The 57,671-nt window shown below is 54.5% G+C and carries 48 protein-coding genes and 4 tRNA genes (2 of these 52 cut by a window edge); 12 read left to right on the top strand and 40 right to left on the bottom strand.

Going from position 1 to position 57,671, the window contains the following annotated elements; all coding sequences use genetic code 11:
* From HS105_01805 to HS105_01785, 5 genes are all read left to right on the top strand, one after another.
* A protein-coding gene (locus HS105_01805) for a TonB-dependent receptor (protein ID MBE7515336.1) crosses the window boundary here: on the top strand, positions 1-1,779 show its 3' portion. It extends 1,539 nt beyond the left edge of the window; 1,779 of the gene's 3,318 nt are visible here — the last part of the coding sequence; its start codon lies off the left edge, out of view; it ends in the stop codon at positions 1,777-1,779.
* A gap of 89 nt (positions 1,780-1,868) precedes the next feature.
* Positions 1,869-3,152: an HD domain-containing protein gene (locus tag HS105_01800; GenBank protein ID MBE7515335.1), complete on the top strand. Its 1,284-nt coding sequence runs from the start codon at positions 1,869-1,871 to the stop codon at positions 3,150-3,152.
* Positions 3,121-3,963 (top strand): energy transducer TonB, encoded by an 843-nt coding sequence (locus HS105_01795; protein ID MBE7515334.1) that lies wholly within the window; start codon positions 3,121-3,123, stop codon positions 3,961-3,963. The genes HS105_01800 and HS105_01795 overlap by 32 nt, the downstream gene beginning before the upstream one ends.
* 5 nt (positions 3,964-3,968) lie before the next feature.
* Positions 3,969-4,715 (top strand): 1-acyl-sn-glycerol-3-phosphate acyltransferase, encoded by a 747-nt coding sequence (locus tag HS105_01790; protein MBE7515333.1) that lies wholly within the window; start codon positions 3,969-3,971, stop codon positions 4,713-4,715.
* Positions 4,716-4,771: 56 nt separating this feature from the next.
* The gene (locus HS105_01785; protein MBE7515332.1) at positions 4,772-6,796 is read left to right on the top strand and encodes a M13 family metallopeptidase; all 2,025 of its coding nucleotides are present in this window, start codon (positions 4,772-4,774) and stop codon (positions 6,794-6,796) included.
* Between the two features lie 90 nt (positions 6,797-6,886).
* On the opposite strand, the gene rpoC is transcribed toward HS105_01785, so the two are convergent.
* The 17 genes from rpoC to ettA form a co-directional block, all read right to left on the bottom strand.
* A complete protein-coding gene (rpoC, locus tag HS105_01780) occupies positions 6,887-11,176 on the bottom strand; it encodes a DNA-directed RNA polymerase subunit beta' (GenBank protein ID MBE7515331.1) in 4,290 nt (1,429 codons plus the stop codon).
* An 85-nt stretch (positions 11,177-11,261) separates the two neighbouring features.
* A complete protein-coding gene (rpoB, locus tag HS105_01775) occupies positions 11,262-15,716 on the bottom strand; it encodes a DNA-directed RNA polymerase subunit beta (protein ID MBE7515330.1) in 4,455 nt (1,484 codons plus the stop codon).
* A 394-nt stretch (positions 15,717-16,110) separates the two neighbouring features.
* Positions 16,111-16,506 (bottom strand): 50S ribosomal protein L7/L12, encoded by a 396-nt coding sequence (gene rplL, locus HS105_01770; GenBank protein ID MBE7515329.1) that lies wholly within the window; start codon positions 16,504-16,506, stop codon positions 16,111-16,113.
* A gap of 204 nt (positions 16,507-16,710) precedes the next feature.
* Positions 16,711-17,397 carry a 50S ribosomal protein L10 gene (locus tag HS105_01765; GenBank protein ID MBE7515328.1) on the bottom strand — a complete coding sequence of 229 codons (687 nt, stop codon included), beginning with the start codon at positions 17,395-17,397 and terminating at the stop codon, positions 16,711-16,713.
* A gap of 48 nt (positions 17,398-17,445) precedes the next feature.
* Complete coding sequence (locus HS105_01760; GenBank protein ID MBE7515327.1) at positions 17,446-18,138, bottom strand: 50S ribosomal protein L1; 693 nt, start codon at positions 18,136-18,138, stop codon at positions 17,446-17,448.
* 90 nt (positions 18,139-18,228) lie between these two features.
* Positions 18,229-18,654: a 50S ribosomal protein L11 gene (gene rplK, locus HS105_01755; GenBank protein ID MBE7515326.1), complete on the bottom strand. Its 426-nt coding sequence runs from the start codon at positions 18,652-18,654 to the stop codon at positions 18,229-18,231.
* 49 nt (positions 18,655-18,703) lie between these two features.
* Entirely contained in the window at positions 18,704-19,264 is a 561-nt protein-coding gene (nusG, locus tag HS105_01750; GenBank protein MBE7515325.1) for a transcription termination/antitermination protein NusG, read from the bottom strand.
* A gap of 16 nt (positions 19,265-19,280) precedes the next feature.
* On the bottom strand, positions 19,281-19,526 hold the full coding sequence (gene secE, locus HS105_01745; protein ID MBE7515324.1) for a preprotein translocase subunit SecE: 246 nt from the start codon (positions 19,524-19,526) through the stop codon (positions 19,281-19,283).
* A 22-nt stretch (positions 19,527-19,548) separates the two neighbouring features.
* Positions 19,549-19,624, bottom strand: a tRNA-Trp gene (locus tag HS105_01740).
* Between the two features lie 72 nt (positions 19,625-19,696).
* On the bottom strand, positions 19,697-19,849 hold the full coding sequence (gene rpmG, locus HS105_01735; GenBank protein MBE7515323.1) for a 50S ribosomal protein L33: 153 nt from the start codon (positions 19,847-19,849) through the stop codon (positions 19,697-19,699).
* A gap of 88 nt (positions 19,850-19,937) precedes the next feature.
* On the bottom strand, positions 19,938-21,125 hold the full coding sequence (gene tuf, locus HS105_01730) for an elongation factor Tu (GenBank protein ID MBE7515322.1): 1,188 nt from the start codon (positions 21,123-21,125) through the stop codon (positions 19,938-19,940).
* Positions 21,126-21,169: 44 nt separating this feature from the next.
* Positions 21,170-21,244: transfer RNA gene (locus HS105_01725), tRNA-Thr, on the bottom strand.
* Positions 21,245-21,265: 21 nt separating this feature from the next.
* A tRNA-Gly gene (locus tag HS105_01720) sits at positions 21,266-21,341 on the bottom strand.
* Positions 21,342-21,349: 8 nt separating this feature from the next.
* Positions 21,350-21,437 (bottom strand) — tRNA-Tyr (locus HS105_01715).
* Between the two features lie 150 nt (positions 21,438-21,587).
* Positions 21,588-22,514, bottom strand: coding sequence for a tyrosine recombinase XerD (locus HS105_01710; GenBank protein ID MBE7515321.1), 927 nt, complete (start codon positions 22,512-22,514; stop codon positions 21,588-21,590).
* 23 nt (positions 22,515-22,537) lie between these two features.
* Entirely contained in the window at positions 22,538-23,380 is an 843-nt protein-coding gene (locus HS105_01705; protein ID MBE7515320.1) for a hypothetical protein, read from the bottom strand.
* Positions 23,381-23,390: 10 nt separating this feature from the next.
* Positions 23,391-25,079, bottom strand: a complete 1,689-nt coding sequence (gene ettA / locus HS105_01700; protein ID MBE7515319.1) for an energy-dependent translational throttle protein EttA — start codon at positions 25,077-25,079, stop codon at positions 23,391-23,393.
* A 114-nt stretch (positions 25,080-25,193) separates the two neighbouring features.
* Here ettA and HS105_01695 point away from each other — a divergent pair, with 114 nt between their 5' ends.
* Positions 25,194-27,005: an SLC13 family permease gene (locus HS105_01695; protein ID MBE7515318.1), complete on the top strand. Its 1,812-nt coding sequence runs from the start codon at positions 25,194-25,196 to the stop codon at positions 27,003-27,005.
* Between the two features lie 6 nt (positions 27,006-27,011).
* Here HS105_01695 and menC read toward each other — a convergent pair whose 3' ends face one another.
* Positions 27,012-28,130, bottom strand: coding sequence for an o-succinylbenzoate synthase (menC, locus tag HS105_01690; protein ID MBE7515317.1), 1,119 nt, complete (start codon positions 28,128-28,130; stop codon positions 27,012-27,014).
* 22 nt (positions 28,131-28,152) lie between these two features.
* The gene (locus HS105_01685; protein ID MBE7515316.1) at positions 28,153-30,288 is read right to left on the bottom strand and encodes a VWA domain-containing protein; all 2,136 of its coding nucleotides are present in this window, start codon (positions 30,286-30,288) and stop codon (positions 28,153-28,155) included.
* A gap of 120 nt (positions 30,289-30,408) precedes the next feature.
* Between HS105_01685 and HS105_01680 the strand changes: the two genes are divergently transcribed.
* The gene (locus HS105_01680) at positions 30,409-32,682 is read left to right on the top strand and encodes a transglycosylase SLT domain-containing protein (GenBank protein MBE7515315.1); all 2,274 of its coding nucleotides are present in this window, start codon (positions 30,409-30,411) and stop codon (positions 32,680-32,682) included.
* Between the two features lie 6 nt (positions 32,683-32,688).
* Here HS105_01680 and HS105_01675 read toward each other — a convergent pair whose 3' ends face one another.
* The 16 genes from HS105_01675 to HS105_01600 form a co-directional block, all read right to left on the bottom strand.
* Positions 32,689-34,956, bottom strand: a complete 2,268-nt coding sequence (locus HS105_01675; GenBank protein MBE7515314.1) for a DPP IV N-terminal domain-containing protein — start codon at positions 34,954-34,956, stop codon at positions 32,689-32,691.
* A 36-nt stretch (positions 34,957-34,992) separates the two neighbouring features.
* Complete coding sequence (locus HS105_01670; GenBank protein ID MBE7515313.1) at positions 34,993-35,577, bottom strand: DUF2585 family protein; 585 nt, start codon at positions 35,575-35,577, stop codon at positions 34,993-34,995.
* Positions 35,578-35,638: 61 nt separating this feature from the next.
* Positions 35,639-36,088: an SUF system NifU family Fe-S cluster assembly protein gene (locus tag HS105_01665; protein MBE7515312.1), complete on the bottom strand. Its 450-nt coding sequence runs from the start codon at positions 36,086-36,088 to the stop codon at positions 35,639-35,641.
* 7 nt (positions 36,089-36,095) lie between these two features.
* Complete coding sequence (locus HS105_01660) at positions 36,096-36,941, bottom strand: alpha/beta fold hydrolase (GenBank protein MBE7515311.1); 846 nt, start codon at positions 36,939-36,941, stop codon at positions 36,096-36,098.
* Positions 36,928-37,389, bottom strand: coding sequence for a hypothetical protein (locus tag HS105_01655; protein ID MBE7515310.1), 462 nt, complete (start codon positions 37,387-37,389; stop codon positions 36,928-36,930). Before HS105_01655 ends, HS105_01660 begins: the two co-directional genes overlap by 14 nt.
* Positions 37,337-37,549, bottom strand: coding sequence for a hypothetical protein (locus HS105_01650; protein ID MBE7515309.1), 213 nt, complete (start codon positions 37,547-37,549; stop codon positions 37,337-37,339). The genes HS105_01655 and HS105_01650 overlap by 53 nt, the downstream gene beginning before the upstream one ends.
* Positions 37,546-38,769 (bottom strand): cysteine desulfurase, encoded by a 1,224-nt coding sequence (locus HS105_01645; GenBank protein ID MBE7515308.1) that lies wholly within the window; start codon positions 38,767-38,769, stop codon positions 37,546-37,548. Before HS105_01645 ends, HS105_01650 begins: the two co-directional genes overlap by 4 nt.
* Before the next feature lie 64 nt (positions 38,770-38,833).
* The gene (locus tag HS105_01640) at positions 38,834-39,205 is read right to left on the bottom strand and encodes a GxxExxY protein (GenBank protein ID MBE7515307.1); all 372 of its coding nucleotides are present in this window, start codon (positions 39,203-39,205) and stop codon (positions 38,834-38,836) included.
* Positions 39,206-39,248: 43 nt separating this feature from the next.
* On the bottom strand, positions 39,249-40,400 hold the full coding sequence (gene sufD / locus HS105_01635) for a Fe-S cluster assembly protein SufD (protein ID MBE7515306.1): 1,152 nt from the start codon (positions 40,398-40,400) through the stop codon (positions 39,249-39,251).
* 4 nt (positions 40,401-40,404) lie between these two features.
* On the bottom strand, positions 40,405-42,492 hold the full coding sequence (locus tag HS105_01630) for a glycosyltransferase family 39 protein (protein ID MBE7515305.1): 2,088 nt from the start codon (positions 42,490-42,492) through the stop codon (positions 40,405-40,407).
* A 1-nt stretch (position 42,493) separates the two neighbouring features.
* On the bottom strand, positions 42,494-43,246 hold the full coding sequence (gene sufC / locus HS105_01625) for a Fe-S cluster assembly ATPase SufC (GenBank protein MBE7515304.1): 753 nt from the start codon (positions 43,244-43,246) through the stop codon (positions 42,494-42,496).
* A 243-nt stretch (positions 43,247-43,489) separates the two neighbouring features.
* Positions 43,490-43,702, bottom strand: coding sequence for a type II toxin-antitoxin system HicA family toxin (locus HS105_01620; protein MBE7515303.1), 213 nt, complete (start codon positions 43,700-43,702; stop codon positions 43,490-43,492).
* The gene (locus HS105_01615) at positions 43,699-43,908 is read right to left on the bottom strand and encodes a type II toxin-antitoxin system HicB family antitoxin (protein MBE7515302.1); all 210 of its coding nucleotides are present in this window, start codon (positions 43,906-43,908) and stop codon (positions 43,699-43,701) included. The genes HS105_01620 and HS105_01615 overlap by 4 nt, the downstream gene beginning before the upstream one ends.
* A gap of 70 nt (positions 43,909-43,978) precedes the next feature.
* Positions 43,979-45,220, bottom strand: coding sequence for a thermonuclease family protein (locus HS105_01610; protein MBE7515301.1), 1,242 nt, complete (start codon positions 45,218-45,220; stop codon positions 43,979-43,981).
* Between the two features lie 8 nt (positions 45,221-45,228).
* Positions 45,229-46,668: a Fe-S cluster assembly protein SufB gene (gene sufB, locus HS105_01605; protein MBE7515300.1), complete on the bottom strand. Its 1,440-nt coding sequence runs from the start codon at positions 46,666-46,668 to the stop codon at positions 45,229-45,231.
* 54 nt (positions 46,669-46,722) lie between these two features.
* Positions 46,723-47,208 carry an Rrf2 family transcriptional regulator gene (locus HS105_01600; GenBank protein ID MBE7515299.1) on the bottom strand — a complete coding sequence of 162 codons (486 nt, stop codon included), beginning with the start codon at positions 47,206-47,208 and terminating at the stop codon, positions 46,723-46,725.
* A 142-nt stretch (positions 47,209-47,350) separates the two neighbouring features.
* Here HS105_01600 and HS105_01595 point away from each other — a divergent pair, with 142 nt between their 5' ends.
* A complete protein-coding gene (locus tag HS105_01595; protein ID MBE7515298.1) occupies positions 47,351-48,121 on the top strand; it encodes an MBL fold metallo-hydrolase in 771 nt (256 codons plus the stop codon).
* Between the two features lie 16 nt (positions 48,122-48,137).
* On the opposite strand, the gene HS105_01590 is transcribed toward HS105_01595, so the two are convergent.
* Positions 48,138-48,566: a hypothetical protein gene (locus HS105_01590; GenBank protein MBE7515297.1), complete on the bottom strand. Its 429-nt coding sequence runs from the start codon at positions 48,564-48,566 to the stop codon at positions 48,138-48,140.
* A 121-nt stretch (positions 48,567-48,687) separates the two neighbouring features.
* Between HS105_01590 and HS105_01585 the strand changes: the two genes are divergently transcribed.
* Positions 48,688-49,353 (top strand): TlpA family protein disulfide reductase, encoded by a 666-nt coding sequence (locus tag HS105_01585; protein ID MBE7515296.1) that lies wholly within the window; start codon positions 48,688-48,690, stop codon positions 49,351-49,353.
* 4 nt (positions 49,354-49,357) lie between these two features.
* On the opposite strand, the gene HS105_01580 is transcribed toward HS105_01585, so the two are convergent.
* Positions 49,358-49,891 (bottom strand): hypothetical protein, encoded by a 534-nt coding sequence (locus HS105_01580; GenBank protein ID MBE7515295.1) that lies wholly within the window; start codon positions 49,889-49,891, stop codon positions 49,358-49,360.
* A 45-nt stretch (positions 49,892-49,936) separates the two neighbouring features.
* On the opposite strand from HS105_01580, the gene lipB reads away from it, so the two are divergent.
* The 3 genes from lipB to HS105_01565 are packed head-to-tail and all read left to right on the top strand — an operon-like array spanning position 49,937 to position 52,405.
* On the top strand, positions 49,937-50,644 hold the full coding sequence (gene lipB / locus HS105_01575; protein ID MBE7515294.1) for a lipoyl(octanoyl) transferase LipB: 708 nt from the start codon (positions 49,937-49,939) through the stop codon (positions 50,642-50,644).
* A 33-nt stretch (positions 50,645-50,677) separates the two neighbouring features.
* On the top strand, positions 50,678-51,616 hold the full coding sequence (locus tag HS105_01570) for a hypothetical protein (protein ID MBE7515293.1): 939 nt from the start codon (positions 50,678-50,680) through the stop codon (positions 51,614-51,616).
* Between the two features lie 48 nt (positions 51,617-51,664).
* Positions 51,665-52,405 (top strand): esterase family protein, encoded by a 741-nt coding sequence (locus HS105_01565; GenBank protein MBE7515292.1) that lies wholly within the window; start codon positions 51,665-51,667, stop codon positions 52,403-52,405.
* Between the two features lie 82 nt (positions 52,406-52,487).
* On the opposite strand, the gene HS105_01560 is transcribed toward HS105_01565, so the two are convergent.
* The 3 genes in view from HS105_01560 to mrdA are tightly spaced (at most 13 nt apart) and all read right to left on the bottom strand, a layout consistent with a single transcriptional unit that may run on beyond the window.
* Positions 52,488-55,052: a PBP1A family penicillin-binding protein gene (locus tag HS105_01560; protein MBE7515291.1), complete on the bottom strand. Its 2,565-nt coding sequence runs from the start codon at positions 55,050-55,052 to the stop codon at positions 52,488-52,490.
* Between the two features lie 13 nt (positions 55,053-55,065).
* Positions 55,066-56,181 carry a rod shape-determining protein RodA gene (locus HS105_01555; GenBank protein ID MBE7515290.1) on the bottom strand — a complete coding sequence of 372 codons (1,116 nt, stop codon included), beginning with the start codon at positions 56,179-56,181 and terminating at the stop codon, positions 55,066-55,068.
* A gap of 3 nt (positions 56,182-56,184) precedes the next feature.
* A protein-coding gene (gene mrdA / locus HS105_01550) for a penicillin-binding protein 2 (protein ID MBE7515289.1) crosses the window boundary here: on the bottom strand, positions 56,185-57,671 show its 3' portion. Its footprint extends 403 nt past the window's final position; the window shows 1,487 of its 1,890 coding nt (coding positions 404-1,890); the start codon falls outside the window, past its right edge — the gene reads right to left on this strand; its stop codon occupies positions 56,185-56,187.

Here is a 57,671-nt window from a genome sequence, read left to right as displayed (position 1 = left end):
TTCAACCTCGATGCAAGTTTCTTCTTTCACGGATTCGGAAGGCATAACTTGAAGGCAGGTTATGAGTACGCTCAGATCAAGGCTGATATCCTCGAATCGTCCATCAACTATATTACGTTGTATTACGGACGTACTTCGCCAAATGCTCCGTGTCCGGGCGGCTCAGCCAACTGCGTCGGTTACGGCGTGGCGGTCATTTACGGCGAAGGAGCAAAAGGCTCGAACCGGACACAGGCACTGTTCGTGCAGGATAAATGGCAGATCGGCCGCTTGACGCTCAATCTGGGCGTCCGCAGCGAGACCGAGAACCTGCCGTCATTCTCGACCTTCTCATCGAACACAAATCCGATCAAGATCCCGTGGGGCAGAAAAACCGTACCAAGACTTGGTGCAGCCTACGACCTGTTCGGGAACGGCAAAACACGCATCTATGCAAGCTTCGGTATTTTCTCGGATCGAATGAAGTTCGAGATGCCGATCGGCTCGTTCGGCGGAGCGTACTATTATCAGGATTTCTTCCCGATGTTGGCCGCGAATCCGCTCTACTCATACTACACGCGTGCTTTGCTTTACGGCTCGTGGAATCCGTTCAAGAACGGCAATCCGTCAACGGCGGGCGGTATTTCGACTTGGCATCACAACTATCGTCCCGACTCGAGTATCGGCGGTTGTGCCGACTCGAGCGGCATTGACCCGACCGGAACCTGTTCGGACCTCGGCCTGACCGGAACCACATTGATCGGCGTAGATCCGAACCTGAAACCGTTCCAACAACGCGGCATTGCCGTTGGCTTCGAGACCGAGCTCTGGAAGGAATACGTTTTGGGTGTCCACTTCGATCGCCGCGATATCCTTCACACGGTCGATGATGTCGGCTATGGTCAGGACTCGTATTATACGATCGGCAACCCGGGTGAAGGGTTAGCGGCTGAACAGCTGCAGGAACTCGGATATCCTCCAGCTGCCAAACCGACACGCAAATATACCGCATTGCAGGTCGATATCACCAAGCGGTTCAGCCACAACTACTTCTTCAGTGCTAACTACACACTGAGCAGGTTGTGGGGCAACTACTCAGGCTTGGCGAATTCGGATTACTTCGACTCAGGATCGAATATGAACGGCGACTATGCCGGCCGCTCCGATCCGGGCGTCAACCGTTTCTATGACTGGTCAGTTGCCGGTTACAGCGCCCACGGCGGCCCCGACAGCGGACCTCTTGCAACCGATAGGACCCATGTATTCAAGGCATACGGCTCCTATGTATTTGATTGGTTCAAGAGTAAGACGAATGAGACCATGTTCTCGTTCTATCAGGTCATCCAGGGCGGAACCCCGCAGACGACCGCAGTAGATGTCCTGAACGGTTCGAATATGTATCTGGTCTTTACCAAACGTGGAGACATGGGACGCACTCCTGTGTATTCTCAGACCGATTTCAGCATGTCGCACACCTACAAACTAGGCCGTGACGGCAAGTACAAGATCACCGGCGACTTCACGATCGGCAATCTGTGGAATCAGCACGCGGTGACGGCACTCAACCCCCGACGCTGGATCCAGGACGGACCTAACGATCCGGGCCTTGGTACATTCGCTGACACGATCGCGTTTGAGAAGGCAATAGCAACGGGCGCGATGGGGCCTTTTTATGACGCCCTTGACACCTTCAATAATCCAAATACTGCGGATGGCTCGAATAGGAATATCCTGTATGGCCGCCCAAGCGCATATCAGGGCCGTCGCTCATTCCGCTTCGGATTCCGCTTCGTATTCTGATCTGCAACAAACTTGGCTTAATGCTTTTCGGGGCCGCCTTCGGGCGGCCTCTTTTTGTTTATGATGATATTGTCTGTAATAATTTTCCCATGTCTGAGCGCATTTACAGAGATTCTGTCCATAACATCATTCGCGTTCAGACCGGAACGCCGGAAGGTGAACTGATAGCAGAGCTGATCGACTCGGCAGAGTTTCAGCGTTTGCGGCGTATAAGGCAGCTCGGCCTTGCTTACTTTGCTTATCAATCAGCTGAACACTCGCGTTTTACACATTCGCTGGGGGCATTTCACCTTGCGACCCGCACACTGGACAGGCTGCGGCTAAAGTATGAGATCAGTGACGATGACCGCATTGCCGTAAGGGTCGCGGCCCTGCTTCACGATGTCGGGCACGGCGCCTTCTCGCACGTGATCGAGTCGATACTTGGTTTTCACCACGAAGAGTTCTCAATAAGCACCGTCCAAAGCACTGACACCGAGATCGGCAGGATCCTTGCGGATCATTCGGCGACGCTTGCGGCAGACATAGCTTCAATTTTGCGCGGCAGATTCCGGCGGCGCGCTCTCGCCCAGCTTGTTTCTTCACAGCTCGATGTCGATCGGATGGATTATCTGCTCCGCGACAGCCTGCTTACCGGTGCTAAGTACGGTATTTTCGATCTCGAATGGATAATCAAATCGCTTGAGATCAACGAACGGGATGATCATCTTTACATTTCCGGACCGGGCGTTTATGCCGTCGAAGACTATCTGCAAGCTCGCTATTATATGTTCCGGCAGGTGTATTTTCACCGAACTCTTCGTGCGGCCGAGTCGATGTTAAAGGCTCTCCTGCGACGCGCGATGATGCTTTACGGCGAGGGCGGCGACGTTTGGCTTTACGACGGAACGCCAATGGTCAAGATACTGCGGGGCGAGAGGCTATCACTTGCCGAGCACCTGTCGCTCGATGATACCGACATTCTCTTTTACATAAAACAATGGCGCGGCTCGAAGGACACGATACTCGCGGACCTTTCATCGCGTTTCCTCGATCGAAGGCTCTTTAAGGCATACGACCTTGATATGCCCGAGAATGATCGCACTTCGTTCATTGAAGGCGTGCGTAACGCCGCCGCCGCCCGCGGATTCGATCCGGAGTATTACACGCTCGAAGATCAGGCAGCACATTCGCAATATCACTTCTATACGAGGGACACGTCGAACGTGAAAGATCTGATCTATGTCGAGCACGGCTTCTCGCGGCCGAGCATTCGAGAGATCTCGGAAGTAAGCGGTGCGGTACGCGGCCTGCAGGAAGGCTATTCCCTGCATCGGCTTTGTTTTCCCGCGGAACTCAAAGATGAGATCGAAGGCTTATATCACAACGCTTAGTGCCGCCGCTTGCGTCCTGGCAGCAGCTTTTTTCACCGCGCAGGCCGCCGCGCAGACTTTCGCACTTCTTTCGGTTGACGGTGACAGCTTCGCAGCGGGACTTACAGACGAACTGCAAACGAAGGCCGAGGTGATCGATCGCGGCCTTGCGGAAACAGCATTCAAAGCCGTGAATGTCGCCGCACCCTACAATATGACGACCGCCGAAGGAATGATCGCAGGCAAGGCGATAGGCTGCGATATTCTTGTTCTTGTAAGGGCGAGAACAGAACGCCGAAATTCGTTCGAGCGCGGTGAGTATTTCGAATCGTGGGCGGCTGTCTATGTTGTCAGTGCCCGAAGCGGACAATTGATCGATTTCACGCTCCACTCCGCGGACGCCGAGACGGCAAACGCCGCGGCGGAAGCATTGACATCACGGATACCTGCGGCTGCGGCAAAGGTGATCGCAGCCGCGCGGTCAGCCGCCGAAAATGAACGGAATAACGGCCAAATTCCCGAAATGGAAGAGCCGCCGGCGGTCGGAAGCCTTGCCGGCAAAGGCTTTACGCCGCCTGCTCCATACAAGCGTATCAAGCCGCAAACTACGCAGCTTGCCTATCTTTACGATATCGCCGCGACGGTGGATGCGGAGGTCGATCTCGACGCCGGCGGCAACGTGCTGAAGGTGCGGATAAAACGCTGGGCCGGATTCGGCCTCGACGAGGCGGTCAGCGCCGCGATCGTCGAAATGAACTGGAGGCCCGCGATGCGCGGCGGCAAGGCGTTGCCAATGCGATTTTTGCTTCGTTACAATTTCAAGAGATCTTAAGCTTCATGCGAAACTTTCGAGCAGCGGTCAGGCTTGTCCGATTCTTTTTCTCGACCTTCGGCAACTACGGCGTCCTGCTGGCGGCATCGCCTTTCGTCAGAGACAGGCTCCGATTTCGCCGACGGATATTCGCCCGCTGGACACAGGCGTTCGCCCGCATAACAGGAATGAAGCTTGTCGTCAACGGAAAGCCGCCCGAGCCGCCGTTCTTTCTGGTCGCCAACCATCTCGGCTACGTTGATATCGCGGCTTTGCGGATCGCTGTGGAAGGCGTTTTTGTCGCGAAAGCCGAGATACGCTCGTGGCCGTTCGTCGGCAGGATAGTCGCGTCGATCGGAACCGTTTTTATTGATCGGCAGAACCGACGCGACATTCCCCGTGCCGGATCCGAAATTATCGAACGCCTCGACGAAGGCGAAGGCGTAATAGTCTTTCCCGAAGGGACAAGTACAAAGGGCGAAGCGGTGATAGCATTTAATTCCTCATTCCTTCAATTCGCTGCCGCCAGACATATTCCCGTGTCGTATGCAGCGATCACGTACCTTATGCCCGGCGGACGACTTAGTGCAAATCAAGCCATCTGCTGGTGGGAGGATATCGGGTTTTTCGCGCATCTTTGGAGGCTTCTGAAAGAAAAGGAGTACACCGCAGTCGTAACATTCGGTGATGCGCCTATCGAAAATTCGAACCGCAAAGAACTCGCAAAACAACTGCATGACCGCGTAACTTCCATATTTACGCCCGTTTTGTGAACTGTGGACTTTCGTTTACACTCTACTTTCGACAATCAAACAGATCAGGAGCAAAAATGCGTAATAATTTCTCGAGATGTGTGTTTACACTGCTTATAGTCACGTCGATCTATTCGACCACGCTTGCCCAGAGCGCCGGCCTTTCTCTGAACAATATGGACAGGACGGCCGACGCCTGCGACGACTTTTTTCAATTCACGAACGGTACTTGGGTCAAGAATACGCAGGTGCCGCCCTCGGAAGCCCGCTGGGGTGTTTTCAATATCCTTGGCGATCAGAATACGGACCTTCTTAAGCAGATACTCGAAAAGGCATCTGCAACTGATGCCCCAAAAGGTTCGAACATGCAGCTTATAGGCGATTTTTACTCGTCTTGCATAGATGAGGCCCGTATCGAAAAAGAAGGCATAAAGCCCATAAAGCCGTTCCTTAAGAGCATCGAAAAGATAAAAACGGCTGAGGACGTTAAGAAGAACATCGCCGAGCTTCACAATAACGGCATCCCTGCGATATTCGGATTTGGCGTCGGCACCGATCTCAAGAATTCCAATCAAGTGCTTGCCTCGGCCGGCCAAGGCGGCCTTTCGCTCCCGAATACTGACTACTATACAAAGACCGATCCGAAGTCCGTCGAGGTGCGTGCCAAATTCGCAGAGTATATCGAACAGATGTTCAAGATGCTTGGCGACACCGCGGCTGAAGCAAAAGCGAATGCCGATGTCGTCCTGAAGCTGCAGACGCGGCTTGCCGCCGCCTCGCTGTCGCCGGTCGAACGCCGTGACCCGAACAAGAGCTACAACAAGATCACCGTTGCGGAGGCCTCAAAAGTAACACCGAATTTTGATTGGACACGCTATTTCACCGAACGCGGCACACCGGCCATTACAGAAATGAACCTCGCACCAACGAAGTTCTTTTCCGAAGTGAACACTATGCTGTCCGATGTTCCCGTCGCCGAGTGGCAGACCTACCTGCGTTGGATGACGGTGAACTCGTCTGCATCAATGCTGCCGAAGCGTTTCCGCGATGCGAGTTTCGATTTCTTCAGCCGATATCTCAACGGCCAGAAGGAGCAGCAGCCGCGCTGGAAAACCTGCGTCCGAAATACTGACGGCGTGCTCGGCGAAGCCCTCGGGATGGAGTACGCAAAGCTGAAATTCACGCCTGAGCAAAAAGCTCGTATGAATGTGCTGATCGACAACCTTTTGGCCGCGATGAAGGATCGTATAAACGGCCTTTCGTGGATGAGCGGCGAGACAAAGACGCAGGCGCTCGCCAAGCTTGCGACGTTCAAGCGAAAGATCGGCTATCCTGATGTGCTTCGCGGCTATGCGGGCCTCGAGATCAAGCGAAAGTCCTACGCCGGCAATCTTCGTGCATCGAGCCGATTTCAGATCAAACGAAATTTCGACGACCTGGGCAAGCCTCGCGACAAGAACCGTATGTTCATGACGCCGCCTACGGTCAACGCTTCGTATAACCCGACGAACAACGATATCACGTTCCCGGCCGGCATCCTTCAGCCGCCGTTCTTTAATTTCAACGCGGACGACGCCATCAATTATGGGGCTATCGGCGCCGTGATCGGCCACGAGATCTCGCACGGGTTCGACGATTCCGGCAGCCGCTTTGACGGCGACGGCAATCTCAAGATGTGGTGGACGCCGGAGGATCGAAAGAACTTTGACGAACGTGCGGCGTGCGTTGTTGAACAGTTCAACGGCTACGAAGTACAGCCCGGCCTGTTCGTTAACGGAAAGCTTACTCTCGGCGAGAATATCGGCGACTTTGCGGGGCTGACCATCGCACACGCCGCGTATGAGAAGTCACTCGAAGGCAAGCCGAAACCCGCCGATATCGACGGCTTTACAAATGAACAACGTTTCTTTTTAGGCTGGGCACAGGTATGGGCGGCAAAGGCCACGCCTGAGTTTGAACGCTCACAGGTTCTGGGCGACCCTCACTCCGCCGCAAAATGGCGTGTCAACGGCCCTATGTCTAATATGCCTGAATTTGCAAAGGCGTGGGGCTGTAAAGAAGGGCAGAAAATGGTTCGCAAAGATGCGTGCCTGATCTGGTAGTAAAACTGCCTTTGCCGAAAAAGAAGGATGCCGTGCCGGAAGACTCTCCGGCACGGCATTTTTAGTTCGCTTTTGAAGGCTGGGTTCGAATCAGATCTCGTCGTCATCTCCGACATCGAGTCTTGAGGCCTCATCAAGTTCTAATTCAGCTTCATCAACATCCATATCGTCCATATCCATTTCTTCCTCATAATCATCAGGTTCGACACCCGGGATATCCATCATCGGCGGCAATTCGAGGCCGCCGCGGATCTCGGGCATTTCGTCGAACTCATCCTGCTGCTTCTGATTCTCGGTCCGGTCGAACGCCACCTTCACGTTGCGGTAGTATTTCATACCTGTGCCGGCAGGAATGAGCCGTCCCATTATGACGTTCTCCTTAAGGCCGCGCAGATAATCGATACGGCCGGAGATGGCAGCCTCGGTCAGTACGCGGGTCGTCTCTTGGAACGATGCCGCCGAGATGAATGAGTCGGTCGAGAGCGATGCCTTGGTGATACCGAGCAGGAGCGGTTCGCCAACTGACGTCCTTCCGCCTTCTTCGGCAACACGCCGATTCTCATCTTTATAGCGGAATCGGTCAACCTGTTCTTCCATAAGGAAGTCCGTGTCGCCGACATCCTTGATCTTCACCCAGCGAAGCATCTGGCGGACGATGACCTCGATGTGCTTATCATCGATGTTCACGCCCTGCAGCCGATAGACCTCTTGGATCTCGTTCACGATGTAGTTCTGCAAGGCTCCTGTTCCGAGTACGCGAAGAATATCGTGCGGATTGAGCGGGCCGTCCATCAGCGGTTCACCCGCACGGACATGATCGCCTTCCTGCACGTTGATGTGTGTACCGCGCGGAATGTCGTATTCCTTCTCGGTGCCGTCATCGCCGCGAACGATAAGCTTTCGCTTACCCTTGGATATCGGGCCGAACTCGACAAAGCCGTCGATCTCCGACATAACCGCCGTCTCCGCAGGCCGGCGAGCTTCGAACAGCTCGACGACACGCGGCAAGCCGCCGACGATGTCCTTGGTCTTGGTCGTCTCACGCGGGATCTTCGCGATAATGTCGCCTGCCTTGACCTCAGCGCCGTCATCGACATGGAGGTTGGCACGGATCGGCATTTGATAGGTCTTCTGCACCTTGTTGCCGACACGGATCTCGAGACGCGGCTGACTCTTCTCATCCGAGTCCTTAACGACAAGCCGCTTTTGGCCGGTAACCTTATCGATCTCTTCTTCGACCGTTTTGCCCTCCTTCAGATCCTGATACTTGACCGTGCCGGAGATCTCGGAAAGGATGGCGAAGGTGAACGGATCCCACGTTACAAGCACGTCATCTTCCTTGACCTTTTGGCCGTCCTTGACGTGGATCTGCGCACCGTAAACGATCGTATAGCGAGCGGTTTCACGTCCGCGGTCGTCGAGCAGTGCGATCTCAGACTGGCGGCGAAGGCTGACGAACTCGCCTTTTCGGTTCTTAATGACCTTCATATCGCCGAGGAACTTTACGGTGCCGTCCGTCGATGCGACGTGCTTCGTTTCCTGCTCAAGCCGTGCGGTACCGCCAACGTGGAACGTACGCATCGTAAGCTGTGTGCCGGGCTCGCCGATAGACTGTGCAGCGATGACGCCGACCGCTTCGCCGATCTCAACAGTATTGCCTGTTGCAAGGTTACGCCCGTAACATTTAACGCAAACGCCGCGACGCGATTCACAGGTTAGTGCCGATCGGATACGTACCTTCTGCAGGCCTGAAAGATGTATCGCCGCACCGAGGTCCTCATCGATCTCCTGATTTGCCTTGACGATAATGGTTCCGTCAACCGGATCGAAAATATCGTCGAGCGACGTCGTACCTACAATGCGGTCACGCAGTGACTCGACCTCTTCACCGTTGCGGATAATGGCTTCATTCCATACGCCTTTGACGGTTCCGCAGTCTTCTTCTGACACGATCACGTCCTGTGCAACGTCAACCAAGCGCCGCGTCAAGTAACCTGAGTCGGCAGTCTTGAGAGCGGTATCCGCGAGGCCTTTTCGAGCACCGTGCGTTGAGATGAAGTATTGCAGAACGTCGAGGCCTTCACGGAAATTCGCAAGGATCGGGTTCTCAATGATCTCACCTGACGGCTTTGCCATAAGGCCGCGCATACCGGCGAGCTGTCTGATCTGAGCCTCAGAACCTCGTGCACCGGAATCGGCCATGACAAGGATCGGATTGAGTTCGTTCCGCTCCGCTTCACGGTCGTGCATGGCCTTGAACATCTCTTTCGCGACGCGGTCGGTAACATCCGACCAGATCGCCGTTACCTTATTCGTGCGTTCAAGATTGGTCATTGTCGCTTCTTCATATTGTTTTTGAAGCTTATCGACCTCCTTGCGAGCCTCCTCAATGATCGCCTTCTTGCTGGGCGGCGTTACCATATCGTCAACGCCGATCGACATTCCCGAACGCGTCGCGTAGAGGAAGCCCATTGTCTTTAGGTCGTCAAGGAGCGACACGGTCTGCTCGTGTCCGAGCCGCAAATGGCTGAACGTTACGAGCGACTGCAGGCCCTTTTTCTTTAGTGTGCCGTTGACGAACGGCAGCCCGTCACGCGTAAGGCGTTCGTTGAATATCGCACGTCCTGCGGTCGTCTCAATGATGACATCGACATTCTCGCGGACATTTGCACGCATCACGTCCTGGCTGTTGTGCTCGGTCGCAAGGTCGATCAGCTCGCCGCGCCAGCGCAGTTTGATCTTCGACTGGGTCTCAATGACGCCTGCATCGAGTGCCAGCAGGATGTCCTCGATCGAGCTGAAGACCTTGCCCTCGCCTCTGAGTTTGTCGCGTCCGAGCGTAAGGTAATAGCAGCCGAGGACGATATCCTGCGACGGAACAGTGATAGGCTGGCCGCTCGCAGGCGATAAAAGGTTGTTCGAAGCAAGCATAAGAACACTGGCTTCGATCTGTGCCTCCGGCGACAACGGGATGTGTACGGCCATTTGATCGCCGTCAAAGTCAGCGTTGAATGCCGTACAGACCAGCGGATGGATCTTGATCGCTTTACCCTCGACCAGAACCGGTTCGAATGCCTGAATACCGAGTCGGTGAAGCGTCGGCGCGCGGTTAAGCAGCACCGGATGCTCGCTGATGACGCGTTCGAGAATATCCCAAACGACAGGCTCCTGTCGCTCCACCATTTCGCGTGCCTGCTTGATCGTTGCGGCATGGCCGTCCTTTTCAAGCTTGTTGTAAATAAAGGGCTTGAAGAGTTCAAGAGCCATCTTCTTAGGTAAGCCGCATTGGTGCAGTTTAAGCTCCGGCCCGACCACGATCACCGAGCGGCCCGAATAATCCACACGTTTTCCGAGCAGATTCTGGCGGAAGCGGCCCTGCTTTCCTTTAAGCGTTCCCGAAAGCGATTTGAGCGGACGGTTATTCGCTCCGCGCAATACGCGGCCGCGTCGGCCATTGTCGAACAAAGCATCCACGGCTTCCTGCAGCATACGCTTCTCGTTACGGACGATGACCTCAGGAGCACGCAGTTCGATAAGCTTCTTCAAGCGGTTGTTGCGATTGATGACACGGCGGTAAAGGTCGTTCAAGTCGCTCGTTGCAAAGCGGCCGCCGTCGAGCGGCACGAGCGGGCGAAGCTCGGGCGGGATCACGGGTATGACATCCAAGATCATCCATTCGGGATTGTTGCCCGATCGAAGGAACGAGTTCGCCACCTTCAAACGCTTGCTGTACTTGAGCTTCTTCTGCTGCGAGGTCTCCTCACGCATCTTTTGGCGGAGGTCATCGACAAGCTCTTCGATATTGATCATGCGGAGCAGATCCTTTATCGCCTCGGCACCCATCTTTGCGACGAACTGATTCGGATGATCGCGCATCAATTCGCGATAACGCTCATCCGACAACAGATCCTTTTGATTGAGGTCAGGCACATCGCCTTCATCTACGACGATGTATGTCTCAAAGTAGAGTATCTTCTCGAGGTCGCGCAGCGTAATGTCGAGTAGGTGTCCGATACGCGACGGCAGGCCCTTGAAGAACCATACGTGAGAACAAGGCGAAGCCAGTTCGATATGGCCAAGGCGTTCGCGGCGCACCTTTGATTGTGTTACCTCGACACCGCATTTATCACAGACGACGCCGCGGTGCTTCATCCGCTTGTACTTTCCGCAAAGACATTCCCAATCCGATACGGGACCGAAAATGCGTGCACAGAACAGACCGTCACGCTCGGGCTTGAATGTGCGGTAGTTGATCGTCTCCGGCTTTGTCACCTCACCGTGCGACCACGAACGTATCTTTTCGGGCGACGCGAGCGAAATGCGTATTGCCTCGTAATTTGCGGTCAACTGTGTTTTGTTATCGTTATTAAATCGAAACATAAATTTATGAGTTCGTAGCGTATATAGAGTTTGAAGAGTTCATAGAGTTTGTCTGGCCCTCTATGAACTCTATGAACTCAATGGACTAATCAACGCCGACCAGAGCGTCAACACCCGCGACTGCTTCTTCAGGGTCGATGTCCTCTTCCTGAATAAGTTCGACATCGAGGCAGAGTGACTGCAATTCACGCACGAGCACGTTGAACGATTCGGGTATGCCCGGCTCGAAATTCGACACGCCCTTAACGATCGTCTCGTATATCTTCGAGCGGCCCGCGACATCGTCGGACTTGCAGGTAAGCAGCTCTTGAAGGATGTGAGCGGCACCGTAAGCTTCGAGTGCCCAAACCTCCATTTCGCCGAAACGCTGTCCGCCGAACTGTGCCTTACCGCCGAGCGGCTGCTGCGTAATGAGCGAGTACGGGCCGATCGAGCGTGCATGTATCTTGTCATCAACAAGGTGCGAAAGCTTGAGCATATAGATATAACCAACGGTTACTTTCTGCTCGAACTGCTCGCCTGTCAGGCCGTCGTAAAGCCTCGTTTTGCCCGACGGGCCGACCGAATTCGGCAGGTCAAGCTCGTCAAAACGATGGTTCGCCTTGCCTATGTACTCCTTGATCTCCGCCTCGGTAGCACCATCGAAGACCGGCGTCGCAAAGTGAAGCCCAAGCACGCGTGCGGCCCATCCGAGATGTGTTTCAAGGATCTGGCCGACGTTCATACGCGATGGCACGCCGAGCGGATTGAGCACGATCTCCACCGGTGTTCCGTCCGGCAGGTACGGCATATCCTCTTCGGGAAGGATGCGTGCGATAACGCCCTTGTTGCCGTGGCGTCCGGCCATCTTGTCGCCGACCGAAAGCTTACGTTTCATCGCAACAAAGACCTTCACCATCTTGATCACGCCCGGAGGCAATTCATCACCCTGCTTGAGCTTGGTGACCTTTTCATCATAGATATCGCGAAGGATGCTGATCTGACGCTCGGTGCGGTTCTCGTAATCCTTGACCTCTGCGGCAAGATCGAGCGAACCGGAAGCCACGTCCGCCTTTCGGAGCAATTTCGTCTCGAGGCTCTTTAGTGTCTCGCGATCAAGGACCGACCCTTTCTTGAGGACGAGTTCCTTGCCGTTCATCAGATCCTTTGTCAGCTTGCGGCCCTCGAACAGTTCATAGATGCGCTCATCACGCTGCTCTTCGAGGATGCGGATCTCATCATCGAGATCGCGATGGTGCGATTGCTCTTCCATCTCCTCGATGGCCAGCGAACGCTCATCCTTATCCTGGCCCTTACGCGTAAAGATCTGTACGTCAACTACCGTCCCGTCAATGCCCGGAGGGCATGTCAGCGAAGCGTCCTTGACGTCGCCCGCCTTTTCACCGAAGATCGCCCGCAAGAGTTTTTCTTCAGCGGTCAGCTGTGTCTCGCCCTTCGGTGTTACCTTACCGACGAGAACCGAGCCGGGCTTGACCTGTGCACCGATGCGGATGATGCCGCTTTCATCGAGATCGCGGAGCATATTCTCACCGATATTCGGGATGTCACGCGTGATCTCTTCAGGGCCCAGCTTCGTATCACGCGCCTCGATCTCAAGCTCTTCGATATGGATCGACGTGTAGTAATCATCCTTGACGAGCTTTTCGGAGACGAGGATCGCGTCCTCAAAGTTGTAGCCCCGCCACGGCATGAACGCAACGAGCACGTTGCGGCCCAATGCGAGTTCACCGCGGTCGGTACACGGCCCGTCCGCGATGACCTGTCCCTTCCGGACACGCTCGCCGACAGCGACGATAGGACGCTGATTGATGCAGGTGTTCTGATTAGAACGCTTGAATTTTACCAGCGAATAGATGTCCGCCGTAACCTCGCGCGAGATCGTGCCGTCAACATGATGATCGGCCTTTACGATAATGCGTTCCGAATCGACATAATCGACGACGCCGTTACGTTTTGCGATAACCACCGCACCCGAATCGCGAGCCGTCACCTTCTCCATTCCCGTGCCGACATAGGGCGACTCGGCACGAAGCAGCGGTACGGACTGACGCTGCATGTTCGAACCCATAAGGGCACGGTTCGCGTCGTCATTCTCGAGGAACGGGATCAGCGACGCTGCCACCGAAACAAGCTGCTTCGGTGAAACGTCCATATATTGAATGTCAGCACGGTCAGCGGTAATAAATTCGCCCTTTTGCCGTGCGGCGTTACGTTCATTGACGAGATATCCCTTGGCATCAAGCTCGATATTCGCCTGGCCGATGATATATTTATCTTCTTCCCAAGCCGTCAGATAGAACGGCCACGGTTCGAATTCAGCCTGTTTGCCGCCCGCGCGTGCGACCTTTTTATTCGCCGCTTCGACCCCTTCTAGCGGCACATGATCGCCGGGCTTATACTTTGTTTCGCCGCCGTTATGCACCTTGACGTATTCGACCACGCGGCCATCCTCGACCTTGCGGTAGGGCGACTCGATAAAGCCGAATTCATTGATCCGAGCAAAGCACGAAAGCGATGAGATGAGGCCGATATTCGGGCCTTCCGGCGTTTCGATAGGACAGATGCGGCCGTAGTGCGTCGGATGAACGTCGCGAACCTCAAAGCCCGCCCGCTCACGCGAGAGGCCGCCCGGACCCAATGCCGAAAGGCGGCGCTTGTGCGTGATCTCGCTAAGCGGATTCGTCTGATCCATGAACTGCGACAACTGCGACGAGCCGAAGAATTCGCGAACCGCCGCCGTTACCGGCTTTGCGTTCACAAGGTCGCGCGGCATTGTTGTGTGCATATCCTGCTGGATCGACATCTTCTCCTTGATCGCTCGTTCCATACGTTCGAGGCCGATGCGGAACTGATTTTCGAGCAGCTCACCGACCGCACGGACACGGCGATTCCCCAGATGATCGATATCGTCAGGCGTATAATTCTCACTGTCCTTCTTCATTCGAAGCAGGTAATTGATGACATCGATAAAGTCATTTGGCGCAAGCAGCGGATCGGTCAGGCGATCGTGATCGGGCCTACCCATTTTGATATTGAACTTCAAACGGCCGACGCGCGACAGATCGAACCGCCGTGCATCAAAGAACATGCTCTCAAGCAGCCTGTATGCCGTCGGAACGGTCGGCGGATCGCCCGGGCGCATCTTGCGATATATCTCGAGCAGTGCATCGACGGGTTTTGAGATCGCATCTTTCTTCAAGGTCGCTGAAATTACTTCGCCGATGATGTCGCGGCTCGGGAAGAACACTCGGAAATCCGTCACACCCTCGTCTGTAAGCTGCATCAGCGTGGCGGCGGTTATCTCGGTATTCGCCTCGACAATGATCTCGCCCGTCTCGGTATTGACGATATCCGCAAGGGCGAACGCTCCTTCAAGCGCTGCCGTGGTCACTTTGACCTGCTTGATCTTCATACGGCGAAGATCGCTCAAGGCGGACTTTGTCACCTTGCTGTTCTTACGCGTTACATCTTCCTTACCGTCTTTGATGCTCTCATCGGCGTTCATACCGATGAGATGGGTACCGCCCTCCGGCTTGACCAAAACGGCGAAAGAGCCTTTTTCCACCTTTACGTCATCGACCGTATAGAAAAGCTCAAGTATCTTGTCATCGGTGAATTCCGCACTTTTGACCACCTCTTCAAGTATGCTGTCAGAGACGGTCTTCATATCGATCTGCGGGTTCAGCCAAAAGCCCAGAGCACGCAGGAACACCGTGGCAATGATCTTGCGTTTGCCGAGGCGTGCGTGCAAAAGGCCCTTCTGATCGTATTCGAACTCGACCCACGAGCCGCGATACGGAATGATCTTTGAAAGGAACTCGTCGCGCTCGCCCTTGAAGAAAACGCCCGGCGAGCGGTGAAGCTGCGAAACGATGACACGCTCTGTACCGTTAATGACAAAGGTGCCGTTCTCCGTCATCAGCGGTATCTCGCCAAAGAACACATCCTCTTCCTTGATATCGCGAACGCTCGAAACGCCCGTTTCCGGGTCCTTGTCGTAAACAGTAAGGCGGATCTTTACCTTGAGCGGAACGCTGTACGACATACCGCGCTCCTGACATTCCTGCTGGTCATGCTTGTGCTTTAAACCTACAGGCTCGCCGCAGTTGCCGCACAGCGTCGGGCGAACAGCGTTGAAAGTGCCGCAGTTCTTACAAAGAACTTCAGCAGGGTTGAACGGATCGACCTTTATCTTTGCCGAGCAATTCTTACAGTTCGCACGTAAGTATTCCAGGCCTTCGAGGTTTCCGCATTTGCATTGCCAGTTGCCGATCTGATACTCGACATATTCGAGCGTCGCCGTCTCACGAAAGTCCGACACCGGAAAGATCGACGAGAAGACCGACTGCAAGCCTATGTGATCTCGCTCCTCGGGAATAAGATCCATTTGAAGGAATCGGTTGTACGACTCGCGTTGGACCTCGATAAGGTTGGGGATCTGCGCCGATGTGTAGATCTTCGAGAAGTCCACACGCTCAGGCGACTGGCTTGTGCGCTTACCGGCGCCGTTCTGGCTGCTTTGAAGAGGATTTTTGATCATACGAGTAGATAGCGGGTAAATAAGAACCTATTGATTTTTCAAAGCGATGTTGCTACGATTCTCATGAGCAACGCTCGCAAAAAGTTTTCAAGAAAAGACGGCAAATGCGGTCGAGGGTAAAGTTCGCCCTGACCGCTTTTCAGCAGTGATTGCCGTTATTTTAATTGTTCGAGCGTGCCTAGCCGGGACACCAACTCTCCACTTGTGAGCGGCGCTGCCGCCGCTTTAGAAAAGAATCGAACGCCGAAAGGTCCGGGATTCGACTCGGGACACTTCCATTCTCGCCACAAAGGCCCGTCCAAGGTGCCAATATTGCGAAATTGTCAGTTTAACAGAGCTTTTAGCAACAATCAAGGCGGGAAGGCATCGCAACGACACCCTCCCGCCGCTGATGCTATTTAAGCTCGACCGTAGCGCCCGCTTCGGTAAGCTTTGCCTTGATGTCTTCTGCTTCAGCCTTCGAAGCTCCTTCCTTGATCGCTTTCGGCGCACCGTCAACAAGGTCTTTAGCTTCCTTAAGTCCGAGGCCTGCAACGACCTCACGGACGACCTTGATAACAGCGATCTTATTGCTGCCCGCTCCGGCAAGGATCACGTCGAACGAATCCTTCTCTTCCGCCGCGGCCGCACCGCCGTCACCCGCACCTGCTGCGGCCACCATTACAGGTGCCGCCGCCGCTGCGGCCGAAACTCCGAACACTTCTTCAAGTTCCTTGACAAGCTCCGACGCCTCAAGAAGCGACATTGCTTTCAAATACTCGACTACATCATCTTTTGTAACTGCCATGATCTATATCTATCTCCTATTTAGGGTTCTCATTAACGGCCGCCGTGTGCGGCCTTTGTTTTGCCGTCAGAACCCGGGGACAACGAGGATCAGGTTGCATCTCCTTCCGCTCATTGCCCAAAGCCTATCGACCTGACAAATCGATCGGCCCGTTTTACCTTGGCACGGCCTTTTGCCCCGCAGCACTGTGCTGCGGAACGAAACTTATTACTCTGCCTTCTCTTCCGCAGCCGGTGCTTCTGCTGTTTCCTCAGCAGGCTCTGCCGGCGCTTCCGTCTCCGCGGCCGGTGCCGCTTCGTCAGCAGCAGGAGCCGCCTCAGCCGAAGGGGCCTCCTCAACAGGCGCCGCCTCCGAAGGCGGGGCCGCTGCAACGCGGTCTTCCTTTTCGCCGATCTGCTTGATGACGACCGCGAGGTCGCGCGGAACGGCGTTTATGACCGTAACGATGCGCTGAGCCTGTGCATTGAGCACGTAGAGGAGCTTCGAGATAAGCTCTTCTTTTGAAGGCAGGCTTGCGATGGTCTTAAGCTGCTCGAAGTCAACAAGGCTTCCGTCAACAACACCTGTTTTGAAGGTGTAAACGTTGGCGTTGTCCTTCATGAACTTCGCGATCGCCTTTGAAAGCACGACCGGATCGTTCTCGGTCCATGCAATAGCGGTAACACCGGTAAAGGCCTCGCTTGCTTGTTCAAACTTTGTTCCCTTGACCGCTATGCGGGCAAGCGTATTCTTGACGACCTGGTACTTCGCCCCTGCTTCACGCAGGCTGCTGCGGAACTCCTGATCCTTCGAAACGGTCAGCCCTGTAAAGCTGATGACCATCGCGGACTTGGAATTCTGCAATGACTCAGTGAGGGCGGCCAGATCTTTTGCTTTTGTCTCTCTTGATTTCATTTTCTTGATCGAGCCCTTACTTGCAGTGCGGGCTGCTGACACTCCTCACTAAACGTATGCCAATTCATCGAGCAGGACGCCCGGGCTCATCGTCGCCGCCAAGTTGATCTTTTTCAGATAGCGGCCTTTCGCGGTTGTCGGCTTTGCCTTCATCACCGCTCCGATAAGGGCACGCGTGTTCTCCTGCAGCTTTGCCGCATCGAACGAAAGCTTGCCCACCGGCGAGTGAATAACGCCGGTCTTATCGACGCGGTATTCGACCTTACCTGCCTTTGTCTCTTCGACGGCCGTCTTCACGTCCATCGTAACGGTTCCTGTTTTCGGGTTCGGCATCAGCCCTCGAGGACCGAGGAGTTTGCCCAACTGTCCGACCTTGCCCATCATATCGGGCGTTGCGATCAGCGCGTCAAAATCAAGCCAGCCGCCTTTGATCTTTTCGACGATATCATCGCCGCCGACAAAATCCGCTCCGGCATCTTCCGCCTCTTTGACCTTATCGCCCTGAGCAACAACAACGACCTTTTTGGCCGCGCCGCCCAAGCCGTGCGGCAGAACGATGGTGCCGCGCACGAGCTGATCCGCTTTTCGCGGGTCAACGCCGAGCCACATCGTCAGTTCCACTGTTTCGTCGAATTTTGCGAAGGCGATCTCTTTGAGTTTACCGATCGCTTCGTCGAGCGTGTGCTTTTTGCCCGCCTCGATCTTTTCAAGCGCGGACAAGTATTTCTTGCCTCTTTTCATTTTTACCTCCAGGTACAAGCGAATCGCCTATGCGATTCTCCCTAATTTTTTGAATAACGAACGCATCGAGCGCACGCGATTCAAAATTTGCTATTCCACGGTCAGGCCCATCGATTTGGCCGTGCCCTCGATCGTCCGCATCGCGGCTTCGAGATTCGTGGTATTGAGATCCTGCATTTTCTTCTTTGCGATCTCCTCGATCTGAGCCTTGCTTATCGTTCCGACCTTTTCGCGGTTTGGCTTGCCCGAGCCTTTTGCGATGCCTGCGGCCTTGCGAAGCAGGTCGCCTGCGGGCGGCGTCTTTGTCTCAAACGTGAACGAGCGGTCGGCATAGACCGTAATGACGACCGGAATTTTCATATCCGGATCGTCATTCTGCGTTTTGGCATTGAATGCCTTGCAGAACTCCATGATGTTGACGCCGTGCTGACCGAGCGCCGGCCCGATGGGCGGTGCCGGATTGGCCTTACCGGCCGGTATCTGCAGCTTAATGTAACCTTCAATCTTCTTTGCCATTTCTTTCGATTAACGATCCCGCAAAGTGTGCGAGAATGTCCTCATATATCTATTCTTCTTCTGCGAACGTAACCTTCTCGACCTCAAGAAAGCTCAGTTCATAAGGCGTCGAACGGCCAAAGATCGTTATCGAAACCTTCAGCACAGACTTATCCTCATTGACCTCTTCGACCTTGCCGGTGAAGCTCGCAAAAGGTCCTGATTTGATCCGAACGACCTCGCCGACCGTGTACGTGAACTTCGGCTTCGGCTTCTCGACCGCTTCTTCAATGTTCCTCAAGATCTGGTCTATCTCTTCCTGAGCGAGCGGTGTCGGCTGTTTGCCGCCAAGGAAGCCCGTAACTTTCGGCGTCGATTTGATCGCGTGGAACACATTGTCGGGGATCTTTCCCTTCTCGTCGCAATCAATTTCAACAAGCACGTAACCGGGATACATCAGCGGCTCGGTAATATGCTCTTTGCCGGAGCGCATCTCGACGACGGGTTTTTTGGGCAAAAGGATCCCGGTGATCTGCTCGCCGAGTTCCATATCGCGGATCCTCGCCGTAAGGCTCTCGACCACCTTGTTCTCATGCCCCGAATATGTGTGGATAAAAAACCACTGCTTCATTTCAAACACCCTTGGACTAGATGCCCGCGATCTGGTTGATCAGCCACGTCAGGCCCTCAAGCAAATAGGCCCACACGTGATCGACGAGAAAGAGATAAAGCCCGAAGAACAGAACACTGATGATAACGATTATCGTCGTGCTCTGGACATCACTCGACGAAGGGAACGTTGTCTTGTCGAGTTCGGCCCTTGTCTTATGTATAAAATCGCCGATCCCTTCCTTTTGCTTGCCCTCGGCTGAAGACGCGACTGCTTCTGACACTTCTCTTTCTCCTACAACTAGCTGGCAGGGGTACCAGGACTCGAACCCGGACCTAAGGTTTTGGAGACCTCCATGCTAACCATTGACACCATACCCCTTCAAAAAACCAGACACGAGCATTGAGACGAGAGATCGTTTTCGATTCTTGTCTCGGGCCTCCTGCCTGCGGTCTATTTATTTTCGCGGTGCAGCGTGTGGCAGCGGCAACGTCTGCAGAACTTTTTGAACTCGAGCCTATTCGGCGTGTTCTTTTTGTTCTTTGTCGTGACGTAGTTGCGCTCTTTGCACTCGGTACACTGCAAAATGATATTATCTCTCGGCATAGAACTACTCGCTCAATACAATTCTTCAGTAACGAGTCATGAGTGACGCCCTGTTTTTGGTGCGTCACTCACAACTCATCACCATCAACTACTCGACGATCTCCGAAACGGTTCCCGCTCCGACCGTGCGGCCGCCTTCGCGGATCGCGAAGCGAAGCCCCTTCTCCATTGCGATCGGGGCGATCAGCTCGATCTCCATCTGGATGTTGTCGCCGGGCATCACCATCTCGACACCGGCGGGCAAGTGTGCAACTCCGGTAACGTCCGTTGTCCGAAAATAGAACTGCGGACGATAGCCTGTAAAGAACGGCGTGTGACGCCCGCCCTCTTCCTTTGTCAGCACATACGCCTCGGCCTTGAACTTCGTATGCGGCGTGATCGTGCCCGGCTTGGCTATAACCTGTCCGCGCTCGATCTCCTTTCGGTCAACACCGCGCAGAAGAAGCCCTACGTTGTCGCCTGCCATTCCCGAATCAAGAAGCTTCTTGAACATCTCGACGCCGGTAACAACGCTGTTCCGCGTCTCCTTGATACCTACGATCTCGACAGGCTCGTTGACATTGATCTGACCGCGCTCGATCCTTCCCGTCGCCACGGTTCCGCGGCCCTGGATCGTAAAGATATCTTCCACAGGCATAAGGAACGGCTTGTCCGTCTCGCGCGTCGGGGTCGGAATATAATCATCCACCGCCTGCATCAACTCGTCGATCTTCGGCTCCCATGCTGCATCGCCTTCAAGTGCTTTCAACGCACTGCCCTGCACAACAGGAATGTCATCGCCCGGAAACTCATAGCTCGACAAAAGCTCTCTGATCTCCATCTCCACAAGCTCAAGCAGCTCCGCGTCATCGACCATATCCACCTTGTTCATGAATACGACCATCGCAGGCACACCTACCTGACGTGCAAGCAGGATGTGCTCGCGTGTCTGCGGCATAGGCCCGTCCGTCGCCGCCACCACAAGGATCGCTCCGTCCATCTGTGCCGCTCCCGTGATCATATTCTTCACGTAGTCAGCGTGCCCCGGACAGTCAACGTGTGCGTAATGCCTGTTCGCAGTCTCATACTCAACGTGCGATGTCGCGATCGTGATACCTCTCGCCTTCTCCTCAGGTGCGTTGTCGATCGAATCGAACGACCGAAACGCCATCTTCGGATTGTGCTTCGACATCACCTTTGTGATCGCTGCCGTCAATGTCGTCTTCCCGTGGTCAACGTGCCCGATCGTCCCGATGTTCACGTGCGGCTTTGACCGATCAAATTTCTCTTTGCTCATCTCTTTTGTGTTCCTCTCAAAAAAGTCAAATAATCCAATAAAACTGGAGCCCAAGACGGGATTTGAACCCGTGACCTCTTCCTTACCAAGGAAGCGCTCTACCCCTGAGCTACTTGGGCACGGCACAAACGCTCAGAACCTGGAGCGGGAGACGAGGCTCGAACTCGCGACATTCAGCTTGGAAGGCTGACGCTCTACCAACTGAGCTACTCCCGCATTAAAAATGGTGCATGGGGTAGGATTCGAACCTACGTAGGGAATTAACCCGACGGGTTTACAGCCCGTTGCCTTTGACCGCTCGACCACCCATGCGTTTATTTACTTCTCAAGCTGCCATCAGCGTTTTTAGGCGCTAAATAGCAAATTTCCAATATTACCGAGAAGCCGGCAAAAGCGCAAGTCGGCGCTGTCAGTTAAGCCGGCACCCTTTCGAAGCACAAAACGGAACAAAACAATGCGGTTTTAACCGCAAACCTTTGTTTCCGCCGCTGCGCGGTCGGCCTTTTCCGATCTTGCCCGCGGGTGAAATTTACGATAGCTCTTCAAAAGCTGTTCATCGGTTACGTGTGTATATATCTGCGTGGTCGAGATGTCCGAATGTCCGAGCATCTGTTGGACGGAACGTATATCGGCGGCATTTTGTATCAGATGTGTAGCGAATGAGTGCCGCAGCGTGTGCGGCGTAACACCGTTCAGCCCGCATTTCGTCGCGTATTCAACGATAAATTTGTGGATCTCTTGTCTGTTGAGCGGTTTCCCGCCCGGTGTCAGGAAGATGTTATCGAACCGCACATTTTCTTTTTTCGCCCGCAGGGCGAGATAGCTTTGCAGCCACCCGATCGCACTGCTCCCTACCGGCACGCGCCGGGTTTTATTGCCTTTTCCCGTTGTTGTTATGATCCCGAGGTCGAGATCCATATCCTGAATTCTGACGCCGACAGTCTCTGAGACGCGAAGGCCCGAGGCGTACATCAATTCGAGTATCGCCCGGTCGCGCAGGCCGGTTTCGGTCGAAGTATCTGGTACTGCAAGCAGCATTTCGATCTCGCTCTTGTTGAGAAAACGCGGCAGATATACACCCTTCTGCGGTGAAACGAGGTCTTCCGCGGGGTTCGCCTTGACATGGCCGTCATACATAAGGAACTTGTAGAACCCGCGTATCGAACTGATCAGCCGCCTCTTGGAATTTTCTGCTAAGTGTTCGGCAGCCAGGTCGATGAGCCATTCGCGAAGGTCGGAGCGAGTAACCGAAAGCAGGTCGATACCGTTCTTTCCAGCCCATTCTGCGAGCTTGCCAATATCAAAAGCGTAGCTTGCGACCGATCGCGGCGAAAGACCTTTTTCTACTTGGCAATAAACGAGATATTCACGGATGAGGTGATGCTGCACGCCTGTATTCTACTATTTTACGCTTATCTTTTCCGCGCTTTTTTGATGTTGTTAACAATATCGCCCAGCTTATCGACCGGCGGTGCGGAGGGGTCGGCGATCGAAAAAGTGAGGCGTTCCTTGTCCATTATGAAATTCTTGCCGTTCCACTTATAGGAAGTTCTGGTAAAGAACGTCGGGCAACAGAGCGGTTCTCTATCGCCGGTGATCTTGCCGGTTTCGATCGCGCCCAAAAGAAAACGGTCTTGGCCGAAGAGTTCGACGATCAATTCGCCGTCCTCCGAATAGACATTCTTGAGGCCGCCGTCAGCCCTGTCACCGGTTCGAAACTCCCATAATAGCTCCGGAGCATCATCCTTCCATTCGAACACGCACGCGATCTGCGGTAAGGCGGAGCCGCCGGTCTCGATCTTCAAGATCACAACAGCTTCATCCTGCCCGTCGCCCGTAACGTCGAAGAACTTCGTTGTAACATACGAAAGCCCGATACGCCTCCGGGCTTTGGCAACCATCCTTTGTTCACCGCTCATTTCGTCGCCGATATTGGTCTCAACAGGCGGCACGTACCCATTTTTTAACTCGATCTCCGACGTTCCGTCAGGATTTTGCCAGCCTCTCGGGAGTTCGTAGGTGTAATTTTTGAAATCGAACCTGCCGATCGGCGAATCGGTCGTAGAATTTTTTGAACTGAGCAGTTCGCTTTGAAGGTTCGGCACCGACGGCGTCGGTGCGGCAGAAGGCTCCTGTTCAACTATCGGTGATGCGGGAGCGGCGGGTTCGGGCACGCTTGCGATCTCGACGACACCACGCGAACATCCTGTGATAAGGCACGCCGCAAATAACAGTGAACCGAACCGCTTTAACATCGCTGCTGATCTATGCTCTGGTCAAACTCCTGTACTTGATACGATGCGGCTGGTCCGCGTCGTGGCCGAGGCGGCGTTTGCGGTCATCTTCGTACTCGCTGTAATTGCCGTCAAAATACTCAACGTGACTGTCGCCTTCGAACGCGAGTATGTGCGTTGCGATGCGGTCCAGAAACCAGCGATCATGACTAATTACGACGGCACAGCCTGCAAAGTTTTCAAGAGCTTCTTCCAGCGCCCGCATCGTATTCACGTCAAGGTCATTCGTCGGTTCGTCGAGCAGCAGCACGTTCGCACCGCTTTTTAGCATTTTTGCGAGGTGAACGCGATTGCGTTCACCTCCAGAGAGCTGGCCGACACGCTTTTGCTGATCCGACCCTGAAAAATTGAATCGCGATACATACGCCCGCGAGTTGACCTCGCGCTTGCCGAGCTGCACGACATCAAGCCCGTCCGCGATCTCATCCCAAACGGTCTTGTTATCATCGAGAGAGTCGCGGGACTGATCGACGTAGCCGAGTTTTACGGTCGAGCCGACCTTGAATTCGCCGCCGTCAGCGGTATCTTGCCCCGTGATGAGCCGGAAAAGTGTTGTTTTGCCGGCACCGTTCGGGCCGATCACGCCGACGATGCCGCCCGGCGGAAGCGAGAAGTTCAGGCCTTCGAACAGCAGCTTGTCGCCGTATGCCTTTGAAACGCCTTTTGCCTCGATCACGTTGTCGCCGAGCCGCTCGCCCGGCGGGATGAATATCTCAAGTTCCTCGCTTCGTTTCTCACTTTCGGTCGCTACGAGCTTTTCGTAGTCATTTATGCGGGCCTTTGACTTGGCGTGGCGGCCTTTTGGCGACATTCGTATCCATTCGAGTTCGCGTTCGAGTGTTTTTTGCCGCTTGTCCTCCTGCTTCTGCTCCTGAGCGAGCCGCACATGCTTTTGCTCAAGCCACGACGAGTAGTTGCCTTGATACGGTATGCCCTCGCCGCGGTCCAGTTCGAGGATCCAGCCCGCTATGTTGTCGAGGAAATATCGGTCGTGCGTAACTGCAATGATCGTTCCTTCGTATCGCTGAAGGTGCTGCTCAAGCCACGCTACTGTCTCGGCGTCAAGATGATTCGTCGGCTCATCAAGTAGCAAAATGTCAGGCTTTTGCAGCAACAGGCGGCAGAGTGCGACACGGCGTTTCTCGCCGCCGGAAAGATTCTTAATAAGTGTCTCAGGCGGCGGGCAGCGGAGCGCGTCCATCGCCATTTCAAGCCGCGCATCGAGGTCCCACGCATCGGCCGCATCAAGTTTTTCCTGCACCTCGCCTTGCCGCTCGATCAAAGCGTTCATCTCGTCATCGCTCATCGGTTCGGCGAACTTGGCGTTGATCTCCTCATATTCCTTCAACAAAGCGACCGTCGAGCCGACCGCTTCTTCGACGATCTCTCGAACCGTCTTGGTGTCATCAAGCTTTGGCTCCTGTTCCAGATAGCCGACGCTGTAGCCCTTTGAAAAAACGACCTCGCCGTTAAAATCTTTATCGACACCCGCGATGATCTTTAGCAAAGATGATTTGCCTGCGCCGTTCAGCCCGAGAACGCCGATCTTTGCCCCGTAAAAGAACGAAAGGTAGATATCCTTCAGTACAGGCTTCTTATCGTAAAATTTTGATACTTTGACCATCGAAAAGATGATCTTGTTTGGTTCATTGCTGCTCATATCTAAAGCTATTAGATCAATTACTTTATCATTCTTGAATATCGCCGCGGAAATGGCTACCCTCGCACCCGTACATCGATTGAACGAAAACCGATGTCGAATTACACTTGAGCCTTGACCAACGAGCTTTTATTAACACTTATCATCTTGGGCAGCGCACTCGCCCTCTTTCTCTCAGGACGGCTGCCCGCCGACCTCGTAGCACTACTCGTCGTCGTAGCTCTCGGACTGACCGGTGTTCTGACCACACAGGAGGCATTCTCAGGATTCAGCCGCTCGGCGGTCATAACGATCATCGCGATCTTTGTATTGACCGAAGCACTTGAGCGTACGGGCGTTACCGAACAGGTCGGCGGCATACTTTCGCGCATCGGCGGGAAGAGTGAATTGCAGCTGATAATCTCAGTAATGGTCGCAGGAGCCTTTCTTTCGTTCTTTATGAACAACATCGCCGCAGCGGCAGTGCTGCTGCCCGCCGCTACCGGGGCCGCTAAGAAGGCTCACGTCCGGCTGTCAAAGATCCTTATCCCGCTTGCATTTTCGACGATACTAGGCGGTGCGGCTACGCTCTTCACCACCTCGAACATCGTTCTGAATTCGATACTTCGCGACCACGACATCGGCGGCTTCAGCCTCGTTGACTTTCTGCCCGTGGGGCTTCCCATCGCGGTGTTCGGTATCTTGTATATCGCGCTCGTCGGACGGCGTTCGCTGCCGGGCGATTCGCCGATCGAGCGAACGGTCGCCCCCGATGCGACACGCCGTTCCGACCTTATCGAGGCATACAAACTCGATCAGAAGCTCTTCCGGGCGCGTGTGCCTGACAACTCGTTCCTCACCGGCAAAAAGCTTTCGGAATGCACTCTTCGTGAGGACTTTGGCGTTAATGTCGTTGCCATCGAACGTGGCGGCAAAAAACTGCTCGACCTTTCGCCCGACACTAAGATACGGCGCGGCGACACGCTGGTACTCGAAGGTGATGAAGATGATTTCCGCGAACGCGACGTAAAGCCGTTCATGGAGTACCTTCCGGATGTTGACTGGAAGGAGAGTGACCTTGAGTCACAGACCGTCGAGGTTTTCGAGGCTATGCTCGCACCGCGTTCACGGCTTATCGGCAGGACACTGCGCAGCATACACTTTCGTGAGAAATACGGCGTCTCGGCACTTGCGATATGGCACGGAGATAAGGAAATTTTCATCGGTATAGCGGATGTTCCGCTGAGATTCGGTGATGCACTTCTGCTGCAGGGGCCGCGTGAAAAGCTGGCCGTGCTGCGCGACGACCCGGATATCATCCTTTTGATGGGCAAGGATGACGCCGAGATGACCGTGCACGGCCGAGGGTGGGCGGCACTGGCGATCTTTGCGGTAACACTGCTGCTCGCCTTGCTCCTGCCCGACCTCACGGGGGCGATAATGCTCGGCGGCGCACTCGCGATGGTCGTTGCACGGATCATCAGCATAGAACAGGCGTACTCATCTATCGGCTGGAAAACGGTCTTTCTTGTTGCGGGTATGCTACCGATGGGAATCGCTCTGACAAAGACAAATGCCGCCGGGATCACTGCCGTTGCGATCGTTGATGTATTTGGCGGGCACGGGCCGATGATACTCGTTGCCGGGCTGTTCATCGTTTCTGCCATCTTTACACAGCTTGTCAACGGCGCGGTCGCAGCGACGATCATCGGCCCGATCGCCATTCAGATAGCGCAGCAGGCCGGCGTCGATCCGCGAGGTGTCATAATGGGCGTTGCAATGGGAGCCTCAATGGCATTCATGACGCCGCTGAGTCACGCGGTGAATGTCCTTGTGATGAGTCCCGGCGGCTATTGCTTCAAAGATTACTTCAAGATCGGCCTGCCGCTCACCACTCTGCTTTTTGTCGTGGCAATGATATTTTTGCGTCTCTTTTGGCTGTCGTAAGGCCGCTCAAGTTTTCGCGATCGTTGTGCGGCGAACGGATGCGCGTTCGACCCTCCCGCGTATGACCTCGAACCCGATGCCGGCAGCGTCCGGCGCGGTTATCGTTCCGGATGCTGAGACCTCGACCGCAGGCTCGATGATGTCCTCGTGCCAGTAACGCTTGCTTGCCGAGACGTCGCCCGGCAGCGTATAGCCCGCAAGGGTTGAGATCGCTATGTTGTGAGCACGTCCAATGCCGCTCTCAAGCATACCGCCGCACCAAACGGGAATGCCGTTCTTGCGGCAAACCGTTTCGACAAGCTTCGACTGTGTATGGCCGCCGACGCGGCCGTTCTTAAGGTTAATTATCTTACCCGAGCCGAGTTCGATCGCCTTGCGGGCATCGTCGGCCGACTTTATCGGTTCATCAAGGCATATCGGCGTCGCGATCTGTGCCTGAAGCTTGGCGTGATCGACGATGTCATCATAAGACAGCGGCTGTTCAAGCATCATAAGGCCGAATTCATCAAAACTTTTCAGCCGCTCCGTATCGTCAAGCGTGTACGCCGAATTCGCATCGCCCATCAGCAGAATATCGCCGAACTCGCCGCGAACTGCCCTTAGCACATCGTGATCCCAACGCGGGCTGATCTTGATCTTTATCCGTTTGTAGCCCGCATCGAGTTCGCCGCGGATCTTGTCCAAAAGTTGCGGTATCGAATCCTGTATGCCGATCGAAACACCGCAGTCTATTGTTTGGTTCACGCCGCCGAGATGCTTCCATAACGGGACGCCGATCTTTTTCGCTTCGAGATCCCAACATGCGGTCTCGATGCCGGCCTTTGCCATTCGGTGGCCGCGAGCCCACGCCATAAGCCACCAAACGTCCGCGGCTGATTCGGCATCACGCTCGACGACCATCGGTGCGAGGATCTTCTCCATAGTAACCCACGCTGAATCGGTCCATTCGTCCGAATAGCCCGGCATTTCGCCGCACGTTACCTCGCCCCAGCCTTCGGCTCCGTCTGCATCCTCGACGCGCACCAAGATGATGCGCCGCTCGTATGTACGGCCGAAGCTCGTCTCAAAAAAGTGAACAAGCGGAAGGTTTATCTCGATCAGTTCGATAGTTCGAAGTTCTAACATCACGCTCAACGCTTTGCTGCCGCTAATCGCCCACAACCTCAAATTGAATATACTGCGAGGCCGCCACCGGTTTCTTCTCCGAACTCTTGTCCATAACGACCACCTGCAGGATATAATCGCCCGGCTGCATTGCCCGGCCGATCGCCAGCGAGCCTCCGCTGTCGATATGTGAAAGGTCGGTTTGCCCTGCCGTGTCGAGCGCCGTTTCGGCGCCGTCCAAGATCAGTTTGCCGTCGCGAAAGACCCGAACCTTTACCTTCATATCATTAAGCCGCGAGGCATCAGTTCGCGCATTGTAGATCTGATAGGCGTAAAGCAGCACCGAATTCTGCTTGATCCTTCGAACGGCGGTATCGGTCAGCGAATCGACTCGAAAGTTACCGGCAGCCGCACTGCTGAGGTCCTTCCACTCGGCAGGCGTCAGGTTCTCGATAATGATGCTTGACAGCGCAACCTTGCTTTTCTTGATATTCGGCACTTCGATGAATTGGCTCGCCGACCCCACGGCGCCGCTCACCGGATCGCGTAAGGCCACGCGTAGTTGGTAAGCTCCGGGTTTCTTTACCGGAAAGGTCAGGTAATAGTTAAAACCGTGATCCTTGATCTTTTTTGCGGCGGCGGGCTTCACGGTCATCGTGTAGGTCTTTGCCAAACTATCTACCGGTTGGCCGCTGTCGCCAAAGCTGACCACGAGCACGTCGAACGAGATCTTCTGCAGTCCGTCCTTTTCATCGACGAATTTAAGATCGGTGCCGTCCACATGGAGCAGTGAGCGGACAAATGAGCCGGTCTGTGCATTATTGGCGAACAACGCCGTGAACTTCAGGTCGATACCATTCACGGCGAACGGCGATACAAGGGCCGACTGGAGTTGGGCGACAGGGGAGAGCGTTTTCACGACAGCATCGGCGGGCTTATCCGCAACATTGAAAAAGCCGCTGCGATAGCGCGCCGTTACGCCCTTGCGAAGCACCTTTATCTCGATCTTGTTGAATCTGCGTTTTGCCGAGTCAAAGGTCTCGTCATCCGGCTCATAGGCGATGAGATAGTAACTTTGATCGTTCAGGATCTTTCGTACGCCGCCGGAAAGATCGTTTTGATTTCTGACAGCAAAACCGCCGGTCTCCTCAGCAAGAAAGGTCAGCCCCTCCTGCGTCTCGAAGAGTTGATCGCGGCGGCCTGCCAAAGCAGCCTCCATTGATGCCGGATCCGTCCGTTCGGGGTTGTCTTCGGCGGTAAATCCCGGAACTTGCAGCCCGCGTCCATCGACGGTGTAGAAGACGACCGACGAGCGGTTGGCCTGATCGATCAGTTGCCTTACGAAATCCATGACCATACCCGTCGCCGGTGCTCCGGTCGGTGTCTTTTCAAACAGCCTGAAACCATCCGAAAACAGGATCACTGATTTGCGGCCGGGCAATTGGCCCATTCCTTGAACAATGAAACGCAGAGCGCCGAGCGTTCCGGTCGCGAACACGCGCGAGCGATAATCATCGAGCGATTCGCCTGAGCCGCTTGCGATCTCGGTCTCATCAGAGTCCGCTGTATCATCGTCACCGGCAGCCGCGCCTGCACTTATCGGCGCGAACGCTCCTATTCCGCCGGTGCCCAGCGGATTCCAACGAACACGCTCAATAGCCGCATAAAGCAGGCGTTTGTCGGATGTGAACTGTTGCAGAGCACCGACGCCTGCACCTGTACGAACGATGGCAACAAGGTCGCCGATCTGCATCTGCTCATCAACGAACTTCTTGAGGCTGCGCCGCGTCTCATACACACTCGTAAATGACAGCGACAGGTCGTCAACCACCAGAGCAATGGTGCGGTGAATGTTCTCGGGCCTCAGTTGAGCCTGCGGCACGGGCGGCGCATTCTTATCGACAGCGGCGGTCTGCACGGCACGCCCCAAAGGCACGTTGACGAAGGAGAAGCCGCTGACAGCCTGCTTTCGCCCATTCTCATAGACCTCGACCTCATCGCGTCTGATGTCGCGCACCGCGTTGCCCTTACTGTCAACGAATGTTGCATCAAGCTGGATGAGGCTGGTCGATATCTTTACGACATTATCGTCTTCTGCAGGCGTGGGTGTCGGCGTCTGTGCGTGCGACAGGATCGAGAAAGCGAGAAGGAAGGGCAAGCCAAAGAGAGCTTTTCGCATAACTTTTGACGCCGGGCCGGTCAAGAACAACAGGCCGCCGGCGTTTGCTATAATACCGTACAAAGTATAACGCCGAACAACCCTGCGTTATACTCGGCCATCTTTACTTTGTTGACCCATATGCTCCGCAAACAAACATTCGCCATCATTTTGCTTATCATCCTAACGCTCAGCTGCAGCGGCCAGCAGAGCGAGGAGCAGGCACTCGCAAGACTTCGTGAGATCACCTCGACCGGCAAAATGCCGCCCGAAGCGATGATTGCCGATATAGAAACGCGCTTTGCGAACAAACGTTCAGGTGCACTCGCGCGGCTTCTGCATGCGAAAATGAAGCTTGATGCGAACGATCCGGCGGGAGCGGCGGCACTGCTCAACTCAAAGATCTTCAACGAAAAGACAAAGGCCGCCGATCATGCGTTGTGGCTTCGCGGAAAAGCCCTGCAGGCCGCGGGCGATAATGCCGGTGCCCTCGAGGCTTTCGACAAACTGCTGCACGAATATCCCAATTCGGTGCGCGTCCGTGATTCAAAACTCAGTTGGGCCGCTGCGGCGATCGCCGCCGGGCGTGCGGTCGAGGTGCCGCCGTTCCTTGTACAAATGAGCACGGCAAATGATCCAGACGCTCTTCTGCTGACCGCAAAGGCGTACGAAGCTCAAAATTCGATGCCCGAGGCGATCGGTTACTATCGCCGCACATATTTCGCTGCGGCTCGTACTCCCGCTGCGGCTGAGGCCGCGGCAAAGCTTACGTCGCTCGGCCAGCCTTTGACACCCGCGAACGTGCAGGAATCGCTCGATCTTGCGATGCGGCTCTTTTCACTGAGCCTTTGGGCCGATGCGGCGAACGCATTCGCATCGATACCGGAAAGTGCCGTAACAGCCAACGACGTGCGGCTTGCTAAGGTTACGGCCTTCTCGGGTGCGGCGCGGATGGTGGATGCACAGAAGGCATTCGCGGCAATGCCGATGAATTCTCTCGAAAGTGAAGAAGCATCGCGTCAGCTCGTGCTCGGCTACGCCAAAGCGAGGCAGTGGCCGCAGGCACGTACCGCGGCGGACGAGATGCGGCAAAGATTTCCGCAAGGCAAGCTCACGGCAAAGACCTTCATCGACGCGGGCCTTGCCGCACGCGATGCAAGAATGCGTACCGAAGAAACATATTTCCTTAGCACGGCGCTCAATGCCTTTCCGAACTCCGTCGATGTCGCGCAGGCTCAGTTCGAAGCGGCGTGGCTTCAGCACGAAGCCAAGAATTTCGCCGCTTCGTCGCAGATGCTTATCGAACACCTTGCCCGCTACGCCGATAAGGACACGACAAATCGAGGCAAGGCCGGCTATTGGGCGGCACGCGACAGCGAACGTGCCGGCAAGACGGCCGAGGCATGCGCCTTGTACGACGCGGTCATTTATCGCTATGGTGCGAATTGGTACGGCTATCTTGCATCCGGACGCCTCGCCGCAATGAAAGCCGCGGGGCAATGCCGCACGACAACGCCGGCGAATGACACGATCGCACGCGCCGCCGCAAACCTCAAGACCGTTACCGTCGCCGCCGAAACGGCCGGCCCTCGCGAACTTGAGCGTGCGGAAAAGGGTGATGAGCTTTCGATCATAGGGCTTTTTGATTGGGCGATAGACGAGCTGAAAGAAGCAAAACGCAGTGCCGACAAAAGCCCGAAGATCAACCTCGCACTCGCGCGGCACTATCGTTGGAAGGGCGACAACACCTCGGCACTTATCGCGATGCAAAAGAGCTATCCCGATTATGCTCAAATGTTTCCTGAGGAAATGGGGCGTGAGGAATGGGCGTTTTTCTATCCGCTGACCAACTGGGCAGATATTCAAAAGTGGGCGGTTGCGCGCGGTCTCGACCGCTATCAGGTCGCGGGCTTTATCAGGCAGGAGACCATCTTCTCGCCGCGTGCCAAGTCGAGCGCGAACGCCTACGGACTGATGCAGCTGCTTTTGCCGACGGCTCGTGCCGTGGCGCGCAAATACGGCCTCGATTCACCGGCTTCAGCGGAGGATCTTTACAACCCCGCACTGAACATCGAACTCGGCACGGCGTATTTGAAGGATCAGTTCGACAAGTTCGGCCGCGTGGAATACGTGGCCGTCGCTTACAACGCCGGCCCCGGCCGTGTGCCGCAGTGGCGAGCCTCGCTGCCCGCTGAGATCGATGAATTCGCCGAGAATATTCCGTTCAAGGAAACAAAGCAGTACGTTCAGGGCATCATCCGCAACACAGCTCAGTATCGGCGGCTGTATGACGACAACGGGAACTTCCGGGCCAATGTCGGCACACGGCCGCTCCGCGGCGAGATCGATACGCTGCCGAGCGATCAATTCACCGCACAATACCCTGAGGTCGTACTCGACCGAAGCACCGAGTGACCGCGATCACAGGTTCTTGATGATATAGTCCGTCATCAGCTCGTAGAGATGGCGGGCCTGTTGCGGGTCGGCAACGCCGTGTCGCTGGGTCGGGTAGAGCATCAAGTCGAACTGTTTGCCCGCCTTTTGCAGTGCGTAAGCGAGCTGTGTCGTATTCTGCAAGTGGACGTTGTCGTCCATCATGCCGTGTATGAGCAGCAGTTTGCCGTTGAGGTTCGCGGCTGCCTTTACGACAGACGAGCGTTCGTAGCCTTCGGGATTATTTTGCGGCGTCAGCATATAACGCTCGGTGTAGATCGAGTCGTAAAGGTGTTCATCGGCAACCGTGCCGCCTGCGATGCCGACCTTCCAAGAGCGGCTGTGCGTCATCGCATAGCTCGTCATCGAACCGCCGTAGCTCCATCCGTGAAGGCCTATTCGGTCGCCGTCAACATACGCCAGCGAACGCAGATAGCTGACGCCGTCCTCTAGGTCGCGTAGCTCAAGCTCATACATTCGCTTGTACATCGGCCAGACCGATTCTTCGCCCTTGCCGCTTGCCGAGCGGTTGTCGCAGACCCAAATGATGTAGCCCTTTTGCGCGAGCATCTGGAACCACATCATCCGCGTTCCCTGCCAGCGGTTAGCCACTGACGGCGCATGCGGCCCTGAATATGTGTATTCAAAGACCGGATATTTCTTCGACGCGTCAAAGTCAGGCGGCTTGATCATCATCGCTTCCATCTGAAAGCCGTCGCGTGTCGGAACCTTTAGGAATTCGACGTTCGACAGGCCGTACTGCCGCAGCACATCCACGCGGTTCTCTGCCAATGTACGCACTCGCGTTCCGTCCGCACTGTTAAGGTACATCTGCGGCGGCGTCATCGCATCGCTGGCAACGTCGATAAAGGCGGAAAAGCCGGTGTTGAACATCGCCGCGTGAGTGCCGTCGCCTGAGGTCAGCCGCTGCGGTTCGCCGCCTTCGAGCGACACGCGGTAGATATTCTCCGCGATGTGGCTGTCCTTTGTTGCCGCAAAATAGACGTAGCCGTTCTTTTCGTCAACGCCGTACACATTGCGGATCTCCCATTTGCCGTTCGTAAGCTGCCGCACGAGCCGCCCGTCGTTCTCATAAAGGTATAGGTGACGCCAGCCGTTGCGTGCCGATTGCCAGATGAAACGCGGCGAATCCTTGAGCACGATCGGGTCATCATAGACCTCGACCCACGCGGGCGTCGTCTCATTGATAAGCTTCTGCACCTTGCCGTCGAGCGTTGCGGCATTAAGGTCCATATTGGTCTGCTCACGGTCGAGAGCTTCGAAGAGAACCGAGTTGCCATCGGCGGCCCACGCTACACGCGCTATCAGCAGATCGTCGCGCTTGTAGCCAGAGAGATCGACGAACTTTGCCGCATCGCCGAAACGCAAAAGCGTCGGCGGAAGCTTTTCGCCGATCTTCGGTATGCGTCCGGCGTTCGGCACGATCGTATTCTTTGTGATATCCGCGATGCCGAGCCGAACGTCGGGGTTCGGGTCGCCCGCCTTCGGATAATGCTCGACCTCGATAAGCTGTCCGTTCGGTATGTCATTCGGTATGGTAAATGTCGGCACCTTCGCCTCGTCAAGCCTCAGGAACGCGATCTTCTTTGAGTCAGGCGACCACCAATAGCCGCGTTTATTGCCTCGGCCGTAAAGTTCCTCTTCATAAACCCAATCGAGATAACCGTTGTAGATCGGCTTGTCGCCTTCTTTGCCGTCGCGCGTGATCTGCTTTGTATCCGCCTTAGCAACATCGACTATGAACAGGTTGTTGCCGCGTATGAACGAGACAAAGCGGCCGTCCGGGCTGAACGCCTCTTCCGCCTCGGCGGCGCGGTCATTCGTGAGCCGTTTCAGTGTTCCTTCGGCTACGGCGTAATACCACAGGTCGTTCTGCTGATCGAGTACGATGCCCTTGCCGTCCGAACTGAACTGCAGCATCGGCGAGCTTGCGATACGGTCGGCCTCATCGCCGCGAATACCGATACGTGCGAGTGCGAGCGACAGCTTCGCAGAATCGAACTGCCAAACTGCACGGCCCGTCGCCGGATCGAGCCGCTGCATCTTGCCCGAGGAAAAGTCTTCGAGGTAACGCCCGTCCGCTGACCAGCGGATCTGCGGGAGCGAGCCGCTGAACCGAACGCGTTTCGCCGGATCGGGCCCGAATATCGCATCAAGATCGAGCACCTTCTGCTGAGCAGCAGAAAATCCGGATAGTACGAGAAGCGAAACGAGTACGAGGCAAAGCTTTTTCATAGTGGTAATGATGATATTTAATAACGCATCGGAATGCTAACGGCCTGCCATCTGCCACACCTTTATGGCGTCGATCGGATAAAGAAGCATTATCACGTTAAGGATCAGGCTGTCGCGGATAGTAAGCGTAAGCGTGATCTCCGTTACGATAAAGAACAGAAGCGAACGCCGGAATCGCAGCTTTGAGGCGATCACGAACCCGAGGCCGCAGCAGACGATATCAGAGATCGAATTGATGATCGAGTCGCCGAAATAATCGAGCGAGAGCGTCGCCGTACGGTAGCGATTGATTATGAAAGACGAGTTCTCGAGGGCTTCCCAAGCGGCCTCGATCGCAACGGCGATCACAAGCCGCCATTTTGCAGGAAGGTTCGGAAATAGCAGCAACAACATCCAGTATTCGAAAACACCGTGCAGAATATGCGTGAAACTGTACGGGTCGAGAAGGTGCTGCGAATTGTGAGTTGACCAAATGTCCCATGCCCATGGCGACAGATCGCCGGCTTGGCACCACCAGACACGTCCCTGAAAGTTCAGGAAGAGAGCAGTGGCGGCGATGACCGTTATACAGGCAAGTAACGGGCCTCGTCCGAGCAGTCGCTGAGGGGTTTCGGCCATCATAAAAGGTCGAATCAGAATTGCTGCGTCAACTCCGTCTCAATGCCGCCGTGTCGGCATAAGACTATTCGGTCGTTATATCCTCGCGGCCGTGAAGTGCGGCATTGAGCGTATGCCAGCTCAGGCTCGCACATTTGACACGCGCCGGGAATTCGAGCACACCGGAAAATATCTTCAGCCTGCCCAGATGCGTTTCCTCATCATTCGGGTCAAGTTCGCCGGTGACCATACGATGAAATTCATCGAACAGAATCTCGGCCTCGGCTATCGTCTTGCCCTTGACCGCCTGCGTCATCATTGAGGCCGAGGCCTTTGATATCGCACAGCCCGAACCTTTGAAAGCGACGTCCGTGACCGTGTCGCCGTCGAGTGTAACATACACCCGCAACGCGTCGCCGCAAAGCGGATTACGCCCGTCGGCCATCCGATCGGCCGGTTCGATCTCGCGAAAGTTTCGCGGACTCTTGTTGTGTTCGAGGATGACCTCTTGATAAAGCTCGTTGAGTTCGGACATCGTTTAACTATTTCGCAGCCTCCGTCTTGAACGCCTTGGCAAGAAACTTGTGCATCAGGTCGGCAAGCGGCCTCGCCGCGCTGTCATCGGGATCGCGATACGCGAATATCGCCGTACCGTGGCCACCATCGGCATAGACCGTAGCTTCAGCCTTCGGGTTCGCCGATACTTCTTTAAGTTGACGCACGGCGTCGGCCGACTCTTTATCATCCTCGGCCGCGACGAGCAGGATCGGACGGCTGCCGTATTTCTTGACCGCCGGCTCGGTCGGCATATTGCCGAAATAATTGAGCCCCGGCGATAGGAGTACGACAGCGGCGATGTTCGGATGATCGGCAGCGTATAAAATGGCAAGGCTGCTGCCGTACGAAGCTCCGACAATGCCGATCTTGTTCGCATCTACGTTCTCCTGCTTGCCGAGAAACTCGACGGCGGAATTCACATCTCCGAGCATCGCCTTTACGTCCGCGTCGGTGCGGCCGGCTTTTACACTCTTGCCATCCGCCGTCTTTGTCGAATCACCGAAGCCTCGTCCGTCGAGCGAAAGCACAGCGTAACCGGCCTTGTTAATACGTTCGGCAAACTCATCGAACGTATGGCGGTTCGCTTCCCACTGATGCATTAAGAGCACGGCCGGCGAATTCACCTTCTGCGCCTTATAGAAACTGCCGACGAGTTTCACGCCGTCCGGAGCGTCGAATGTGACCGCCTCGGCCTTCGGCTGAAACTCCGGCACCACCGAGGGCGAAGCCGCAGCATTCGACGACGCCATATTCTTCGCGGTATTCGCCGCCGGCGAACCGCAAGCCGCCAACAAAAAGGAGCAGAAAAGTATCAAGCTAATTCTCATCATTGTTGTTTTCCGTCTCCCTGAGCTTTTCGATGTCTAGGAGGTCTTGAAGTCGCCCGGCCGCCAACTTGTTCTTTATAAGGTCCGAACGTCCGATAAAGCCAACCTCAACGTCACCCCAGACGCCAATGACGCGATTCTCCCAAGCACTCTCAGTATCAACTCCGTGCAGGTCGAAAAGGATATCGATGCGATTGGGCGGCATCCCGATCGTGTAAAAGAAGCCTTCATCCTCAAAATCAGCCGGAGTAAGGTCGAAAAGCGGTGCCCCGAACTCAACAAGCGCCGCGTACACTTTGGATGCATTCTCAATGTCGGGGGAGACCCAAATGTCGAGATCCTTTGTAAAGCGGGGTTCAGCATATTTGATCACGGCATAACCGCCAATGATCAGATACCTAACTCCGTGAGCGTTTAAAGCTTGCAACAGATCTTTGAAGTCTGGATTCACTTATGTCAACTCCTTTGATGGCGTAGGCCTCGATCACCATCTCCCAAGCCGCCGCGAATTTCTTCTCGTCGGGTTGCGCCTGCCAGTACGCCAGATCCGGATGCTTCGGAGCATCTTCGAATCTCCCGTACCAAACTTCCATCTCGCGCTTCTTCTTCATGCAAACACCTCGATCACCTTTTGGATCGCATCCGCAAGTTTATCAACTTCTTCCTTCGTGTTATAGAACGCAAAAGATGCCCTTGCGGTTGCCGGAACGTCAAAGAACTGCATCACGGGCTGTGCACAATGATGTCCGGCACGCACGGCGATTCCCTGTTGATCGAGTATGGTGCCGATATCGTGCGGATGGATGCCTTCGATAGTGAAAGAAAGTACGCTGGCCTTATTCGCGGCGGTGCCGATGATCTTGACCTCGGGAATGTCGGAGAGACGTGCGGTCGCGTATTCGAGCAGCGAATGTTCGTATTCGGCGGCCGCCTCGAAATCGAGAGCGTTCAGATAATCGATCGCGGCCCCAAGCCCGATGCCGGCGGCGATGCCGGGCGTGCCGGCCTCGAACTTCTCAGGTATGGGAGCGTACGTCGTCTTCTCGAACGAAACGGTGCGGATCATCCCGCCGCCGGTCTGATAAGGCGGCAGCTTGTCGAGCCATTCGCGTTTGCCGTAAACGATGCCGCTTGCGGTCGGGGCGAACATTTTGTGCCCCGAAAAGACGAAAAAGTCCGCATCGAGATCCTGTACGTCCACCGGAAAATGCGGCACGCTTTGCGCGGCATCGACGAGCACCGGCACGCCGAATTTATGCGCCGTCGCGATCATCTCTTTGATCGGGTTCACGGTGCCGAGCGAATTCGATACATGGGCGACCGCAACGATCTTCGTGCGTTCGTTAAGCAGCTTTTCGTATTCCTCGATGATGAGTTCGCCGCGTTCATTCATCGGGATGACGCGGATCTTCGCACCGCGGTCTTCTGCGACGATCTGCCACGGGACGATGTTCGAATGATGCTCCATCGCAGAGAGAATGATCTCGTCGCCCTCGTTGATGAAAGCACGGCCATAAGAATACGCAACGAGGTTGATGCCCTCGGTCGTCCCGCGAACGAAGATGCACTCTTTCGCTTCCCCAGCGTTGATGAAGCGTTTCACCTTTTCGCGGGTCGCCTCGTAGGCCGTCGTCGCGTGCTGTGAAAGGTAATGCACGCCGCGATGGATATTCGAGTGTTCCTCGGTAAGGTATTTCGTGATGCGGTCGATCACCGACTGCGGAACCTGCGACGACGCGCTGTTGTCTAGGTAAACGAGCGGCTTGCCATTCACCTCACGCGAAAGTACGGGAAAATCCGCTCTTATCTTTTCTACATCCCAACTTGTCATTTCTTTTACGGCTTCCATTTCTATTTACCACAGAGACCGCAGAGACCACAGAGACCACAGAGATTCAATTTACCCGTCGCTTGATACCGTTCGTTAGCATCTTCACATTGAAATTTATTAGCAGGCCGATCTTTTTGCCACTCAACTTCAGGTAGGAAATAACCTGAGCTTCGTGGATCTGCTGTATCGCCTCGACGGCCTTAAGCTCGACTATTACCGTCTCATTTACCAACAGATCGATCCTGTATCCGGCGTCCAGCTTTATGCCGTCATAAAGAACCGGCAAGGCAACCTGTGACCTTACGTTGAAACCAGATTTGGAAAGCTCGTGAACCAAACAGACCGCATACGTGCTCTCCAGCAAGCCTGTCCCCAACGCTTTGTGGACACGAATAGCGCACCCTATGATGGCCTCTGTGATCTCATTCAACTCCATCTAAACTTCTCTGTGCTCTCTGTGTCCTCCGTGGTTAAATTTCCTATATTTCTGCGTTCAGTCTATTCAACACGGCCGCGTCGAGATCCTGCTTGATCGAGTCGATCTCGATCTTGTTGATGATCTCCTCGGCGAATCCATAGGTCAGCAAGTTGCGTGCGAGCTGCTCGGGCAGGCCGCGGGTCAGTAGGTAGAAAAGCTCCTCTTCCTCGAGCTGGCCGACCGTTGCACCGTGGCTGCATTTTACATCTTCATTAAAGATCTCAAGCTGCGGCTTTGTATCGACCCGGGCAGTGTTCGACAGCAACAGATTCTTGTTCGACTGCTCGGCATCAGTGCCGTGAGCACCGCGGCGAACGAAGACCTTGCCGTTAAAAACACCTCGCGAATCGCCGTTCAGAACACCGCGATAGGTCTGGTGCGATGTGCAGTTCGGCACGGTGTGATCGAGTATGGAATGTGTGTCGTGATGCTGCGCGCCGTCGAGCATAAAGAGGCCGTCAACCCACGCTTCGCCGCCTTCGGCGGTAAATTTCACATCAATATCATGCCGCGATAACGCACCGCCCAAATTGATGCTTGTCGCATCATAACTCGCTCCGCGGCCGATTGTTACTTCGGTAACGCCGTAGTTGAACGCATCGAGCGAATCCTTCTGCACGCGGTAATGCCGGACGGCGGCATTGTCTTCGATAACGATCTGCACGGCGGCGTTAGTAAAGCTCTGCCGCTCAGAGTCGTAATGCTCGACGATCGTCGCCTTACTGCCTGCCTCAGCGATCACGATGACATGCGGGAATGCGGCCGCTTCGTCATCCGAAGTGAAGTTCAGAACGATCGGCTCAGCAAGTGCCGTCTCTTTCGGGATGCGGATCACGCTGATCTCAGCGAACGCGGCGTTGAGCGACGTAAAACCATTGCGGAAGCTGTCAAACCTTTTTAGAATTCCCAAGGCCTCGCGGTCAAAATTTCCGTTCACTGGCACGACGGGTCGGATAACCGTGTCGAACTCTTTCGCGATTGCCGGGTTGGTATATTTCCAATCCTCAAGCGTTGGCGTCGGAAAGCCGTTCTCCTCGAAATGCTTGAATGCGCGCCTGCGTTCCTCAGCCAATTCCGCATTGGCCTCACCGGTAATGAATCGTTCGAATTTTGTTTTGTAAGCCGTTTCAGGGGCCGCTGTCATTGCAGTCATTGCTCTAATTAACCTTTACCAAACTAAATTTTTTGTCCTGCTTGATCACTCGCATCGGATCGAGCAGGAAGGCTTTCGCCATTGAAAGCTTTGCGTCATTCTCGGCACGCGGCCGCTTGTCATCGACGAGCGGAGAGATGTCGTAGCCGAAAAGAAAATCGTGGCGTGCAAGTATGTAATCGACCTTTAGCGCAGCGGCATTGCGCCGCAGATCATCTATGTTCTGCGACCTCCAAAGAATCTCTTTCAGCGTATGATCTTCAAATAAATAATCCGAGACCGCACGGCGTTCGATATTGTATGTGTCGCGTCGCATATCGATCAGCCAGATGGCTGCATTTTGCGGCGTTTCGCTGTTAACGACCTGGTAATACGGGTAATGATCGATCATCCGTGCCAAATACTCATCGCGTGTCTCGCCGCCGAGCACCACACGCATCGGCGAACGCATAGCGAACCATGCGAGCGACGTTCCGATGCCCAAAAGGCAAGCGAACGCGAGCGCGTAATACCACGCTTTTTCGGCGCCTTTCTCCTCCGAACTATCTGCCGAAGCCGCGACTGCGACCGCAAGCAGCGGGACGATCGGCAGGAGATACCTGATCTGCTCGCTCGAAAAAAGCCAGAACAGAAAGTAGATCCCTGAAATGCCGGTAAGCGTCGCGACCGTTGAGTTCTTTCGGCGAAGGCCGAACCAAATGAGCGGCAGGCCGATCAGGAACGCTGCACCAAGCACGCCGTCGTACAGATCTGCATCTTCCGGCTGAGCGGCAAGTGAAAGACGAAGCGGTGCGAGCAGATAATTCACCGGTGCGCGATCGACGCCGCCGTATTGAGCGTTCATCGCCTGAAAAAGATTCGACCGTTCGACATCCCAGCCCGGAGCCGCACCTTTCCAAATGCTCAAATAAAAAGGAAAAAGCGGCGAACCTGTTGCCTGCCACGTTCGCAGATACCACGGCGAAGCAAGCACGCCGGCAAGCACAAGGCTTAGGCAAAGCGATCCAAGCATCCGCGCCGAATTCTGCACCTGCCGAAGCCGAAGCAATGCGATGAGGACGATGGCTGCTATTACGAATATCGTCGTAAGTTTGATCGCAAGGGATCCGCCCAGGCATATCGCAAGATAGACAAGCTGGCGATGCTCGCCGCCGTCCAGCCATCGAAGCAGTGAATAGATGCCGAGCGTTACATACAGAGCCAGAGCAATATCCGTATATCCGCTCGATGCCGCGAAGTACGCCGACGGTATCCCTGCGACGATGAGTACCGCAAGCAGCGACCAACGACGCGACACATTTGCCTCGCGTGCCCACCCGAAAACGGCCGCAAGCAGCAGCGGCAAAAAAAGGAACGCCGTCACGCCCGCGGCAGCCTCACCCGCACGCACGCTGTAAACGCCGCCGAGCAGCATCGCCCAGACGAAATGCATCTCGCCGCCGAGGGCAAGGTAGCTCGCGATGTTGCCCTCGACAAAGCCGTTGCCGCCCTGCGCGATGTAGGCCTTTGGCAGAGCGAAGTGGTAGAGCAGCGTGTCCTTTGCGGTCGGCGGCGCAAGTGCCGCGACGAACGCGATCAACAGAACGAACCCGACAAGCAAGATCAGCAGCCGGTCAACACCCGAAGCTGCATCCGGTGTTCGGCTCTCATTGCGTGCTTCACGCAGGCGAAGCGCCCCGAAAACACATAATGCGATACCAAGCGCCATCGCCGTTACCGCCGCCGTTTTGGTGTAAAGGCCGGCAATGCCGAGAAAGAACCATATAAGCGACCAGAGGATCGAACCGACGGCCGTCGAACGTACAAGTTCGAGAACATGCGAATCGTTCTCGCGCCGTTCGGCCCGGATCAATTTGGCAGTGAGCGAGCCGAGGCCGAACCACGATAAGAGAACGGCACCTGCGGCCGCCGCACCGATCAATGTATCGACGAACGCCGCACCGAACACCTCACCGCCGCCGAGGCCGCCCAAGAGCATCGGCAGCTTTAGCAGATCGGTACTTCGAAATGCAATAAAAACGGTAAGCAGAACCGCCGCCCAAATAGCGACGATCACCTGACTGCCGTTCTGTTTTGTCGAAGCTGCGGCCACTTTACTTTGCGGCTGCTTTCACCCAATCGTAGCCCTTTTCTTCGAGTTCGAGAGCAAGATCTTTGCCGCCTTCCTTCACGATCTTGCCACCCGCAAGTACATGGACGAAATCGGGCTGAATGTAATTCAAAAGCCGCTGATAGTGCGTAACGAGGATGATGGCATTCTCGCTCGAACGCAGCTTGTTCACGCCCTCGGCGACGATGCGCAGGGCGTCAATATCAAGCCCCGAATCGGTCTCGTCAAGGATCGCAAGCTTTGGTTCGAGCACTGCCATTTGCAGTATCTCGTTACGCTTCTTTTCACCGCCCGAGAAACCCTCATTCACCGACCGCTTGAAGAACTGCGGATCCATCTCGACGAGTTTCGCCTTTTCCTTCAGATGATCGTTGAATTCGAGCGGGTCGAGCTCCTCCTCGCCGATGTGCTTCATCTTTTCGTTGTACGCAAGACGCAGAAACTGCGAGTTTGAAACGCCCGGCACCTCGACCGGATATTGGAACGCCATAAAGACGCCCTCGCGTGCGCGCTCGTCCGGATCGAGCTCAAGCAGGTTGCGCCCTTCAAACAGCACTTCGCCCGAAGTAACCTCGTATGACGGATGGCCGGCGAGAACCTTTGACAAGGTTGACTTGCCCGAACCGTTCGGCCCCATGATGGCGTGGACCTCGCCCTTGTTGACCTGAAGATTCAGGCCTTTCAATATCTTTTTTCCTTCGATGCCTGCATGCAGGTCTTTTACTTCCAATAACATCATTTTTTTAAACCAGACAGTCACATAGGCCGCATAGTTTCAGGATTCATTTTCTATGTCGTCTATGTTTCTATGTGGTTTTCTCATCGCTTCTTTTTAATCACACAGTCACAGAGAAAACACAGCAAGATCCTATATGTTCTATGTGCCTACGTGGTTAGTGTCTAACCCACGGTTCCTTCGAATTTCAATCCAAGCAATTTCTGAACTTCGACAGAGCATTCCATCTGCATTCGAGCCAAATCAAACATCTTCCGGTTTTAGTCCGGTCTTTTTGGCAATGCGGGCCATCATCTTTGACCCGATCTCATCACCGTCGTGAAACGCAAATACATAATCCGCCCAGCCCTCTCGTGAAAGGGTTTTGTGTGACCCCTTCTGACGTTTGACGCGCCAGCCGATGCTCTCCAGTGCGGCCAAAACGCGCCTGGCTTTTGCCGATCTCCAGCTACTCATGCTGCTTGAAATATCAGGCTCTCCACTTGTTGGGGCAAATTCTCGCCATTTTCAAGTCGATCGGCGATAACACGAAGGGCAAGCGTTTTTACGTTCCGAATCGCTTCTTCCTTTGTATCGCCATAAACGAGAACTCCATCAAGCTCATCGATCTCAGCGATCCAACGGCCGTCATCTTCTTGTTCAAGTTCAATTGCTAAATTCATACGTCCTCATAGCCACACTTTTCCCCGTTTCCTTGTTGTTAATCCCTAACAATCTAAAATATCCAATAATTTATCTTCTTGGAGACCTCCGTGTATGCGATTGTACATAGGCGCCATTACTTCGATAATATCCACGTACTTGAACGGGCCCACTGCCAGATGACAATGGACTTCCCGAATTTGAATAATAGAAAGTCCTGCTTAGTTGAGAGGCAAAGTTATCATAATAATTGTCCGTAAAAGTTGCTAAAAATTTGTTTTTTCTGAATTCCCAAGGCGGCGTATGGTCGCAGGTTGTCGCCCAAATTCCCAAACCAGATGATCTTGCTGACGATTCCGCGGAGCTATATGAAACACGGTCAATTTGTGATTGTTCAGATGCGTAATTTTTATAATGCCAAGCAAATCCGCTGTCGACCATGGATTTATTTATGTCACGTCCGTTAAAAGAAATTTTCCCGATCGATCTTCCGTAACGATCTTGTTTATGTGATTCACAGCTAACAGTTTTGCCAAAAATCTGGTCCGATAAAAATTCCTTTGAACGCATCCCGCAAGATTGTGACTTTTCTGGCGCATCAATTCCTTCGAGTCTAACTTTTATTGTTTGATTATTGTTATTCAGGATAGTGACAGTGTCGCCGTCAGATACTCCGACAACTCGACCCGAGCAGGACCCAGATTGCGCGGAATATATTTCTGGTGCAAAAACATCTTCAACCGACGACCCTAACATTTGCCAGGCAATCAGCGCTACAGCATTGTCTGTGATCGGATCTTTTGATTCCTCAATCGCTTTTCTTAATATTGAGGGCTTAATTAAACCATCAACTCCCCATATGCCACGTTTCTCTGACTTTGCGAGATTTTCTAAAGTTCTAAATTCATTACGCGTTTCTGCATCAAGCGTGGCGTCGTCCAAATACCAAGCTGCACCATCACGAACCATTTGTTTGCTGATTTCAATTCCATCTAAAATTACAGCCAGCTCATAACTATTCTCTAGTCTCGTAATTGTGACAGTAATAGTTTTGCCCAATAAAAAATTGCTAACGTGATCTCTAACTACCTCATATAATTCCTGGTCATCTGTTGGTGTTTCAATCAGACGTAACTTAATAGGAATACTTGTATTTCTATTTAAGCTAAGAATAAACAATTCCCCGCTCTCGACTGATGTTACGACGCCAGTAACTCGGACTTGAGCCGAGACGGAAACTAATAAAGTTAGTATTACAAGAGGTAGTAACAATAAGTGTCTCATCTTATTAAGTATGAACCTTTCAAGCACTACAGACTCACAACTACTCATATGTTTGCCTACCCCACACTTCCTTCGAGTTTCAGACCCAGCAACTTCTGTGCCTCAACGGCATATTCCATCGGCAGCTCGCGGAACACGTCCTTGCAGAAGCCGTTGATGATGAGCGAGACGGCGTCTTCCTGCGAGATGCCGCGCTGCTGCAGATAGAAGAGCTGGTCCTCGCTGATCTTTGAAGTGGTCGCCTCGTGCTCAACACGGGCAGTGTTGTTCATCACTTCGATGTATGGAAAGGTGTTCGCCTCGCAGCTGCTGCCGATCAGCATCGAATCGCACTGAGTATAATTCCTTGCCCCTTCGGCTTTCGGCATCACCTTGACCTGGCCGCGATACGAATTATTGGACCGTCCCGCAGAAATGCCCTTTGAGATAATCGTCGAGCGTGTATTCTTGCCGATGTGGATCATCTTGGTGCCCGTATCGGCGATCTGCGCGTCATTGGTCAACGCGACCGAGTAGAACTCACCGATCGAATTGTCGCCCTGCAGGATAACGCTCGGATATTTCCACGTGATGGCAGAGCCGGTCTCGACCTGTGTCCATGAGATCTTTGCGTTCTTTCCGCGGCAGGCGCCGCGTTTCGTAACAAAATTGAATATGCCGCCGACGCCGTTCTCATCACCCGCGTACCAATTCTGGACGGTCGAATATTTGATCTCGGCATCATCCAACGCAACGAGTTCGACGACCGCCGCGTGAAGCTGATTCGTATCGAACTGCGGCGCCGTGCAGCCTTCGTTATACGCGACGTAACCGCCTTCTTCGGCAACGATAAGCGTTCGCTCGAACTGCCCGGATTCCTGCGTATTTATTCGAAAATACGTCGAAAGTTCCATCGGGCAGCGAACGCCTTTAGGAATGTAAACGAACGAACCGTCCGAAAACACCCCCGAGTTCAACGCCGCGTAGAAATTGTCGCCGTAAGGCACTACCGAGCCCAGGTATTTCTGCACAAGTTCGGGATACTCCTTCACGGCATCCGAGAATGAGCAGAAGATGACGCCCGCTTTCTTCAATTTCTCTTTGTACGTTGTCGCGACCGAAACCGAGTCGAACACGGCATCGACCGCAACGCCTGCCAGCATTTTCTGTTCGCTGAGAGGGATGCCCAGCTTTTCAAAGGTCTCGATCAGCTTCGGATCGACCTCATCCATCGACTCTTTTTTCGGTTTATGCCGAGGTGCGGCGTAGTACGCGATATCCTGAAAGTCGATCTCCGGATACTCGAAGTTCGGCCAACGCGAAGGTTCGCTCAGTTTCAGCCAGCTTCGATAGGCTTTCAGCCGAAAGTCGAGCATCCATTCCGGTTCGTTCTTCTTGGACGAGATCAAATGTATGGTCGCCTCGGATAACCCTTTCGGGATCACTTCGGTCTCGATGTCCGTAACGAATCCGTACTTATATTCGCGATCTTTTAATAACTCTGTTGCCGTTGACATAATTCTTATTCGACAGATAACCGTATCGGCCGCGTTCCTCTTGCGCGAATGCCGCTATACACCGGCACGCTGAAGATCGATCGGGCGGTCGAGGCCTTGGATCGAGTGGAACATCTTATCGACGCTCTTTTCACTGCCTACGAGCTGCTGCAGCGTTATCTGTGATAACGCATTCTCCACCAGCTCATGAACCCCCAAAATTACGGGCCTTATACCGCAATCACCGCTGTGTACGCACTCATCCTTAACACCCGAATAGCTCGAGCAGTGCTTATGCACGGTTTCCGCGTCGAGCACCTTTATTATCTCACTAAGTCGGATCTCATCCGCAGGCCGCGCTAAAAAATAGCCGCCTTTCGTTCCTCGCGTGGATTGAACAAAGCCTGCCTTATTCAGCATCCACATCAGCTTGCCCGCATTGGCGGTCGAGATGCCCTCGCGTTCGGCGATCTGCGGCAGTGTAAGGCTCTCGCCCGCCGATAACTCGGCAAGTTGCACCAGGCACCGCAAGCTGTATTCCTCTTGAGCCGATATCTTCATAAACCACTCTTAGCAAGCAATTTCGGATATTCCCGTAACTTTGAGAATCTCAAAACCATACTTTTATGTCAAGATTTGCCGCTCGAAATTCCGATCCGGAATGGTACGGTCGGCGCGGCGGCTTTCTGCTACAATCGGCCGTATGCGATTGACCGTTCTCGGCTCAGGCTCTTCGGCTCCGCACCCGACGCGGACAAGCAGCGGATATTGGCTTGACACCGGCAAGGGCAGCATACTTCTTGACTGCCCGCCGTCGATCATTTCACGGCTTGGGGCTGAACGCCCGGATTGGCCTTCACTTGATGCCATCTGGATATCGCACTTCCATCTCGATCACGTCGGCGGGCTTGCACCGCTGCTCTTCGGTATGAAGCATGCTCCTGAAATGAGCCGGCGCGCAAGTGCCCTCACGATCTTCGGCCCGGCAGGGCTTCGCCGCCTGATCGATGCGATGGATGCAGCAGGGAATTATCGGCTGCTGAAGCAGCATTTTCCGGTAAATATCGTTGAGGCAGCGCCGCTCGAACACTTCGAGATCTTGCCCGGCGTAAAGGCAGTTGCCGCAAAGACGCCGCACACCAAAGAGAGCCTTGCCATACACATCGACAACGGCGAGCGGACGATCGCCTTCACATCGGACACGGGTTTTGACGAGGCCTTGGCCGCAATGGCCGCCGGCGTCGATCTCTTTATCCTCGAATGTTCGTTCTTTAAGGACAAGCCGCTCGACACACACCTTGAACTGCGGGAGGCGATGTTCCTGATACGCAAGGCGAAGCCGCGGCTGGCGATGCTTACGCACTTCTTTTCGGATTGGGATGCGGTCGATATCGCGGAGGAAATAAGGAGCCTCGACCCGCCGTGTAACGTGATCGAGGCAAAGGACGGAGCGAGCATCACGCTAGATCAATGATCGAGCGCAACGGCCTTTACGTATGTGAGCTGCGTTTTGCGAGCGACATCAGATCTTCCGGCATCCATTTTTCAAGGACCTTTTCTTCGGCGTCCTCGATGCCGGCATCACGGTCGCGCCAATCTTTTGTCGGGTCGTCCTCACGCCCTGACTGCTTAGGGTAGTTCTCGATCTGTTCGAGGCTGATGATGATGCCGTGGGCAACCTCCTGCCAATTCTCGCCCTGAATGCCGCGCATCACGACAGGCAAGCCTGCGGTCCAATCTTCTTCAGGCACGATGTTGTCATACTCAGGGATCGTCAAAAATGCATTGCCCGGAAATGCGCCGCCACTGTACTTGCTTACGATCTGCGACTTCAGATCGCCATATGAAGCGTTCGGGTTAGACTTACGCTGTTCGAGTGCGAAACGGAAAATATCGGTAACTGTCGGTTTATCGGCCATGATCTTGAGCCGTATTTTACCACAAACGCTTGATTCTGCCGCATTGCGGCGGTGTCGAATTCAATGCGCCAACTTTTTTCTTGATGTTTGGCATCTGAATAGATAGTCTTTATCAGAACGTATGAGAATATTCTTTGCGATCTTCTTTATTTTGGCGTCCTTTGCGGCGACAGCGGCTCAAAATGAGCAGTCACCGATCGTCGAGAAGGATATCTCATATAAGAATTGGACCCTGAAGGATGTCCGAACGGGCGAGGATCGTGATCTGCGGCAAATGATCGCAGGCAAAAAACTCGTCATCATCGTTTATTTTGCCCCTTGGTGCCATGGCTGGCGGCACGATATCACGTTCCTAAGAAGGTTCTACAAAGACTACTCTTCAAAAGGTCTTGAGATCATAGGCGTTGGTGAATACAGCTCGGTCGCATCGATGCGGTCGAATCTGGAGGCCAATAAGGTCGCATTCCCTGTTGTTTACGAATCGGACAGTCAGGAGGATGCGAAAAAGACCAAGCATTACCGCTATCGAACCTTAGCCGGCGATTTTCGAAATTGGGGCACGCCTTGGTACATCTTCATCGACCCGTCAAAGGTTGAAACAAAGGGCGATACGCTTCTCAAGAGAACATTCCTCATCAATGGCGAAATGATCGAAACGGAGGGCGAGAAGTTCATCCGCGAAAAATTGGGCATCCCGCCGTCCGATGATCATCGCGCCTCCGCGAGTACGGAAAAGCAAGAGGCCTGCGACACGGCAGGCCTCGAGATAAAGCTAAATAAGCAGTAGGGCATCAACGCGGCATTACGCCGAGCGTGTCCGTCAACTTGCCTGCGACGCCCCGCAGCGGATCCTTTGACGCGACGAATTTCCCCGCGATCGCAAGATCCTCAGCCTGAGCCATAAGATCGGTCATTCCGCTTATCTGTGGCAGATATTTTGCCAGCGATGCCTTTGTGCGAAATTCTGATTCAAGCTGAGAAATCCCGATCTTGAGATTCCGGATAGCACCGACCACTTTTCGTTTATTCGCGGCATTGCTGTCTGCGGCTGTTTTCGAAAGGGGCTTTGTGCCGGCCTGAGCATCCAGATCTTCGATGCCCTGCGCTATCGGCCCGAGCACGTCAATAAAGCGGTTAACATTCGCAAGCTGATTATCGACCTTTTCGCGGGCAGCACGTACGTCGAGCGGCGGTACGGTCGATACTTTTGCGGGCGCTCGCCGCACCGGCCTCTTCGTCGTCCGCTTCTGCGCAAAAGCAGAGCCGGAGAGCATCAAGATCATCAATGCGACGATCAGAAATAGCCCTTTCGAATTGCTCATCATCGTAACTTCCTGTTCAAAACGTCTCGAAAATCTTATCATAGCCATATGGCAAGACGCAGTTTAGAGGTTCGCAGGCTCGGAAGGGTTGGCTACGCCGATTCGCTCGATCTGCAGGCGAAGCTCGAAGCCGAGGTCATCGAACGGCGTGAAGCGGATCATCTGTTGCTGCTTGAGCATCCTCACACATTCACCATCGGCAGGCGTGCAAATGAGAGCGGCGTACTTGCAACGGCCGAGGTGCTGCGAAACTTGGGTGTCGAGGTATTCGAGATAAATCGCGGCGGCCGCGTTACGTATCACGGCATCGGCCAGATCGTCGGCTATCCGATAATCTCACTTTCGCCCGAGCGCGAGGACGTACACAGATATGTGCGCGACCTCGAAGAGGTACTGATCCGCACGATGGATGATTTCGGGATCAAGGCCTTTACCATAGAAGGCTTGACCGGCGTACACACTGAGCAAGGAAAGGTCGCGGCTATCGGCGTTCATATCAAGCGTTGGGTTACGACCCACGGCTTTGCACTCAATGTGAACACCGACCTTTCTTATTACAATTGGATCATCGCGTGCGAAGGCGAACCTGTAACGTCAATGGATCGCCTGCTCGGCCGCGAGATCGCTCTTGCAGAAGTTGAAGAGCGTTTGGAAGTGAATTTTCGCCGCGTTTTCGGATATGAGAACTCGGAAGCAGAAGTACAAAAGGCGGCTGTATCGCCGCAGGTCCATACACAGCCGGGCAACGCCGCATAATAAAGGCTGTGTTCCCACTTTCACGAGGTATTTATGAGATTTACTAAGATCATTTTAACCGTTATCACGGGCGTTTTTCTTGCCGCTTGCGGAGGTACCGCAACGAACAACGCTCCGACAGCAAATAATACGCCGACGAACAATGCGGCGCCTGAAAAGCAGAGTCTTTCGGTCGTTGAGCGTCCGCAGAAGATCAAGGACATGATGGCCGCACGCGGCGAGCAGGACTCCGCAAAGCCGACACTTAAGATAATCGAGCCACGGGCGAACGCCGATCTGACAAGCTCGACCGTAAAGCTGAAGTTGGAACTCGGCGGCGATCTTAAGGGCTACAAGCCGGGCATGAATGAGGAAACACACACCGGCAATCACATTCACGTCATCCTGGACAACCAGCCGTACGAGGCATATTACGATCTCGACCAAGAGTTCGAACTGCGGAATGTAACTGACGGCGCCCACACTATACGGGTCTTTCCGTCGCGGCCTTGGCACGAGAGCTATAAGAACGAAGGCGCATTTCAGATGGTGAAATTCTCGGTCAAGAACGGCAATGCCGATACCACTAAGCCGACGACCGTTAACGGGAACACCGTTGCGAACACCGAGCCAAAGGCGACGCCCGAAGGCAAGGATATGAAAGCAAGCAACGCCGGTGCGGTCGATGCCTCAAAGCCTTTGCTTACATACAGCCGCCCGAAAGGTGAGTATAAGGGCGATGATGCGAACGCGATCATGCTGGACTTTTGGCTCTCCGGTGCTAAATTGAAGGGCGACGGCGGCGAATATCGAGTGCGCTGGTCGGTTGACGGCAGCGAGCCGCAGTTCATCGAAAAATGGGAGCCGATATGGCTTTCGGGCTGGACAGCGGGTACACACACCGTCAAACTTGAACTCGTTGATGCTGCCGGCAATGTCGTTGATAACGGCGGCTACAATTCGACGAGCAGAGAGATCACAGTAGTAAGATAGAAAGCGGAACTTCGGCCCGTGAATTTTCCCGAGCGGGCCGTTACGATTATGAGACGAGACATTACATCGTGGTACAGCCACAACCTTAATATGGATATGCCGCTGGTCGCGTACGGCCATTCGGGCTATCCGCTGTTGATGTTCCCAACGGCCGCGGCCGACTATTTGGAATATGAGCGTTTTCACCTGATCGACGCGATCAAGGACTATATTGATGCGGGTTTGATACGGGCATATTCGATCAATTCGGTTAACAAATACAGCCTGCTTAACCGCGAGTCGCATCCCGCGTGGAAAGTTGAGATGCTGTCGCGTTACGACCGCTACATCGTTGACGAGGTTCTGCCGCTTATTCGAAATGAATGCGGCCCCAATGCGCGTCCGCTTACAACAGGAGCGTCGCTCGGTGCATTTCTCGCGGTCAATACTTACTTCAAACACTCTGATCTGTTCCGCGGCACGATCGCCATGAGCGGCAGTTACGACATCTACAACTACCTCGACAAGGGCTATTACGACGACAACGTCTATTTCAATAACCCGACGATGTATTTGCGTAATTTGAATGATGATCATCACCTGCCGCGCCTGCGGCATGCGGATTCGATAGTGATCGTAACGGGCCGGGGCAACTATGAGGCGCCGGAGCGAAGCCGTGAATTCTCGGATCTGCTGAACTCCAAGGGTATTCCGCATCTGCTCGAACTTTGGGGCCACGATGTTGCACACGATTGGCCGTGGTGGCGAAAGATGCTGCCTTATTACCTGGGCCGCTTTATCAACGGCTAGGCCTCCGGCGATATTCGGAAAAAGTTCAAGGGCTCCGTGATCGGAGCCCTTGAACTTTTTACCCATATTGCGGTACCTTGCCCTATCCGTCGCCTTTTTTGCCCTTGCGTTTCTCACCTGCCGGCTTTTCGGCCGGTACTTCAGGGCGAGTTGCCGGCGGTTTCACTTCCGGCCTGCGCGGCGGATTATCGACAGGAGCTGTCGGCTTCTCAACGTGAGGTTCGATCGTAACCGAAGGCTTGTCGTCTCCCTTGGGATCAGGCGCGGTAAGCTCCGGATCGGCCGAAGGCTTATCACTCACGGGGCCGCCCGTGATCAAACGTCCTTTGGCATCGGCATCCTCGAGTTTTTCGAGTTCCTCGCGTTTGTTGCGTTCCGAGAGAGCCTTGATATCGGGCGGCATCGGCGGCGGAGCCGAGAAGCTGTCGTGCGGCTTACCCTTCATAAAGGGATTCATAAATGCATTGAAATACGGCAATGCTCCATGGCCGCCGGTCATACTATTGCCGAGGTTCTCTTTTCTGAGCGGGTTGCCCATCCAAACTCCCGTAACGTAGGTCGGCGTATAGCCTATGAACCAAACGTCGGTATGATCGTTCACGGTTCCGGTCTTACCGGCGAGCTGCTGGCCTGCGGCGCTTGCTCCGGCCGCGGTACCGCCGCCGCTGGTAACGCCGCGCATCATCTGAACCATCGTCGAAGCAACGTATTCGCTCGTTACCTTTGAGCTGCCTCCGTCATATTCTTCAAGCAGCGACCCGTCGCGGTTATAGACCTTTCGGATCAGGTGCGGCGTCATTCTGATGCCCTTGTTCGGAAATACCGAGTATGCCGAGGTCATCTCTAGGAGCGAAGCCTCGCTCGCACCCAATGCCGACGGAAGGCTCGGCGCCATCGGATTTGAGATGCCGAAACGTCTTACCATCTGTGCACCTGCCTGGATGCCGACCTGTTCAAGTAGATGAACCGCTGCGATATTGTACGACTTGGCAAGTGCGATCTTCATCGGCACGTTGCCGTGGCTCGTACTGCCGTCGTAGTTGTGCGGCTGCCAGCCGCCGCGTTTGATCGGAGCACCGCTGACCACGCTGTCGGGCGTCATGCCGTCCTCGACGGCTGCCGTGTAGATGAAAGGCTTATACGCCGAGCCTGTCTGCCGCAAGCCTTGCGTGGCATTGTTGAATTTGTTCGTATGGAAATCATAGCCGCCGACCATCGCGACGATCTCGCCCGTGTGGGAATTTATACAGGTGAGTGCCGCCTGCACCTCCGGCACTTGCTGCAGTTCGACGTCTAGCAGCTGATGCTCGTTATCTACCTTCTTTACGAGAAATTCGGCAAGAAAGCCGGGCTTGAGCTCAGCAACCGGCCGCCGGCCGCTCCGGCCCATATTGCCGGGACGGACGATCGCCTTATAGCGTCCGAATCTGACGCCGACCTCATCCGACGTCGGGCTGGCCTTGACCACAAGTCCCTTGATGTACTCACCCTCTTTGTAATCATCGCCGTACCAATCGGCGTGTTTATAGGACTGGAGGCGGCGATCGATCTCCTTCTGATCGGTTATGGGTTCGCCGTCGTCATCCACGAGGATATTCTGATATTCCGAACGCCATGGCCGGCCTCTGTCGTATGAACGCAGCCCTTGCCGGATGGCGGTCGTCGCGATCTTCTGTGCCTCGACATTTATCGTCGTATAGACCTTTAGGCCGCCCTGTGCGACGCGTGTCGTATATTTTTCTTCAAGATAGCGGCGAACCTCTTCGACAGGATAATCCCAAGCGGTCGATTTCGGCTGTGATTGATAGTACGCCGTGTCGGCAAGCTTGATCTCTGTCGCTTTTGCGGCGTCGATCTCAGCTTGTGAGTACTTATCGGGAAAGTACTTACGCATCTGATCAAGCACAACGTTGCGGCGCTCAAGAGCTTTCGCCATATTGCGTGTCGGCGAATACTCCGGCGATTTCGGTATGGCCGCGAGCAATGCCGCTTCCTCGAGCGTCAGATCCTTGAGCGACTTGCCGAAATACGTTCGCGCACCGGCCTCAAAACCATACGAACCTGCACCGAGAAAGACGTAGTTCATATACATTTCGAGGATCTGGTCCTTTGTGTACAAACGCTCGATCTGCAGGGCAACAGCCCACTCATTTACCTTACGGCTGTATGTCTGGTCCTTATAGAGGAAAAGGTTTTTTGCAAGCTGCTGCGTGATGGTCGAGGCGCCTTCTGTTCGGCCCGTCGTTATATTCCTGAAAACCGCACCGATAATGCGGTAAGGGTCGATGCCGATGTGGTCGCGAAAACGGTAGTCCTCGATCGCAAGCAGCGCATCGGTAACGCGATCTGGTACGTCCTGTATCTTTATCGGGATACGTTTCTCGATCGCGAATTCCGCAAGCACGGTCTCGCCGTCATCGGCGTAAATGGTCGTCACCTGCGGCGGGCGATAGGTCGCGAGAGCGGAGACCTCGACCGAATAACGCGAATTATTCAGATAATACGATGCCAGAACGCCCGTCATTGACCCGGCAGCAAGTGCGAGCATCAATGCGGTGAGCATCAATGTGAAGGTAGACAGCCCCGTGCGTTTTTCGCCGCCGGACCTTACCTCAACACCATCAGAACCATTTGAACCCTTAGCCATACTACAGCCTCACTTAGTTAACAAAACGACGTAATTTTACGCTTACTACAAACCCGATGGCAATAAATGTCGATAATATCGCCGACAGCCCCGCACTCATCAGCGGAAGCGGCACACCTATAACGGGCAGTATGCCGAGAGCCATCCCGACATTCATAAATATCTGAAAAACAAGCCCGCAAACGATCGACATTATCAGCAGCATTCCCGATCGTTCGGACGATTGGCGGGCACCCGCGATCATTCGCGACAGCAGCAGTGCGTAAGCCAGCAGCAGCGATACGCAGCCGATAAATCCGGTGTTTTCCGCCGTAACGGCAAAGATGAAATCGGTCTGCGGCTCGGGCAGGAATTTCAGCACGCTCTGTGATGTTTCCGTGTCGCCTTGATTGCCCGAAAGCCCGCCCTTGCCGACGGTTATCGTGGATTGGATAGTGTGATAACCAAAGCCTCGCGGATCGACGCTGCTGGGGTCGATTATGGCGTTTATACGCTCCTGCTGATAGGTCTTTATCTTGCCGGTCTTGACCCCGACGATCCACGCCGCAGGCACAAGCACCGCTGCTGCGACAACCGCCAGCACAACGTATCTCATCTTGATCCCGGACAGGAAATACATCGCGGCCAGTATCGGAAAATAGGTAATAGCCTGCCCTGCGTCGGGCTCGAGAAGTATCAGCAGGATCGGCCCCGCAAAGATCGCACCGCCGATAAGCATCTCGCGGATACTGAGCGTACCGCCTTTTTTAGCACCAAAAAATTTTGCAAGCATCAGAGCCGTCGGTATCTTGCAAAACTCGGACGGCTGGAACTGAATGCCTGCGATACGCACCCACGCCTTTTGGCCGTTTATGGTAACACCGAGGGGCGTCAGCACCATCAGCAGCATCACAAGGCCGATCACGTAAAATACCGGAGCAAGGTCGATCAGCCTGCGATAATCCATAAAGCTGACGACAAGAAATGCCGCCAGAGCGATAACGATACCGATGATCTGTTTGGTCCAATAATTCTCGGACGGCAGCGCGTTGTGGATCTGCCAAACGCCGAATGCCGCGATCAGTGTCGCAAGCAACGCCGTCGGCCAATCAAAATCACGAAGATCGTGTTTTTCGAAGATCGCGACCATCTACTATTCAGCCGCAGCCTCCTGATCGGGCGTTGCAGCGCGCTTCTTGGCAAGCCATGCCTGATACATTCCGCGTGCAGCAGGACCGGCGTTAGCAGCTCCGAATCCTGAGTTCTCGATAAGTGAAACGACGGCTATCTCGGGTTTGTACGCAGGCGCAAAGCTGTCGAACCAAGCGTGATCCTTGTTCTTTCCTGTATCCTTTCCGAGCGATGCGACCTGTGCCGTACCGGTCTTACCCGCTATCTCGAGGTCAGGCATACGGATCGACGCTGCCGTACCGCCGGCGTTAACCACGCCCCACATTCCCTTGATCACAAGGTCCCACTGCTTGTCATCCATCTCAACAAGCCGCGGTTCAGGATGCTGAAAACCGAAGCCGGGCCGTGCCGGCATATAATTCGGGTCGTTCTCCTGCCCTATCGCAGCGATCGGCTTGAATTCTTTTAGAAAGTGCGGAATATACTCGCGGCCGCGCATTCCGACAGTTGCTATCACACGAAGCATTGATATCGGCGTTACCACGACCGTGTCTTGGCCGATCGAGGCGTACACAGTTCTGATATCGCTCCACTTTCCTTCGCGTTTGAGGATGTAGGGCATCCATGTCTTCGGCGTCTGCGGTATCTTTTCGTGCGGAAGGTCGATACCTGTCCGCTGATCGAGGCCGAAGTCCTCGACCATCTTTATCAGGCCGTCAATGCCCATCTTTAGGGCAAGGTGATAATAGTAGCCGTCACACGATTTTGTGATAGCAAGGTCAAGCGGCGGAGCACCATGGCTGCCCATGCAGCGCGTGAATTTGTTGCCGATCGTGATGCCGCCGCCGCAGATCACGTTCGAATGGGCAACGGTTATCGTTCCCTGCCGCAGTGCGGCTACCGATTCGGGGATCTTCCAGGTCGATCCCGGCGGGTATCTTCCTTGTATCGCGCGGTTGTAGAGGGGTCGCGTCTCATCCTGCCAATACGCGGCGATCTGCTTGCGGCCCGCAGGGTCGGAGCTGCCCTTTACAAAGACATTCGGATCGAATGACGGAGCCGACGCCATCGCAAGCATCTCACCGTTGTTCGGGTCCATCGCGATTATCGTCCCGCGTTTTGTCGATGAGTTCGCAAGCTGCTCTTCCGCTGCAAGCTGAAGGTCGTAGTCGATCGTGGTTACAAGGTCTTGGCCCGATTGCGGCTGCACGACCTCAAGTTCGCTCTGCACGCGGCCGCGGCTGTCCACAAGCACCTTTCGATAGCCCGGACGCCCGCGAAGGAATTCGTCGTAATACTGCTCGAGACCGCCTTTACCGATAATGTCGCCGGGACGGAAGCCTTTTTCTTTATATTCAGGGTCTTCGAGCTGCTTCGGGCTGATCTCGCCGACATAACCGAGCACATGCGCAAGCGAAGTTCCGAGCGGGTAATGCCGCTGAGGCTGCAATTCAACGCGAAGTTCGGGAAACTCAAGCGAATGTGCCTCGACCCACGTGATATCAGGTA

The organism is Chloracidobacterium sp. (assembly GCA_015075585.1).
Lineage (GTDB): Bacteria > Acidobacteriota > Blastocatellia > Pyrinomonadales > Pyrinomonadaceae > OLB17.
This window is presented reverse-complemented; position numbering and strand designations above follow the sequence as displayed.

Bases quoted from the DNA above. Each gene is read 5' to 3' on its own strand.
- HS105_01800 (MBE7515335.1), top strand. From the start codon at position 1,869: ATGTCTGAGCGCATTTACAGAGATTCTGTCCATAACATCATTCGCGTT.
- HS105_01795 (MBE7515334.1), top strand. From the start codon at position 3,121: ATGAGATCGAAGGCTTATATCACAACGCTTAGTGCCGCCGCTTGCGTC.
- HS105_01790 (MBE7515333.1), top strand. From the start codon at position 3,969: ATGCGAAACTTTCGAGCAGCGGTCAGGCTTGTCCGATTCTTTTTCTCG.
- HS105_01785 (MBE7515332.1), top strand. From the start codon at position 4,772: ATGCGTAATAATTTCTCGAGATGTGTGTTTACACTGCTTATAGTCACG.
- rpoC (MBE7515331.1), bottom strand. From the start codon at position 11,176: ATGTTTCGATTTAATAACGATAACAAAACACAGTTGACCGCAAATTAC.
- rpoB (MBE7515330.1), bottom strand. From the start codon at position 15,716: ATGATCAAAAATCCTCTTCAAAGCAGCCAGAACGGCGCCGGTAAGCGC.
- HS105_01765 (MBE7515328.1), bottom strand. From the start codon at position 17,397: ATGAAATCAAGAGAGACAAAAGCAAAAGATCTGGCCGCCCTCACTGAG.
- HS105_01760 (MBE7515327.1), bottom strand. From the start codon at position 18,138: ATGAAAAGAGGCAAGAAATACTTGTCCGCGCTTGAAAAGATCGAGGCG.
- rplK (MBE7515326.1), bottom strand. From the start codon at position 18,654: ATGGCAAAGAAGATTGAAGGTTACATTAAGCTGCAGATACCGGCCGGT.
- nusG (MBE7515325.1), bottom strand. From the start codon at position 19,264: ATGAAGCAGTGGTTTTTTATCCACACATATTCGGGGCATGAGAACAAG.
- rpmG (MBE7515323.1), bottom strand. From the start codon at position 19,849: ATGCCGAGAGATAATATCATTTTGCAGTGTACCGAGTGCAAAGAGCGC.
- tuf (MBE7515322.1), bottom strand. From the start codon at position 21,125: ATGAGCAAAGAGAAATTTGATCGGTCAAAGCCGCACGTGAACATCGGG.
- HS105_01705 (MBE7515320.1), bottom strand. From the start codon at position 23,380: ATGTTAAAGCGGTTCGGTTCACTGTTATTTGCGGCGTGCCTTATCACA.
- ettA (MBE7515319.1), bottom strand. From the start codon at position 25,079: ATGAGCAGCAATGAACCAAACAAGATCATCTTTTCGATGGTCAAAGTA.
- menC (MBE7515317.1), bottom strand. From the start codon at position 28,130: ATGTTAGAACTTCGAACTATCGAACTGATCGAGATAAACCTTCCGCTT.
- HS105_01685 (MBE7515316.1), bottom strand. From the start codon at position 30,288: ATGCGAAAAGCTCTCTTTGGCTTGCCCTTCCTTCTCGCTTTCTCGATC.
- HS105_01680 (MBE7515315.1), top strand. From the start codon at position 30,409: ATGCTCCGCAAACAAACATTCGCCATCATTTTGCTTATCATCCTAACG.
- HS105_01675 (MBE7515314.1), bottom strand. From the start codon at position 34,956: ATGAAAAAGCTTTGCCTCGTACTCGTTTCGCTTCTCGTACTATCCGGA.
- HS105_01670 (MBE7515313.1), bottom strand. From the start codon at position 35,577: ATGATGGCCGAAACCCCTCAGCGACTGCTCGGACGAGGCCCGTTACTT.
- HS105_01665 (MBE7515312.1), bottom strand. From the start codon at position 36,088: ATGTCCGAACTCAACGAGCTTTATCAAGAGGTCATCCTCGAACACAAC.
- HS105_01660 (MBE7515311.1), bottom strand. From the start codon at position 36,941: ATGATGAGAATTAGCTTGATACTTTTCTGCTCCTTTTTGTTGGCGGCT.
- HS105_01650 (MBE7515309.1), bottom strand. From the start codon at position 37,549: ATGAAGAAGAAGCGCGAGATGGAAGTTTGGTACGGGAGATTCGAAGAT.
- HS105_01645 (MBE7515308.1), bottom strand. From the start codon at position 38,769: ATGACAAGTTGGGATGTAGAAAAGATAAGAGCGGATTTTCCCGTACTT.
- HS105_01640 (MBE7515307.1), bottom strand. From the start codon at position 39,205: ATGGAGTTGAATGAGATCACAGAGGCCATCATAGGGTGCGCTATTCGT.
- sufD (MBE7515306.1), bottom strand. From the start codon at position 40,400: ATGACTGCAATGACAGCGGCCCCTGAAACGGCTTACAAAACAAAATTC.
- sufC (MBE7515304.1), bottom strand. From the start codon at position 43,246: ATGTTATTGGAAGTAAAAGACCTGCATGCAGGCATCGAAGGAAAAAAG.
- HS105_01620 (MBE7515303.1), bottom strand. From the start codon at position 43,702: ATGAGTAGCTGGAGATCGGCAAAAGCCAGGCGCGTTTTGGCCGCACTG.
- HS105_01615 (MBE7515302.1), bottom strand. From the start codon at position 43,908: ATGAATTTAGCAATTGAACTTGAACAAGAAGATGACGGCCGTTGGATC.
- HS105_01610 (MBE7515301.1), bottom strand. From the start codon at position 45,220: ATGAGTAGTTGTGAGTCTGTAGTGCTTGAAAGGTTCATACTTAATAAG.
- sufB (MBE7515300.1), bottom strand. From the start codon at position 46,668: ATGTCAACGGCAACAGAGTTATTAAAAGATCGCGAATATAAGTACGGA.
- HS105_01600 (MBE7515299.1), bottom strand. From the start codon at position 47,208: ATGAAGATATCGGCTCAAGAGGAATACAGCTTGCGGTGCCTGGTGCAA.
- HS105_01595 (MBE7515298.1), top strand. From the start codon at position 47,351: ATGCGATTGACCGTTCTCGGCTCAGGCTCTTCGGCTCCGCACCCGACG.
- HS105_01590 (MBE7515297.1), bottom strand. From the start codon at position 48,566: ATGGCCGATAAACCGACAGTTACCGATATTTTCCGTTTCGCACTCGAA.
- HS105_01585 (MBE7515296.1), top strand. From the start codon at position 48,688: ATGAGAATATTCTTTGCGATCTTCTTTATTTTGGCGTCCTTTGCGGCG.
- HS105_01580 (MBE7515295.1), bottom strand. From the start codon at position 49,891: ATGATGAGCAATTCGAAAGGGCTATTTCTGATCGTCGCATTGATGATC.
- lipB (MBE7515294.1), top strand. From the start codon at position 49,937: ATGGCAAGACGCAGTTTAGAGGTTCGCAGGCTCGGAAGGGTTGGCTAC.
- HS105_01570 (MBE7515293.1), top strand. From the start codon at position 50,678: ATGAGATTTACTAAGATCATTTTAACCGTTATCACGGGCGTTTTTCTT.
- HS105_01565 (MBE7515292.1), top strand. From the start codon at position 51,665: ATGAGACGAGACATTACATCGTGGTACAGCCACAACCTTAATATGGAT.
- HS105_01560 (MBE7515291.1), bottom strand. From the start codon at position 55,052: ATGGCTAAGGGTTCAAATGGTTCTGATGGTGTTGAGGTAAGGTCCGGC.
- HS105_01555 (MBE7515290.1), bottom strand. From the start codon at position 56,181: ATGGTCGCGATCTTCGAAAAACACGATCTTCGTGATTTTGATTGGCCG.